At 70.5% G+C, this 56,744-nt stretch carries 53 protein-coding genes (2 of these 53 running past the window's edge); 31 read left to right on the top strand and 22 right to left on the bottom strand.

Annotated elements, in window-relative coordinates; all coding sequences use genetic code 11:
- Window positions 1–411: the end of a sugar porter family MFS transporter gene (locus C470_RS02055; protein ID WP_049908516.1), read on the top strand. Its footprint begins 987 nt before the window's first position; only the last 411 of its 1,398 coding nucleotides appear in the window; its start codon lies off the left edge, out of view; its stop codon occupies window positions 409–411.
- A gap of 136 nt (window positions 412–547) precedes the next feature.
- A complete protein-coding gene (locus C470_RS02060; protein WP_004595858.1) occupies window positions 548–946 on the top strand; it encodes an OsmC family protein in 399 nt (132 codons plus the stop codon).
- Window positions 947–1,007: 61 nt separating this feature from the next.
- Here C470_RS02060 and C470_RS02065 read toward each other — a convergent pair whose 3' ends face one another.
- Complete coding sequence (locus tag C470_RS02065; protein ID WP_008364902.1) at window positions 1,008–3,638, bottom strand: hybrid sensor histidine kinase/response regulator; 2,631 nt, start codon at window positions 3,636–3,638, stop codon at window positions 1,008–1,010.
- A gap of 46 nt (window positions 3,639–3,684) precedes the next feature.
- Window positions 3,685–4,350: an O-methyltransferase gene (locus C470_RS02070; RefSeq protein WP_007344564.1), complete on the bottom strand. Its 666-nt coding sequence runs from the start codon at window positions 4,348–4,350 to the stop codon at window positions 3,685–3,687.
- Between the two features lie 135 nt (window positions 4,351–4,485).
- Between C470_RS02070 and C470_RS02075 the strand changes: the two genes are divergently transcribed.
- Window positions 4,486–6,159: an acyl-CoA mutase large subunit family protein gene (locus C470_RS02075; protein ID WP_008364906.1), complete on the top strand. Its 1,674-nt coding sequence runs from the start codon at window positions 4,486–4,488 to the stop codon at window positions 6,157–6,159.
- Between the two features lie 34 nt (window positions 6,160–6,193).
- Here the strand turns inward: C470_RS02075 and C470_RS02080 are convergent, their stop codons facing one another.
- A complete protein-coding gene (locus C470_RS02080; RefSeq protein ID WP_007344562.1) occupies window positions 6,194–6,994 on the bottom strand; it encodes a formate/nitrite transporter family protein in 801 nt (266 codons plus the stop codon).
- 129 nt (window positions 6,995–7,123) lie between these two features.
- Here C470_RS02080 and mce point away from each other — a divergent pair, with 129 nt between their 5' ends.
- Window positions 7,124–7,510: a methylmalonyl-CoA epimerase gene (gene mce / locus C470_RS02085; RefSeq protein ID WP_007993397.1), complete on the top strand. Its 387-nt coding sequence runs from the start codon at window positions 7,124–7,126 to the stop codon at window positions 7,508–7,510.
- Window positions 7,511–7,552: 42 nt separating this feature from the next.
- Window positions 7,553–8,110, top strand: a complete 558-nt coding sequence (locus tag C470_RS02090) for a type IV pilin (protein WP_239638549.1) — start codon at window positions 7,553–7,555, stop codon at window positions 8,108–8,110.
- 3 nt (window positions 8,111–8,113) lie between these two features.
- Here the strand turns inward: C470_RS02090 and C470_RS02095 are convergent, their stop codons facing one another.
- From C470_RS02095 to C470_RS02110, 4 genes are all read right to left on the bottom strand, one after another.
- The gene (locus C470_RS02095; protein ID WP_049908518.1) at window positions 8,114–10,246 is read right to left on the bottom strand and encodes a S9 family peptidase; all 2,133 of its coding nucleotides are present in this window, start codon (window positions 10,244–10,246) and stop codon (window positions 8,114–8,116) included.
- Window positions 10,247–10,301: 55 nt separating this feature from the next.
- Window positions 10,302–10,838, bottom strand: coding sequence for a hypothetical protein (locus C470_RS02100; protein WP_008364911.1), 537 nt, complete (start codon window positions 10,836–10,838; stop codon window positions 10,302–10,304).
- A 59-nt stretch (window positions 10,839–10,897) separates the two neighbouring features.
- A complete protein-coding gene (locus tag C470_RS02105; protein ID WP_008364912.1) occupies window positions 10,898–11,614 on the bottom strand; it encodes a hypothetical protein in 717 nt (238 codons plus the stop codon).
- Between the two features lie 110 nt (window positions 11,615–11,724).
- Window positions 11,725–14,388, bottom strand: coding sequence for an alkaline phosphatase PhoX (locus C470_RS02110; protein ID WP_049908520.1), 2,664 nt, complete (start codon window positions 14,386–14,388; stop codon window positions 11,725–11,727).
- A 230-nt stretch (window positions 14,389–14,618) separates the two neighbouring features.
- On the opposite strand from C470_RS02110, the gene C470_RS02115 reads away from it, so the two are divergent.
- The 9 genes from C470_RS02115 (at window position 14,619) to C470_RS02155 (ending at window position 22,386) form a co-directional block, all read left to right on the top strand.
- Window positions 14,619–15,293, top strand: coding sequence for a cyclase family protein (locus C470_RS02115; protein WP_008364916.1), 675 nt, complete (start codon window positions 14,619–14,621; stop codon window positions 15,291–15,293).
- 96 nt (window positions 15,294–15,389) lie between these two features.
- Window positions 15,390–15,671: a 50S ribosomal protein L44e gene (locus C470_RS02120; RefSeq protein WP_004595867.1), complete on the top strand. Its 282-nt coding sequence runs from the start codon at window positions 15,390–15,392 to the stop codon at window positions 15,669–15,671.
- 2 nt (window positions 15,672–15,673) lie between these two features.
- Window positions 15,674–15,847, top strand: a complete 174-nt coding sequence (locus C470_RS02125; RefSeq protein ID WP_004595868.1) for a 30S ribosomal protein S27e — start codon at window positions 15,674–15,676, stop codon at window positions 15,845–15,847.
- Window positions 15,848–15,865: 18 nt separating this feature from the next.
- Entirely contained in the window at window positions 15,866–16,675 is an 810-nt protein-coding gene (locus C470_RS02130) for a translation initiation factor IF-2 subunit alpha (RefSeq protein ID WP_008364918.1), read from the top strand.
- A 31-nt stretch (window positions 16,676–16,706) separates the two neighbouring features.
- Window positions 16,707–16,886 (top strand): RNA-protein complex protein Nop10, encoded by a 180-nt coding sequence (locus tag C470_RS02135; RefSeq protein WP_004595878.1) that lies wholly within the window; start codon window positions 16,707–16,709, stop codon window positions 16,884–16,886.
- Window positions 16,887–17,004: 118 nt separating this feature from the next.
- Window positions 17,005–17,757 (top strand): proteasome assembly chaperone family protein, encoded by a 753-nt coding sequence (locus C470_RS02140; RefSeq protein ID WP_008364921.1) that lies wholly within the window; start codon window positions 17,005–17,007, stop codon window positions 17,755–17,757.
- 116 nt (window positions 17,758–17,873) lie between these two features.
- Complete coding sequence (locus C470_RS02145) at window positions 17,874–19,040, top strand: thiolase domain-containing protein (protein ID WP_007344555.1); 1,167 nt, start codon at window positions 17,874–17,876, stop codon at window positions 19,038–19,040.
- Window positions 19,037–19,489 (top strand): Zn-ribbon domain-containing OB-fold protein, encoded by a 453-nt coding sequence (locus C470_RS02150; RefSeq protein ID WP_008364923.1) that lies wholly within the window; start codon window positions 19,037–19,039, stop codon window positions 19,487–19,489. Before C470_RS02145 ends, C470_RS02150 begins: the two co-directional genes overlap by 4 nt.
- Before the next feature lie 140 nt (window positions 19,490–19,629).
- A complete protein-coding gene (locus C470_RS02155) occupies window positions 19,630–22,386 on the top strand; it encodes a hybrid sensor histidine kinase/response regulator (protein ID WP_008364925.1) in 2,757 nt (918 codons plus the stop codon).
- A gap of 62 nt (window positions 22,387–22,448) precedes the next feature.
- On the opposite strand, the gene C470_RS02160 is transcribed toward C470_RS02155, so the two are convergent.
- Window positions 22,449–23,216 carry a VOC family protein gene (locus C470_RS02160; protein ID WP_008364928.1) on the bottom strand — a complete coding sequence of 256 codons (768 nt, stop codon included), beginning with the start codon at window positions 23,214–23,216 and terminating at the stop codon, window positions 22,449–22,451.
- A gap of 179 nt (window positions 23,217–23,395) precedes the next feature.
- Here C470_RS02160 and C470_RS02165 point away from each other — a divergent pair, with 179 nt between their 5' ends.
- The 6 genes from C470_RS02165 to C470_RS02190 all read left to right on the top strand — a co-directional run bounded on the left by C470_RS02165 (window position 23,396) and on the right by C470_RS02190 (window position 29,509).
- The gene (locus tag C470_RS02165; RefSeq protein ID WP_008364930.1) at window positions 23,396–24,376 is read left to right on the top strand and encodes a UbiA family prenyltransferase; all 981 of its coding nucleotides are present in this window, start codon (window positions 23,396–23,398) and stop codon (window positions 24,374–24,376) included.
- Window positions 24,377–24,474: 98 nt separating this feature from the next.
- Window positions 24,475–26,265, top strand: coding sequence for a histidine kinase N-terminal 7TM domain-containing protein (locus C470_RS02170; protein ID WP_008364932.1), 1,791 nt, complete (start codon window positions 24,475–24,477; stop codon window positions 26,263–26,265).
- 30 nt (window positions 26,266–26,295) lie between these two features.
- Window positions 26,296–26,736 (top strand): EamA family transporter, encoded by a 441-nt coding sequence (locus tag C470_RS02175; RefSeq protein WP_049908521.1) that lies wholly within the window; start codon window positions 26,296–26,298, stop codon window positions 26,734–26,736.
- Between the two features lie 98 nt (window positions 26,737–26,834).
- Entirely contained in the window at window positions 26,835–28,439 is a 1,605-nt protein-coding gene (locus C470_RS02180) for an MATE family efflux transporter (RefSeq protein WP_008364936.1), read from the top strand.
- 187 nt (window positions 28,440–28,626) lie between these two features.
- Window positions 28,627–28,917, top strand: coding sequence for a hypothetical protein (locus C470_RS02185; protein ID WP_004595899.1), 291 nt, complete (start codon window positions 28,627–28,629; stop codon window positions 28,915–28,917).
- A 166-nt stretch (window positions 28,918–29,083) separates the two neighbouring features.
- Window positions 29,084–29,509, top strand: coding sequence for a universal stress protein (locus tag C470_RS02190; RefSeq protein ID WP_004595902.1), 426 nt, complete (start codon window positions 29,084–29,086; stop codon window positions 29,507–29,509).
- Between the two features lie 159 nt (window positions 29,510–29,668).
- Here C470_RS02190 and C470_RS02195 read toward each other — a convergent pair whose 3' ends face one another.
- Window positions 29,669–30,310, bottom strand: a complete 642-nt coding sequence (locus C470_RS02195; RefSeq protein ID WP_008364941.1) for a type 1 glutamine amidotransferase — start codon at window positions 30,308–30,310, stop codon at window positions 29,669–29,671.
- Window positions 30,311–30,350: 40 nt separating this feature from the next.
- On the opposite strand from C470_RS02195, the gene C470_RS02200 reads away from it, so the two are divergent.
- Entirely contained in the window at window positions 30,351–31,961 is a 1,611-nt protein-coding gene (locus C470_RS02200) for a SufS family cysteine desulfurase (protein WP_049908524.1), read from the top strand.
- A 31-nt stretch (window positions 31,962–31,992) separates the two neighbouring features.
- On the opposite strand, the gene arcS is transcribed toward C470_RS02200, so the two are convergent.
- Window positions 31,993–33,837 carry an archaeosine synthase subunit alpha gene (gene arcS, locus C470_RS02205; protein ID WP_004595907.1) on the bottom strand — a complete coding sequence of 615 codons (1,845 nt, stop codon included), beginning with the start codon at window positions 33,835–33,837 and terminating at the stop codon, window positions 31,993–31,995.
- Window positions 33,838–33,960: 123 nt separating this feature from the next.
- Here arcS and C470_RS02210 point away from each other — a divergent pair, with 123 nt between their 5' ends.
- Both C470_RS02210 and C470_RS02215 read left to right on the top strand, forming a co-directional pair.
- Complete coding sequence (locus C470_RS02210; protein ID WP_008364946.1) at window positions 33,961–34,458, top strand: pyridoxamine 5'-phosphate oxidase family protein; 498 nt, start codon at window positions 33,961–33,963, stop codon at window positions 34,456–34,458.
- An 87-nt stretch (window positions 34,459–34,545) separates the two neighbouring features.
- The gene (locus C470_RS02215; RefSeq protein WP_008364948.1) at window positions 34,546–35,826 is read left to right on the top strand and encodes an amidohydrolase; all 1,281 of its coding nucleotides are present in this window, start codon (window positions 34,546–34,548) and stop codon (window positions 35,824–35,826) included.
- Between the two features lie 663 nt (window positions 35,827–36,489).
- Here C470_RS02215 and C470_RS02220 read toward each other — a convergent pair.
- Both C470_RS02220 and C470_RS02225 read right to left on the bottom strand, forming a co-directional pair.
- Window positions 36,490–36,954 (bottom strand): Rieske (2Fe-2S) protein, encoded by a 465-nt coding sequence (locus tag C470_RS02220; RefSeq protein ID WP_008364950.1) that lies wholly within the window; start codon window positions 36,952–36,954, stop codon window positions 36,490–36,492.
- Between the two features lie 3 nt (window positions 36,955–36,957).
- The gene (locus C470_RS02225; RefSeq protein ID WP_008364952.1) at window positions 36,958–38,328 is read right to left on the bottom strand and encodes a geranylgeranyl reductase family protein; all 1,371 of its coding nucleotides are present in this window, start codon (window positions 38,326–38,328) and stop codon (window positions 36,958–36,960) included.
- Window positions 38,329–38,592: 264 nt separating this feature from the next.
- Here C470_RS02225 and fer point away from each other — a divergent pair, with 264 nt between their 5' ends.
- Entirely contained in the window at window positions 38,593–39,255 is a 663-nt protein-coding gene (gene fer / locus C470_RS16345; RefSeq protein ID WP_008364954.1) for a ferredoxin Fer, read from the top strand.
- 50 nt (window positions 39,256–39,305) lie between these two features.
- Here fer and C470_RS02235 read toward each other — a convergent pair whose 3' ends face one another.
- The 5 genes from C470_RS02235 to C470_RS02255 form a co-directional block, all read right to left on the bottom strand.
- Entirely contained in the window at window positions 39,306–40,352 is a 1,047-nt protein-coding gene (locus C470_RS02235) for an ABC transporter permease (RefSeq protein WP_004595930.1), read from the bottom strand.
- The gene (locus C470_RS02240) at window positions 40,345–41,649 is read right to left on the bottom strand and encodes an ABC transporter permease (RefSeq protein ID WP_008364957.1); all 1,305 of its coding nucleotides are present in this window, start codon (window positions 41,647–41,649) and stop codon (window positions 40,345–40,347) included. The genes C470_RS02235 and C470_RS02240 overlap by 8 nt, the downstream gene beginning before the upstream one ends.
- Window positions 41,646–43,307 carry an ABC transporter ATP-binding protein gene (locus tag C470_RS02245; protein ID WP_008364959.1) on the bottom strand — a complete coding sequence of 554 codons (1,662 nt, stop codon included), beginning with the start codon at window positions 43,305–43,307 and terminating at the stop codon, window positions 41,646–41,648. The genes C470_RS02240 and C470_RS02245 overlap by 4 nt, the downstream gene beginning before the upstream one ends.
- A gap of 204 nt (window positions 43,308–43,511) precedes the next feature.
- Complete coding sequence (locus tag C470_RS02250; RefSeq protein ID WP_004595934.1) at window positions 43,512–44,597, bottom strand: BMP family lipoprotein; 1,086 nt, start codon at window positions 44,595–44,597, stop codon at window positions 43,512–43,514.
- A gap of 272 nt (window positions 44,598–44,869) precedes the next feature.
- Window positions 44,870–46,411, bottom strand: a complete 1,542-nt coding sequence (locus tag C470_RS02255; protein ID WP_007993473.1) for a phosphoglucomutase/phosphomannomutase alpha/beta/alpha domain I — start codon at window positions 46,409–46,411, stop codon at window positions 44,870–44,872.
- A 189-nt stretch (window positions 46,412–46,600) separates the two neighbouring features.
- Here C470_RS02255 and C470_RS02260 point away from each other — a divergent pair, with 189 nt between their 5' ends.
- A complete protein-coding gene (locus C470_RS02260; protein WP_007344537.1) occupies window positions 46,601–46,879 on the top strand; it encodes an acylphosphatase in 279 nt (92 codons plus the stop codon).
- Between the two features lie 10 nt (window positions 46,880–46,889).
- Here C470_RS02260 and C470_RS02265 read toward each other — a convergent pair whose 3' ends face one another.
- Window positions 46,890–47,381 (bottom strand): hypothetical protein, encoded by a 492-nt coding sequence (locus tag C470_RS02265; RefSeq protein WP_008364963.1) that lies wholly within the window; start codon window positions 47,379–47,381, stop codon window positions 46,890–46,892.
- A 612-nt stretch (window positions 47,382–47,993) separates the two neighbouring features.
- Complete coding sequence (locus C470_RS02270; protein ID WP_008364965.1) at window positions 47,994–48,410, bottom strand: winged helix-turn-helix transcriptional regulator; 417 nt, start codon at window positions 48,408–48,410, stop codon at window positions 47,994–47,996.
- Between the two features lie 69 nt (window positions 48,411–48,479).
- On the opposite strand from C470_RS02270, the gene C470_RS02275 reads away from it, so the two are divergent.
- The gene (locus tag C470_RS02275; protein WP_004595944.1) at window positions 48,480–48,929 is read left to right on the top strand and encodes a DoxX family protein; all 450 of its coding nucleotides are present in this window, start codon (window positions 48,480–48,482) and stop codon (window positions 48,927–48,929) included.
- A gap of 119 nt (window positions 48,930–49,048) precedes the next feature.
- Complete coding sequence (locus C470_RS02280; protein ID WP_008364968.1) at window positions 49,049–49,531, top strand: VOC family protein; 483 nt, start codon at window positions 49,049–49,051, stop codon at window positions 49,529–49,531.
- Between the two features lie 37 nt (window positions 49,532–49,568).
- On the opposite strand, the gene C470_RS02285 is transcribed toward C470_RS02280, so the two are convergent.
- Complete coding sequence (locus C470_RS02285; RefSeq protein WP_004595946.1) at window positions 49,569–50,015, bottom strand: SRPBCC family protein; 447 nt, start codon at window positions 50,013–50,015, stop codon at window positions 49,569–49,571.
- Between the two features lie 595 nt (window positions 50,016–50,610).
- Between C470_RS02285 and C470_RS02290 the strand changes: the two genes are divergently transcribed.
- From C470_RS02290 to C470_RS02305, 4 genes are all read left to right on the top strand, one after another.
- The gene (locus C470_RS02290; RefSeq protein WP_007993487.1) at window positions 50,611–51,126 is read left to right on the top strand and encodes a CNNM domain-containing protein; all 516 of its coding nucleotides are present in this window, start codon (window positions 50,611–50,613) and stop codon (window positions 51,124–51,126) included.
- Between the two features lie 73 nt (window positions 51,127–51,199).
- Window positions 51,200–52,225: an ABC transporter ATP-binding protein gene (locus C470_RS02295; protein ID WP_007344328.1), complete on the top strand. Its 1,026-nt coding sequence runs from the start codon at window positions 51,200–51,202 to the stop codon at window positions 52,223–52,225.
- Window positions 52,222–54,225, top strand: a complete 2,004-nt coding sequence (locus tag C470_RS02300) for an ABC transporter permease (protein ID WP_008364972.1) — start codon at window positions 52,222–52,224, stop codon at window positions 54,223–54,225. The genes C470_RS02295 and C470_RS02300 overlap by 4 nt, the downstream gene beginning before the upstream one ends.
- Entirely contained in the window at window positions 54,218–55,264 is a 1,047-nt protein-coding gene (locus C470_RS02305; protein ID WP_008364974.1) for an ABC transporter permease, read from the top strand. Before C470_RS02300 ends, C470_RS02305 begins: the two co-directional genes overlap by 8 nt.
- A 52-nt stretch (window positions 55,265–55,316) precedes the next feature.
- Here C470_RS02305 and C470_RS02310 read toward each other — a convergent pair whose 3' ends face one another.
- Together C470_RS02310 and C470_RS02315 are read right to left on the bottom strand one after the other, a co-directional pair.
- A complete protein-coding gene (locus tag C470_RS02310; RefSeq protein ID WP_008364976.1) occupies window positions 55,317–55,976 on the bottom strand; it encodes a trimeric intracellular cation channel family protein in 660 nt (219 codons plus the stop codon).
- Window positions 55,973–56,744, bottom strand: partial view of a DUF2797 domain-containing protein gene (locus tag C470_RS02315; RefSeq protein ID WP_007344332.1) — the 3' portion only. Its footprint extends 56 nt past the window's final position; the window shows 772 of its 828 coding nt (coding positions 57–828); the start codon falls outside the window, past its right edge; the stop codon is at window positions 55,973–55,975. The genes C470_RS02310 and C470_RS02315 overlap by 4 nt, the downstream gene beginning before the upstream one ends.

Below are 56,744 nucleotides of genomic sequence, written 5' to 3' on the forward strand. Positions count from 1 at the left end.
TCGCTCACCGTCGCCGGGTTCGTCTTCCAGTTCGCCGATCCGACCGGCGGGATGGGGTGGCTGGCGACGCTCACGCTCGTGTCGTTCGTCGCGTTCTTCGCGATCGGGCTCGGCCCGGTGTTCTGGCTGCTGATATCCGAGATCTACCCGCTCGCCGTCCGCGGGAGCGCGATGGGGATCGTCACCGTCGCCAACTGGCTCGCGAACCTCGCCGTGGCGCTGTCGTTCCCCGTGCTGCTCGACGGAATCGGCACGCCGGCGACGTTCTGGCTGTTCGGCGGCTGTAGCGTCGTCGCCCTCCTGTTCACCCACCGCACCGTCCCCGAGACGAAGGGCCGGACGCTGGAAGCGATCGAGGCCGACCTCCGCGGCGCGACCGGGATGGCACCGGACGCGTCCGGCGACGACTGACGCGTCGCTGGCCCCGATTCGACGACCGACGCGTCGCTGACTGCGAAGCGATCGGGGTCGCGTCGCGGCTCGGCGCGTCCTCGACGCGCCGATGCCGATAGCCTTTATCCGCCCGAGACCGAACGGGCACTCGACTATGGCAGACATCGAGACATCCACGGTTTCCGAGGAAGGGTACGCGAGCACCAGCCAGGTCGGCGAGTTCGACCTCCAGATCGACGCCACCGACGAGACGGGCCCGAACCCGAACGCGGCGCTCGTCGCGACGTACGCCTCCTGTTACCTCCCGGCGCTCCGCGTCGGCGGGAGCCAGCGCGGCGAGGAGGACCTCGGCACGATCCAGATCGACGCGAGCGCCGAGCTCGACGACGACGACGACCTCGAATCGATCGCCTTCGACGTCCACGTCGAGGCCGACCTCGACGACGAGACCGCCGCCGACATCGCCGAGCGCGCCGAGGGCATCTGTCACGTCCACAGCGCGCTCCGCGAGGAGCTCCACGCCGACGTCAGCGTCTACCCCGGCGCGTTCTAGGGGGCAACCGCCGCGTCGACCGTCCCTTCTCGCAGCCGGTTCGGACGCGCGACCCGCTCGCTCAGTCCTGCGGCTCGACCGCCTCGCCGGGCGCCGCTGACTCCTGCGGCGACGGGTCCGGGCGGTCGACGCCGGTGAACTCGAACCGAGCGCCGCCGCGCTCTCCCTCCGTGACCGCGACGTCCCAGCCGTGCGCCTCGGCGATGCGCTGGACGATTGAGAGCCCGAAGCCCGTCCCCGTCTCGGAGGTCGTGTAGCCGCTCTCGAACACCTTCTCCCGCTCGTCGGGGTCGACCCCGGGGCCGTCGTCCTCGACGTAGAAGCCGTCCGGGAGGTCGCCGACGAAGACGCGGTCGCCGCCGTGTTCGACGGCGTTTCGAAACAGGTTCCCAAGGAGCTGCCGGACCCGTCCGGGGTCGGCGAGGATCTCCCCGTCGGCGTCGACTTCGACCTCGCTCGAATCGGCCTCCGCCTCGCCGTCGGCGGTGTCGCCGGCATCGCCGCCGAACGGGTCCTCCCCGTTCGCCGATCCGAACGCGTCGTCGCTGTACCCGGCGGCCAGCTCGCCGAGGTTGACGCGCTCGAACGACCCGACCGCCTCGCCCTGCTTCGCGAGCGCGAGCACGTCCTCGATGAGCCGTTCCATCTCGTCGAGCGCGCGCTCGCAGCGGTCGAAGTAGGAGTCGGTCCCCGTCTCGCGGGCGAGCCGGAGGTACCCCGAGAGGACGTTGAGCGGGTTCCGGAGGTCGTGGGAGACGATGCTCGCGAACTCGTCGAGCCGCTCGTTCTCCCGCTCGATGCGGCGCTCGTACGCCTTGCGCTCGGAGATGTCGCGGCTGCTCGCCAGGAAGCGGTCCTCGCCCTGGACGTCGATGCGCCGCACGTGGACCTCGGCCGGGAACGTCGAGCCGTCCGCGCGGGCGAACGTCGTCTCCAGCCGGACCGTCTCGTCCATCTCCAGCCCGTTCCAGAGCCGAACGCCCTCGTCGGGATCGAGTTCGGCGTCCACTTCCCAGACGTCCATGCCGACGAGCTCCTCGCGGTCGTAGCCGATCTCCCGCGTCATCGCCCGGTTCGCGTCGACGATCTCGCCCGCCTCGTCATGGATGTCGATCATGTCCGGCGAGCGCTCGAACAGCGCCTCCAGCCGCGCAGTGGTGCGTTCGAGCCGCCGCTGCCGCCGCCGATCGTCGGTCACGTCCCGAGAGATGCCGAGCACGCCGTCGAACTCCCCGTCGATGACGAGCCGGGTCAGCCCGTAGTCGACGATCGCCTCGGGCTCCCTCGGCAGCTCGACCTCGACGGTCCCGGTCAGCGAGTCGCGCTCGCCGTCGACGAGCGCCTCGTACTCGTCGCCGTCGCCGGCCGCGCGGATGCGGTCGACGAGGCGGCTCTCCCGGCCGACGAGCGCCTCCGGGTCGGCCGCCAGCACGTCGGCGGTGTGGTCGTTCGCGAGCGCGATGCGGCCGTCGGCGTCGTAGATACACACCGACTCCGGCAGCTCGTCGACGATGCGGCGGTACCGCTCGAGCTCTCGCTCTCGTTCCTTTTCCTCGGTGACGTCGATGTGGATGCCGACGGCCCGGAGCGGCTCGCCGTCATCCGTCCGTTCGACGACCCGGCCGCGGTCGCGGATCCACTTCCAATCGCCCGCCTTCGTCCGCATCCGAAAGTCGCACTGGTAGAGGTCGGTCTCGCCGGCAAAGTGCGCCTCGATGGCGTCCCAGGCATCGCCGATGTCGTCGGGGTGAACGCGCTCCTCCCACGTCGACAGGTCGAAGTCGATCTCGTCGGTGTCGTGGCCGAGCATCGCGGCCCACCGGTCGTCGAACCGCACCTCGCCCGTCCGGACGTTCCAGTCCCAGACCCCGACGTCGGCGCCCTCGACGGCCAGCTGGAGCCGCTCGGAGAGCTCGCGGAGCTCCCGCTCCCGTTCCCGCTTCTCCGTCACGTCCCGGGAGTACAGCGCGAGGCCGTCGGGTGTGGGGTGGGCGTTCACGACGAGGTCGGCGCCGAGCCGGTCGACGTGCTCCTCGAACCGCACCGGCTCCCCCGTCTCGGCGGCCTCACGGAGGGCCGCCTCGCCGTCGGTGTCCGTGGTCTCCGGGAACAGGTCCCAGATCCGTTCCCCGAGCAGTTCGTCGGCGTCGAGGTCGATCATCCGGACCGCGCGGTCGTTGAGGTACGTCAGCCGCCACTCCGAGTCGACCTGACAGAACGCGTCGCTTGTGCGCTCCAGGTGCGCGGCCAGGCGACGGTCGCCGCGCGCCTGCGAGACCACGCCCTCGACAGCCGCCGCGAGCCGCGCGTACTGGTCGTCGGGCTCGTCTCGCCTGACGTACTCGTCGACGCCGGCCGAGATAGCGTCGCTGGCGACTCCCTCCGATCCGGACCCGGTGAACAGCACGAACGGCACGTCGCCGTGTCGATCGCGAACGGCCTCCAGAAGCTCGACGCCGTCGGCCTCGGGCAGTTCGTAACCGGACACCACGCAGTCGAACGGGGCCGACGAGAGCGCTTCCAGCGCCGCCTCGGCACCCTCGACCGGTACCACTTCGGTCCGGTCGTCGCGCGTCTCAAGGCGGCGGGCCGCCGTTTCGGCGAACCCCGACTCGTCGTCGACCGCGAGGACGCGTACGAGCGACGCCGCTCGCGGCCCATCGCCCTCGCCGGCTCCGACCGGTTCCTCCATCTTACTTGATGTTTTCAATTCGACATGATAACCGTTTCGTTCGGTTTCACCGGACGACCGTTGAAACGGCGACCCCGGAGCCGACTGGGAGGACCGCGGTCTCCACGGCGTCGTCCGAGCGGACGGTCCCCACGTACTCCCCGATGCCGCGCGTCTCCCCGTCGACCGCGTCGTCCGGGAGCGGTTCGCCCGCCTCGAAGTGCGCGACGAGGGCCTCGAAGTCGATGGGGCCGCGGGTGACGTTGTCGGCGACGATCACGCCGCCGGTCCTGACCTTCGGGAGGACCGTCCGGTAGGCGTCGGCGTACCGCCCCTTCTGGTGGTCGATCAGGACCACGTCGAAGGGGCCCTCGTAGCGGTCTACCGTCTCCATCGCGTCGCCGACCTCGAAGGTGACGCTGTCGGCGTAGCCGCCCTCGGCGGCGAACGCGACGCCGCGCTCGGCCTCGTCGGCGTCGAACTCGGTGCAGACCACGCTCCCGGCGCCGCCGCGGAGGAACCACGTGGCGGAGTAGCCGAACCCGGAGCCGAACTCGAAGACGCGGTCCGCGTCCGTCAGCCGCGCGAGCAGGCGAAGGACCGCCCCCGCCTCGGGGCCGATGATCGGGAAGCCCCACTCGTCGGCGAGGTCGGCCATCTCCGCCTGGACCGGCGTGTGTTCCGGGGCCGTCGCCGTCAGGAACCGACGGGCAGGGTCCGTGAGCACGTCCATACCCGCGACTCGAACGCGTGACACTTAAATCGGGACGGCGGGCCGGACTCGACGCGCGGGGTCGGCGGGGCCGGTCCGGCGACCGCCGCCGGTGACCTGAAAACTGTTAAGTTCCGTTCGGGCGACGATTCGATAATGTACGATCCCGAGGAACTCGCCGAGATCCGGGAGGCCAAGGAGTCGTGGGAGGCGGGCACCTACGGCGAGACGGTCGAGCGGTTCGGCGAGCGCGAGGAGACGTTCACCACCGACACCGGCGGCCAGGAGGTCGACCCCCTGTACACGCCCGCCGACGTCGAGACGGATTACCGGGAGGACCTCGGCTACCCCGGCGAGGAGCCGTACACCCGCGGCGTCTACTCGACGATGCACCGGGGGCGCCTGTGGACGATGCGCCAGTACGCCGGGATGGGCACCGCCGCGGAGACGAACGATCGGTTCCAGTACCTCATCGACGAGGGCTCGTCGGGCCTCTCGATGGCGTTCGACCTCCCGACGCAGATGGGGTACGACTCCGACGCCGCGATGGCCGAGGGCGAGGTCGGGCGCTCCGGCGTCGCCATCGACACCCTCGACGACTTCGAGACCGTCTTCGACGGCATCCCGCTCGACGAGGTGTCCACGTCGATGACGATCAACGCGCCCGCGGCGGTGCTGCTCGCGATGTACGTCGCGATGGGCGACAAGCAGGGCGTCCCGCGCGACCGGCTCCGCGGGACGATCCAGAACGACATCATGAAGGAGTACATCGCGCGGAACCTCTACATCTACCCGCCGACGGAGTCGATGCGGCTGATCACGGACATCTTCGAGTTCTGCGCGACCGAGACCCCGTCGTTCAACACCATCTCCATTTCGGGGTACCACATCCGGGAGGCGGGCTCGACCGCGGCCCAGGAGATCGCCTTCACCCTCGGCGACGGCATCGAGTACGTCGAGGCCGCGCTCGACGCCGGGCTCGACGTCGACGAGTTCGCCCCGCAGCTCTCCTTCTTCTTCAACGCCCACAACAACATCTTCGAGGAGGCCGCGAAGTTCCGCGCGGCCCGCCGGATGTGGGCGCAGATCATGGACGAGCGGTTCGACGCCGAGAACCCCAAGTCGAAGCAGCTGAAGTTCCACACCCAGACCGGCGGCTCGACGCTCACCGCCCAGCAGATCGAGAACAACGTCGTCCGCGTCTCCTACCAGGCGCTCGCCGCGGTCCTCGGCGGCACCCAGAGCCTCCACACGAACGGGAAAGACGAGGCGCTCGCGCTGCCGACCGAGAAGTCCGTCCGAACCGCGCTCCGCACCCAGCAGATCCTCGCCCACGAGTCGGGCGCGGCCGACACGATCGACCCGCTCGCGGGCTCGTACTACGTCGAGGACCTCACCGACGGGATCGAGGAGGAGGCGTTCGAGATCCTAGAGGAGGTGGACCGCCGCGGCGGCATGCTGGAGGCCGTCGAGAGCGGGTGGGTCCAGCGCCAGATACAGGACGTGGCCTTCGAGCGCCAGCAGGAGATCGAGGAGGGCGAGCGGATCATCGTCGGCGTCAACGAGTTCGAGGTCGACGAGGAGCCGGAGATGGACTTAGAGGAGGTCGACCCCGACCAGGAGCAGAACCAGCGCGAGCGCCTGGACGGGGTGAAAGACGAGCGCGACGACGACGCGGTCGACGACGCGCTCGCGGGGCTCCGCGAGGCCGCGCAGGGGTCCGACAACGTGATGCCGCACATCGTCGACGCGGTGAAGGCGTACGCGACGGTCCAGGAGATATCGGACGTGCTCCGGGACGAGTTCGGCGAGTACAAGCCGGGGCGGTAGGTCGGGTCGCGACGCGCTCCCGTTCGCGGACGGCTCAGTTCGCCCCCCGAACCACGTGGCCGTACTTCAGGAGCGCGACGAACACCGCGCCGCCGAAGGCGTTGCCGAGCGTCGCCAGCACGAGGAACCCGACGTAGTCCGCCGGGGTGATCGCGGAGGACACGATCAGCCCGAACAGCACCTCGACGTTGCCCGCGATCGAGTGCGGGAGGTGGAGCAGGCCGATGGTGCCGGTGACGATCAACACGAGCAGGATCCGCGCGGTCGTGTCCTGCGCCGCCGTGATGAGCCACGCCAGCAGCCCCATCAGCCAGCCGGCGAAGACGCCGCCGACGAACAGCCACGTGAGGTCGTGGTCGACGAGCTTCAGGGCGATGGTCTCGAACGCCGCCGGGTCGACGACGCCGAGCTCCGGCATCAGCAGCGTCACGAGCAGCGTGAACAGCAGCCCGCCGACGATGTTCCCGACGTACACCAGCCCCCAGAGCCGGCCGAGCTGGCGGACCGACGCCTGGCGGTCGAGGACCGGGATGACGGCCAGCGTCGTGTGCTCGGTGAACAGCTCGGAGCGGCCGAGGATGACGAACATGAAGCCGATGGAGTAGACGCTCGCCAGCAGTAGCTCGGTCGACAGGTCGCCGAACGTCCCCGGCGAGAGCGTCAACACGACGGCCATCATCAGCGGGCCGAATCCGATGTCGAGCCCCGCCGACAGCCCGGAGAGGAGCAGCCCGGAGCGCTCCCGGTTCATCTCGTGGAGCCCGCTCTCCAGCAGCGAGCCGAGGATGTTCCGCGACGTCATCTGCTCCGTCGAGTCGGTCTCTGAGTCGCTCACGGGGTGGATCGTCCCCGCTTCGACCGGACCGCACGCAAACCTTTGGATCCCGGCGGGGCGTGCGGGGACGGTCGCCCGGACGCCGGCCCGCTCGGTCGTTATAAGTCGGGGGCGCACGATCCGACGCGTATGCGATTCGACCACGTCGGCGTCGCGACCCGCGACGCCACCGCCCTCGCCGACCTGTTCGGCGGCCTGCTCGACGCGCCGGTCGCCCACGAGGAGACGTTCGACGACATGCGGATCGTCTTCCTCGAACTCGACGGCGGCGGGTACTTCGAACTGCTCGAACCGGACACCGGCGGGACGATCGCCGACTACCTCGACCGCGAGGGCCCCGGGATCCACCACGTCGCGCTCGCGGTCGACGACCTCCCGGGCGCCCTCGACCACGCCCGCGATCTCGGCATCGACCTCGTCGACGAGGAGCCGCGCCCCGGGGCGTGGGGTCACGAGGTCGCGTTCTGTCACCCGCGGTCCACCGGCGGCGTGCTCGTCGAGTTCGTCGAGCACTGATAAACGCCGGACTTTCGTGAGTGCGTCGCTAACGGCGGAACAGTGACTACACACTCCCGGGGCGTCTCGTCGGTGGTCTCGACGATTCTCCTCGTCGCGATCGTCGTGATCCTCTCCGCGACACTCTCGGTCTTCGCGCTCGGCGTCGCGGACGACCTCCGGAACCCCGGTCCGTACGTCTCGCAGTCCAGCGGGGAGTTCGCGGTCCAGGACGGCTACGACGGCGGGATAGTCCGTATCACCCACGTCGCCGGCGACCCCGTCCCGGTCGAGGAGATGGAGATCGCCATCGACGCGACGGACGCCTGCGGCGGGCGAGAGCGACTGATCGACCTCCCCGAGGGAGGGAGCAGTTCGGGGAGTTTCGCCGACTCGAACGTCGCGTCCGGCTCGATCGACGAGAGCATCGTCTCCGGCGGTAACCGGGTCGACCTCGGCGTCTTGGACTCGCGGACGACGAACCGCCTCGCCGCCGGCTCGTTCTTTCAGTTCCGTCTCACTAACGAGAGCTGTTCGCTGAGCGAGGGCGACCGACTCGTGGTCAGGGTCGTCCACGTCCCGTCGGGCTCGGTCACGATCCGACAGGAACTGACGGTCTGACCCCTACTCGCCGTCGGCGTCCTCGACCGCCGGGTCGTGCGTCTCGTACCAGCCGAGGATCTTCTCTAACCGGTGAATCGCGCGGTCGGGGTCGCCGATGTTGTGGTGTTCGTCCGGATAGACGACCAGTTCGGCGTCGACGCCCTGCTTGCGGGCGGCGACGTACAGCTGCTCGGACTGCGAGGGCGGACACCGCCAGTCCTCGCCGCCGGCCATCACCAGCAGGGGCGTCTCGATGTTCCCGGCGTCGAGGATCGCCGACGACGCGTCGAACGCCTCCGGGTTCTCCCACGGGAGGCCGAACTCCGCCTCCATCCAGATGTGCGTGTCGTCCGTGCCGAACGCCGACCGGATGTCGTAGATGCCGTGTTCCGGCGCCGCGGCGGTGAACAGTTCCGGCTCCTGCGTGACGAGGAAGCCCTGCGCGATGCCGCCGTACGAGAAGCCGTGGCCGAACACGCGGTCGGGGTCGACCCAGCCGCGGTCCGCGAGCGACTCCACGCCCGCCGCGATGTCGTCGACCTCGGCGGTCCCCCACTCCCCGGTCAGCTCCGCGGTGAACTCGCGGCCGCGGGAGGTGCCGCCGCGGTAGTTCGGGCGGAAGACCAGGTACCCCCGGCTCGTCAGCGCGGCGTGTCCGAAGCTGAACACCGGCTCGTCGTACGACATCGGGCCGCCGTGGATCGCGACCACCAGCGGGTGGTCGCCGGCCTCGGGGTCCATTTCGGGGTCGTGGTACAGCACCCCGTCGAGCGTCCAACCGTCCGACTCCCACTCGACGCGCCGGGCCTCCGGCATCGCGAACTCGTCGACGAGCGACTCGTTGACCCGCGTGAGGCGCCGGAAGGAGTCGGGTTCGGACTCCTCATCGAGGTCGTCGACGTCGACCGCGTACAGGTCGGTCCCGGACTCCGGCTCCGAGAGAACCGTCACCGCCGTCGAGCCGTCGTCGGCGACGTCGAAGCCGGCCATCGCGCGGTCGCGGCCCTGCGCCTCGAAGACGCGCTCGACGGTTCCGTCCGTCTCGACGCGGACCAGCCGCGTCCGGCTCTCGTCGGCGATCCGGGTGTAGACCGCGCCGTCGACCCACTCGATCCCGCCGCCGCGGGCGACTGTTCGGTCGAGGTCGGCGGTGAGCGAGACGGGGTCGTCGGGATCTGCTCCGATCAGGTACACCTCCGCCGGCGCTGGCGGGTCGTCCGGGTCGCTGGCGACCGTCGCGATCCCGTCGCCGCCGGGGCGCCACGCCGGCGCGCCGTGGGAGAGGTCGCCGCCCGTGAGCCGCTCCGCGTCGCCGCCGTCGGGCGAAACGGCGTAGAGGTCGCGGACGGTGGTGTCGTCGGGCCTGTCGAGCCGACAGGACGTGAACGCGATTCGGCCGCCGTCGCCCCACGTCGGGTCCATGCCCGCGATGTCCTCGAAGGCGCCGCCGCCGTACGCGTCGTCGAGCCGTCGCGGGTCGCTCTCGGGGTCGTCGAGGTCGACGATGAAGAGGTACCGCGTCACCTCGTCGGTCCACCCCGCGCCGTTCACCTTGTGCTGGAGCCGGGTCGTCTCGATGGGGCCGCCCTCCTCGCGGACCTGGTCGAGGTACTCCGACTCCTCGTCGGTCGGGTCGCGCGACTCGATCACGAGGCGGTCGCCCTCGGGCGACCAGTCGAAGCCGGCGACGCCCTCGTCGCGTTCGGTGACCTGGCGCGCGTCGCCGCCCAGCGCGAGGTCGAAGATCCACACCTGCGGCTTGGGCTCCTCGTCGCCGTTTCCGAGGGGTTCGTCCTCGTCTTCCTCGGCCTCGTCTCCTTCCTCGTCGTCTTCGGTCTCCGCTCCCTCGCCGTCGTCCTCCTCGTCTCGGTCGCGCCAGCCCACCCGTCTCTCCGCGTCGCGGTCGCGGGCGGCCACGAACGCGAGGCGGTCGCCGTCCGGCCCCCACGTCGGCGCCGAGGCGCCCGACGCGCTCGTCAGGCGGTGCGGCTCGCGGGAGCCGTCGGTCGGGGCGACGAACAGCGAGGAGACCGCCTCGTCGGCGGCCTGGTCGTACTCGGTCGCGGTGAAGGCGACGCGGTCGCCGGTCGGGGAGACGGCGACCTCGCCGATCTGGGTCAGGTCGTAGTACGCGTCGAGCGGCAGTTCCGACATGAACCGATCCACCGGCGGGCGGAGGAAATACGTTCGGGACGCGGAAGCCGCCGCCTCAGTCGGCCTCCTCGGTGAGCCCCCGCTCCGCGGCCCGCTCGCGGATCAGCCGCGCGCGCTTCCGAACGCGGGCGACGTAGCGGTCGATCTTCTCGGGCTTCTCCCCGTAGTACGAGGCGACCCAGTTCCGGCCCGTGTCCGGCTGCGTGAGGAGGTAGCCGACCAGCGTGTCGCGACCGGCCTGGATGATCGCCGGAGGGACGCCGCGGTCGCCGGTGCCGGCCTCTTGGAAGCCGTTCACGTCGAAGTACACGTCGGCGTACAGCTCCGCGGTGTCCGGGTCGTCGAACGCGATCCCCTCGTGATTCGGCGCCTCGAATCGGTACTCCGGATCGCCGTCGGGCGGGGTCTCCTCGCGGATTCGGACGCCGAAGGCGTAGGAGGCGTGTACGGATTCGTCGGTGGTGGTCGGGCCGTCACTGCTCGCCGGGTCGTCAGTGGTCGTCGATGCGTCGCCGCTCGCTGTGGTGTCGCCGTTCGTCGATGCGTCGCCGCTCGCCGGGTCGTCGGTGGTCGTTTGGTTCGTTTGTGACATCGTGGAGTCGGTTGTCGCTTCGCGTCGGACGGGGCGGATGAGCGCGGTTAGCGGGAACGCTACGAGCGTCGGCGCGCGATCGCGATGGCGGAGAGGACCCCGACCGCGGCGAGCGCCGCGAGCAGGGCGAGGATCCCGGTCGGGAGGCCCTCGGCGCTCCCCCCCAGCTCGGCGACCGGGCCCGGAGCGGACGAGGCGGACTGCGAGTCCGCGCCCGCTTCGTCGGACGGCGACGAGTCGCCCGTGACCGTCAGCGTCCCGGCCTGCGCGGCGGGGGTGAGGCGGTCGCCGTCGTTGCCGTCGAGCTGTCGGAGGTCGACGGCGAGCTCGGCCTCGCCCGGCGCGTCGCCGGCGATCTCGACCGTCGCGAGGGTCACGTCCGTCGCGCCGGCGTCGATCGTCGACCCGACGTCCGCCGCCTCGAGCGTGACCGTTCGGCCCGCGTCGCCGATCGCCGGATCGGTCGTGAGGTCGAACCGGTCGGGATAGCTCGCGGACTCGATGTGGGCCACCTCGGGGTCGGCGACCGTCAGGTCGATGTTGTACCCCGCGAGCCCGTTCGGTGCGGACGTGAGGACCACGTCGACCGTGGCGGTGCCGGACGGGGAGAGTTCCGCGTCGCTCACGCTGACCGCCGGGGCGTCGCTCTGCGCCCCCGCGAGGCCCGCTCCCGCGCCGAGGAGGGCGAGCGTCGCGAGCGCGATCGCGAGGTGCGTGACGGTCGGCCGTGGGGACGGTTCTGGAGTGTCGGAGCGCGTCTGGCTGCGTTTCGTCATGTGTGTGGGTGGGTGTCTCAAAGAGGGGTCGCGAGGCGGCTCGGATCACGGAACGGGACCGGGCCGAACGGAGCGGGGGTCCGCGGGAGCCGACGGCGCGGCTCGGGCGATCAGTTGACCTCCGCGTAGAGGCTCACCACGTCGTCGAAGTCGAGCCGGTCGTTCTGGTTGAAGTCGAACGCCCGCGCGTTGGACGTGACGCTGTCGCTCTCGAGGTTCCGGAACAGCAGTTCGACGTCCGCGTAGTCGACGCGGCCGTTCCCGTTCACGTCTTCGTAGTAGCCGTCGCCGTCGGGGTCGGTCGGGGAGTCGCCGCCGGACCCGATGTTCGCGGGACCGGTGATCGCGAGCCCGGAGCGCGCCTCGACGTCGACCGCCTCGCCGTCGTCGTCGTCGAACGAGCCCGCGGTGTCGATGTCGGTGACTCCGGCGCCGCGGCCCGAGAGGGTGACCGTCGCCAGCGTGAAGTCGGTGTCGGCCGGCTCCATCGCGTCGTCGATGTCCGCGAACCGGAACGAGGCCGTCGCGCCGTCGTCGGTGATCGTCGGCGGCTCGGAGAGGCCGACCGCGTCGGGGTAGCTCGCGCTCGTGATCCCGACGACCTCGGGGTCGGCGACGCTCACGGTGAACTCGCCGCCGGAGAGGCCGTCGGGGACGTTTCGAGCGACGACCTCGGCCTCGACGGCGTCGCCCTGCCCGACCGCGACGGAGCTGACGTCGAGGCGGACGTGCGGCTGGAAGACGTAGAGCCCGTCGTTCGGGTACGAGCGCGCGGGACCGCCGAAGCCGTCCTCACAGCAGAGCACGCGGCCGTCGCGCATCGTGTACACGTTGTCGATATTGCGGAGCGCGTCGTCGGCGTCCTCGGGCGTGTCGGTGAAGTCCGGACCCGCGATCACCGGTTCGAGCGTCGAGACGTTGTAGTCCGGCTCCAGCTCGGCGCGGTAGACGACCCCGCCGTCGACGCGGTCCATCTGTACGTCGCCCTCGTCGTCGGCGAGCGCGTCGTTGAACTCGGAGATGCCGAAGTAGACGAAGTCGCCGGGCTCGGAGCCGTCCACGCTGTCGACCCCCTCGGCCTTGTTGAACTCGATGGAGGCGCCGATCTCCTTGGCCGCCGCGCGCGTCTCAATGAAGGGGACGCGCCGGAGCTCCTCGTCGACGCCCTCCGGTCCGTTCTCCTCGTACTGGGCCGCCCACTCGACGATCTCCTCGTTCGTAACGTAGTTCTGGTTGCCGTTGCGAATGACCTCGAGGTCGGCCTCCCGGACGGCGGCGGCCGGGTCGGTCTGCCAGTCGGTGTCCGCGTGGGTTTCCAGGTAGTCGGCCTGCGTCACGTCGTCGTACTCGGCGATCCACGACTCGACCTCGCCGTTGGTGGCGCTTCCGAGCGGGAGCCACTCGACGTCCAGCGGCGTCTGGGCGGGCGAGTTCCGCTCGCCCGCCTCCGCGGCGTTGGCGGCGTCGTTGGTGATCTTCGGGGCGAACAGCGTCCCCGCGATGTCGTCGGTGTCGTCGTACTCGTCGATCGGCTCGTCGGCGACGAACTTGTAGATGCCCTTGCTGTCGCCGTCCGAGCAGCCGTACACCGTCTGGCGGTCGCCCTGGATGTCCGGCGCCTCCCACGACGCGCGCCCCATCACCCAGTACTTGATCGGGTTCGGCGGGTCGCCCGCCGGATCGCGGATGTCGACGAAGTAGCCGTACCGGTACGGGTTCGGGTACACGTCGGCGATCGGCGTCGTCGCGAGGTTGTCGTCGCCGGCCTGGTCCACGGGCTCGGCGCCGAGGTAGTAGGCGAGCTTCTCGATGCCCGCCTGCGACCAGTAGCCCTGAATCGTGAACTCCTCCTCGATCTCCCCGTCGTCGACGTAGTCGCCGAGGGCGTTCCCGATCTCGCTGGGGTTCGGGCGGTTCCAGAACTGGCAGCCGCCGATCTTGCCGACGCCCGTTCCGGACTCGACGATGTCGCCGACGGTGTAGGTGTACGAGACGCGGGGGTGGCTGTAGTTCTCCTCGGCGGAGATCATGGTCCCCCACGGGCTCAGATCGCCGTAACAGTTGACCCACGTGCCGCCGATGTCTCGGAACGGCTCGGTGTTGACGACGTTGATCGTCTCCTCGGAATCGACGTCGGCGCTCCACTCGCCGGGTTCGTCGCGGCTGAGCGGGACTCGCGAGATCGCGCCGGGGTAGTTCTCCCAGTTCGTGAAGAGGTACCCCTCCGTCCCCTCGTCGTCGGTGGCGACGAACTGGTTGCAGTCGGGGTTCTCACCGTATCCGCCGCTCGATCCGGCGAACTCGGTCAGGTCCGTTCCGTCGGGGGTCTGGGGGACGCCGAGCAGCTCGCTCCCCTCCTGTATCGGCTCTTTCCCCTGAATGAGCACCTCGTAGTCACCGGCCGCCGACCGCACCTGCCGCTGTTTCTCTTGGGTGTCCGGGACGCCGATCTCCTGGAAGTCGTCGTTGCTCCCGTCGAACTCAAACTGGAAGCCGCTGAAGTACCCCACCGCGGCGCGTCCGAACGGCTCCGGGTTTCCGCCCTCCGGGTGTTGGAGGCTGTACAGCAGCGACCCGTCCTCGAACACGAACGGTCCCGTCACCTCCGCGCCGAACGCGGTCGTCGAGAATCGCTTCAGATCCCCCCGGACGCTCGGCGCACCTGGGGTGTCGGACTCCGGTACTTCGTCAGCGCTCACCACGCCCGCGACGCTGGCTCCCAGCGCGGCGGCGACTGACGCACGCATCAACCCTCTGCGGTTCATGTCCACCATGCGAGTGAGAGTCACAGTGATGAGGGGATGAAGTTTTATAATTCATATATATATACGAGGTAATTCTATCTCGATAGCGTAATATTTCAACGCACCTATCCATTCGTCTCGTGTCAGATATATATCTCACCGGCGGCCGCGGTCGTCCGGGGATCGGCGCCCGCGACCTCGAACGCGTCGATGCTCCCGGCTCCGCCGGTTTTTAAGCGTCAGCGGCGTCTGACTCCACCGTGTTCCGCGACCTCTCGCGACCGATCGAGACGGGGATGCCGACGTACCCCGGCGACCCCGACGTGACGCTCGCGCCCGACGCGACCCACGAGGCCGACGGCTACGCGACGGGCGAGCTCCGAACCGGGACCCACGCGGGGACGCACGTGGACGCGCCGCGACACACGGTCCCCGGCGGCGAGGCGATCGACGAGCAGCCGGTCGAGCGGTTCGCGTTCGACGCTCGCCTCGTCGACTGCCGACCGCTCGAGCCGCGGGAAGCGATCGAACCCGAGGCGCTGCCGGCCCCCGACGCCCTCGAAGGAGACGCCGACCTCCTCGTCCTCCGGACCGGCTGGGCGTCTCACTGGGGGACCGAGCGGTACCGAGACCACCCGTACCTGACTCCGGCGGCCGCGGAGCGGTGTCGCGAGCTGGGCGCCGGCGTCGGGCTCGACGCGTTCGGGCCGGATCCGACGCCACCGGCGCCGACCGCGGAACCCGAGTCCGCTCGCGACGGTGAGCCCCAGGGAACCCCCGCCCACGACGTTCTCTTGGGCGACTCGCTGCCGATCGTCGAGAACCTCCGCGGCCTCGGCGACCTTCCGACGCGCTTCCGGCTGTACGCCTTCCCGCTCCGGCTCCGCGACGGGGACGGGTCGCCGGTGCGGGCTGTCGCGGAGTGGGAGAATTAAGACGGACGCGGACCGCCGCGCGCGCCGGCTCTCGGGCGCCCCAGACCAAACCCGTTTTAAGCGTCGGCGACGAACCGCGCCATAAGGTCGATATCCATGGAAATGCCACGCCGCTTCAACACGTACTGCCCACACTGTGACTCCCACCACGAGCACGAGGTGGAGAAGGTTCGATCGGGTCGCGCGACCGGAATGAAGCGCGACGCGCGGCAGCGACGCCGCGCGCTCGCGACCATCGGCAACGCCGGCGGGTACTCGAAGGTGCCCGGTGGCGACAAGCCGACCAAGAAGACCCACCTGAAGTACCGCTGCGGCGACTGCGGGAAGGCCCACATGCGCGAGGGATGGCGCGCCGGCCGTCTCACGTTCCAGGAGTAAGCATGGCGGGAGACTTCCACCGCGTCGCCTGCGGCGACTGCGAGAACGAACAGGTCGTCTTCGGCAAGGCCTCCTCCACGGTGTCGTGTGCGGTCTGCGGCACGACCCTCGCGACCCCGACCGGCGGGGAGGCGGAGCTTCACGGCGAAATCGTCGAAACCGTTGAGGCGCGGTAACCGCCTCACCCACCCCGTATGAAGTACAGCGGCTGGCCCGAACCCGGCGAGTTGGTGGTCGGCGACGTCGACGAGATCGCCGACTTCGGCGTGTTCGTCGACCTCGACGAGTACGAGGACAAGCGCGGCCTCTGCCACATCAGCGAGGTCGCCTCCGGCTGGATCAAGAACGTCCGCGACCACGTCCGCGAGGGGCAGACGGTCGTCGCGAAGGTGCTGGAGGTCGACGAGTCGTCGAACCAGATCGACCTCTCGATCAAAGACGTCAACGAACACCAGCGCAAGGAGACGATCCAGGACTGGAAGAACGCCCAGAAGGCCGACAACTGGATGCTCATCGCGCTCGGCGAGGACGTCGACGACGACCGCTACACGACGGTCGCCAACGCCCTCCTANTCCTCCTCGCGGAGTACGAGAGCCTCTACGACGCCTTCGAATCGGCCGCGATCAGCGGCGACGAGGCGCTCGAAGACGTCGACGTCGACGACGACACCGCCGAGGCGGTCGTCACGGCCGCCCGCGACAACGTCTCCGTCCCGTACGTCGACGTGACGGGGTACGTCGACCTCGAGTCGGCGGCCCCCGACGGCGTCGACGACGTCCGCGACGCGCTCGCGGCAGCCGAGGGGAACGGCGAGGTCCCGGACGGCGTCGAGCTCGACGTCGGCTACGTGGGCTCGCCCGAGTACCGGATCAAGGTCCGCGCGCCGGACTACAAGACGGCGGAGTCGCAGCTCGAGACCGCCGCCGAGCGCGCCCGCGAGTCGATCGAGGCCGCCGGCGGCGTCGGCGATTTCCACCGCGAACGTCGCGAAGACGACGAGTAACCGCGAGCCGTTCGACCCGCGATTTTTCACCGTGAAATCAGATATCCGCGTCTGCGCGAACTGGGAGACCGCTCACGACCGACCGGTGTACGCGCTCGGCGATCGCTGTCCGGCCTGTGACGGCCCCACCGAGAACAGCGCGCCGGCCCCGTTCGGCCCGGAGGACCCCTACGGCGAGTACCGCCGTCGGGCGCGGCGACGGTCGGAGTAGCCCCCTCCCGGCCGGAGACGCGGCGGCCGGTCGTCGGACCCCAGTCGACCGCGAGCCGTCGGAACGCAAGCCACCGGAATAGCCACGCTCTTGTGACCGCCGCCCGGACGGACGGGGTATGGAGGACATCGAGATCGACGAGGTCGCGACGCCGGAGCTTACGGACCCGGTGTTGATCGAGGGGCTGCCGGGCGTCGGCCACGTGGGGAAACTGGCGGCCGAACACCTCTTAGAGGAGTTCGACGGGGAGCTGGTCCGCCGGGTGTACGCCACGGAGTTCCCGCCGCAGGTGAGTGTCGACGACGGAGGGGTCGCGGACCTGACCTGCGCCGAGTTCCACGCCGTCGAGACCGACGGCGCCGACCTGCTCGTGTTGACCGGCGATCACCAGGCCGGGTCGAACGCGGGCCACTACAAGCTCACCTCGACGTTCCTCGACGTGGCCGAGGAGTTCGGCGCCCAGCGGGCGTTCGCGCTCGGGGGCGTCCCGACCGGCGAGCTCGTCGATGAGTACACCGTCCTCGGCGCGGTCTCCGACGCGTCCCTCGTCGACGACCTGGAGGACGCCGGCGTGGAGTTCCGCGCCGACGAGCCGGCGGGCGGCATCGTCGGCGTCTCCGGGCTCGTGCTCGGCCTCGGCGGTCGGCGCGGCTTCGAGGCCGCCTGTCTGATGGGCGAGACGAGCGGTTACCTCGTCGACCCGAAGAGCGCGCGGGCCGTGCTGGAGACCCTGGAGGCCGTCCTCGACATGTCCGTCGATTACGAGAGCCTCGAGGACCGCGCCGAGGAGATGGAGGAGGTCGTCGGCAAGATCCGCGAGATGCAGGAGGGGCCGGCGGTGCCGGACGACGACCTCCGCTACATCGGCTGAACGGGAGCGCACGGCGACTTCGACCCCCTTTCTCTCCGCGGTCGAGCGCCCTCGTCGACCGACCGGAACCCCCGCTTCCGGCAGAGCTAAACCGCATCCACGATCATCGTTCGTGTATGACAGACGTACGCGTCGCTGGGGTGGGGCTCACCCCCTTCGGCAGCCACCCGGAGCGCAGCGGCCGCGACCTGTTCGGCGAGGCCGCGCTTCGGGCGTTCGAGGACGCGGCGGTCGACAGAGCCGACGTCGAGGAGCTGAACTACGGGAACTTCATGGGCGCCCTCGCCGAGCACCAGGGCCACCAGGCGCCGCTGATGGCCGAGGCGGCGGGCGTCAGCTGTCCGGCGACGCGCTACGAATCGGCGTGCGCGTCCGCCGGCGTCGCGGTCCGCGAGGCGGTCCGGACGGTGGCGGCGGGCGACGCCGACGTCGTTCTCGCGGGCGGGATGGAGCGGATGACGAACCTCCCGACCGACGAAGTGACCGAGGGGCTCGCCATCGCGGCCGACGACCTCTACGAGGTGCGGGCCGGGGTGACCTTCCCGGGCGCCTACGCGCTCATGGCCAACGCCTACTTCGACGCGTACGGGGGTAGCCGCGAGGACCTCGCCCACGTCGCGTCGAAGAACCACGAGAACGCCCTCCCGAACGAGTACGCCCAGTACCGCAAGGAGGTGTCCGTCGCGGAGGCGATGGACGCCCCGCCGGTCGCGGAGCCGCTCCACCTCTACGACGCCTGCCCGATCACCGACGGCGCGAGCGCGCTCGTCCTCGTCTCCGAGGAGTACGCGGCGGAGCACGACCTCGACGCCTCGGTCGCGGTGACCGGGACCGGACAGGGGACCGACCGGATGGCGCTCGGCGACCGCGAGCACCTCGCGCGGACGCCCGCCGCGGACGACGCGGCCGACGCGGCCTACGCCGACGCCGGCGTCGAGGCGGCCGACGTCGACGTCGCGGAGGTCCACGACTGCTTCACCATCGCCGAGGTGCTGGCGCTGGAGTCGCTGGGGCTGTTCGAGCCCGGCGAAGGGATCTCAGCGGCCCGCGAGGGGCTCACGACCGCCGACGGCGACCTCCCGGTGAACCTCTCCGGCGGCCTGAAGGCGAAGGGCCACCCGGTCGGCGCGACCGGCGGCTCGCAGATCGCGGAGCTGACCCGCCTGCTGCGGGGCGACCACCCCAACAGCGAGCACGTCCCGGACGCCGAGGTCGGCGTCGCGCACAACGCGGGCGGCACGGTCGCCAGCGCGGTCGTCCACGTGCTGGAGGTGGCGGAATGAGCGACGACGGCGCGGACGCGGCGGACGCCTCGTCGCCGACGGATCGAGCGTACGCCGAGTGGCTCGACGCGCTCGCAGGCGGGGACGGGTTCGCGGTCGTCTGCCCGGAGGGGCACGGCTCCCTTCCCCCGCGGCGGGTGTGTCCTGAGTGCGGCTCCCCCGAACTCTCGCGGGAGCCCCTCGACGAGACGGGGACCGTCGAGACGTACAGCGTCGTCCACGTCCCGTCGCCGCGCTTCGCCGCCGACGCGCCGTACGCGACGGCGGCGGTCGACTTCGGTCCGACGCGGCTGACGGGGATCGTCCGGGACGGCGGCGCAGACGACGAGGCGCCGGCGGTCGAAATCGGCGATACGGTCGCGGTCGACGTGGGCGAGCGGGCCACCGACGGCGAGCGGCTCGTGGCCTTCCGCCCGGCGGACGGCGAGCCCCCGGCCGAAGGCGAGTGAGCCGCGAACGGCGGGCTGACGGACCGATTCGGGAGCTCCGAGCGATCGCGGCCGGCGACCGCTGACCGCTCGGACGGAGACGACCGCTCGACGCCTGCGGGGCAAAACCATTATACCCGAATGGTAAGTAATCCGAGTGTATGACCGACCGCATCCTGGTCCTGCTCGTCGACGACGACCCGGACCTGCGTGCGGTCGTCGCGTCGTTCTTACGTGAGGAGCGAGACCGGATCGCGGTCGAGACGGCGCCCGACGCGGCCGCCGGACTCGAGACGCTGTCGGAGCGCGACGTCGAGTGTGTCGTCTCTGACTACGAGATGCCCGGGAAGGACGGGCTCGCGTTTCTCGCGGAGGTCCGTGAGCGCGACCCGGACCTTCCCTTCATCCTGTTCACCGGAGGGGGGAGCGAGGCGGTCGCGAGCGAGGCGATATCCGCGGGCGTCACCGACTACATCCGGAAGTCCGGCGACACGGAGCAGTGCGAGCGGCTGGCGGACCGGATCGTCGAGGCCGTCGAGCAGCGGCGGGCCGAGCGGGAGGCCGAGCAGGCCGTCGGACAGTTCCGCGCGGTCGCGAAAGGGGCGTCGGACGCGATCCTGTCGGTCGACACCGACGGCGTGATCCGGTTCGCGAACGCCGCCGTCGAGCCGATGTTCGGGTACGAACCGGCCGATCTGGAGGGAGAAGCGCTCACGACGCTGATACCGGAACGACACCGCGACGACCACCTCGAGGCGGTCGATCGGTATCTCGCCGACGGCGAGCGGAGCGTCGACTGGTCAGACGTCCGGTTCAACGCGCTTCACCGCGACGGCCACGAGGTCCCCGTCTCCATCTCGTACGGTGAGTTCACCGCGGACGACGAGCGGCGGTTCGTCGGCGTGGTCCGCGACGACAGCGAGCGCGAGCGACACCGGGCGTTCATCGAACACGCCGGCGACGTGGTCACGGTGTTGTCGAGCGACTGGCGATTCCGGTACCTGAGTCCGTCGTGCGAAAGCGTGATCGGTTACGCGCCGTCGGACCTCCTCGGCGAGCGGGCGCTGGAGTACATTCATCCGGAGGATCGAGCTGCCGTGAGTGAGGCGCTCGGCGCGCTCGAGGGCGACGGGGACCCCCCGACCGCCGAGTACCGGTTCCGAACGACCGACGGCGGCTACCGCTGGCTCGAGTCCGTCGGCAGCGACCGGATCGAGACGGACGGCATCGAGGGGTACGTCGTCACCACGCGCGACATCTCCGAGCGGAAGGAGCGCGAGCGGACGCTCGCGAGCCTCCGGGAGTGGACGCGGGAGCTCAACTACACGCGAACCACCGACGAGGCGGCCGAGCTGGCGGTCGAGGCGGTCGACGACCTGATCGACGCCGGGTTGAGCGGGATCCACCTGCTCTCGGAGGACGGCGAGAGCCTCCAGCCGGCCGCGCTCGGCGACTCGGTGCCGATGCTGTTCGAGGAGCAGCCGTCGTTCGACCGCGAGGCGCCGGCACGATCGCGCGCGGCGCTGGCGTGGGACGCCTTCCGCGGCGAGGGGTCGGTCGTCATCGACGAGCTCTCGTCGTCAGATCGGTTGGACGAGCCATCGCCGGCGGAGAGCCTCGTGTTGCGCCCGATCGGCGACCACGGGCTGTTCGTCGTCTCCTCCCCGGACCCGCACGAGTTCACCGACACCGACGTCCTCGTGGCGGAGATCCTCACCGACCACCTCGAAGCGGCGCTCGACCGGATCGAGCGCGAGAGCCGCGTCGAGCGGCTCCACGGCGCCACGCGGACGCTCGTCCGCGCGGAGTCGCGGGAAGCGATCGCCGAGCAGGCCGTCGCGGCCGCCACCGACGTCTTGGAGTTCTCGATCGTCACCGTCAGGCTCTACGACGAGGCGGCCGGGGGGCTGGTCCCGGTCGCCGTCTCCGACCCCGCGACGGAGGTGTTGCCCGAGCGGGAGACGTTCACGCCGGACGGCGGGAGCCTCAACTGGGCGGCGTTCGAGGCGGGCGAGCTCCGGAAGTTCGACGACATCCGGACGACCGACGCGCTCGACGTCGACACGCCGCTCCGGAGCCTGCTCATCGTTCCGATCGGCGAGTTCGGGACGATATCGATCGGCGAGACGGAGCCGGGCATGCTCGGCAGCGTCGACGAGTACCTCGCCGGAATCCTGGCGACCGCGGCCGAGACGGCGTTCCAGGCCGAGGCGCGCACCCGTCGCCTCGCGGATCGAACTGCGGAGTTGGAGCGCCAGAACGACCGGCTCGAGGAGTTCGCCGGCGTGGTGTCACACGACCTCCGGAACCCGCTTGAGGTCGCTCGCGGTCGGACCGAACTGGCCCGCGAGGAGTGCGACAGCGACCACCTGGCGGCGGTCGAGCGCGCGCACGACCGGATGACCGCGCTGATCGACGACCTGCTCACCCTCGCCCGCGAGGGTGACCCCGTGACCGACGCCGAGCCGGTCGACCTGGGGCGGGTCGTCGGCTCCTGCTGGCGGACGGTCGACACGCGAGACGCGACGCTGCGTAGCGAGGCCGAGGGGATCATCCTCGCGGACGAGGGGCGGCTCAGACAGCTGTTGGAGAACCTGATCCGGAACAGCGTGGAACACGGTTCCACGAGCAGTCGGGCGGAGCCCGACGACAGCGTGGAACACGGCGGCGAGGACGTGACGGTCACGGTCGGAACGCTCTCGGACGGCTTCTACGTGGCCGACGACGGGCCGGGAATCAACCCGGACAGACGCGAGGAGGTGTTCGACGCCGGCCACTCGACCTCGCAGTCGGGGACCGGATTCGGGCTGCGGATCGTCGAACAGGTGGCCGACGCGCACGGGTGGTCGGTGCGCGCCGTCGAGAGCGAGGAGGGCGGGGCGCGGTTCGAGATCACCGGGGTCGAGTCCCCGGAGTAATCGGGTCGAGACGCGACAGGAGAAAAGGCGGGTTCGAACGGTCGGCTTTTCGCGTGGCCTCGTCAGTCTCGCGTGACCAGCTCGACCTCGTGGCCGTCCTGGTCTTTCGTGAACGCGTAGTTGTGGTCACAGGAGGCGGGATCGCGATAGTCGGGCGCCTCGCGGGTCATGAGGGCGTCCCAGGCGTCGTCGAGGTCGTCGACGCGCACCGCGACGTGCCCCCAGCCGTCGCCCATCGTGTACTCGCGGCCGTCGTAGTTGTAGGTGAGTTCGACCTTCATCGCCTCGTCCGGGGCGTCCTCGGGCGCCACGAAGTAGTTCGAGAAGCTGTCGGCCTCCCAGCGGCCGGGCACCTCGGTGTACTCGAACTTCCGGGTCCAGTAGCCGAGCGCCTCGTCGGCGTCCTCGACGCGGATCATCGTGTGGTCGATGCTCCACTTCGCGCCGTGGTCGCGCTTGACGATCTCGATCTCGTGGCCGTCCGGGTCCGTCACGAACGCGTAGCGGTTCCCGCACGATTCGGGGTCGCGGTAGTCCTCGACGCCCTCCGCCATCAGCTGGTCGTACGACTCCTGGAGCGCGTCCTCGGGGACCCGGACCGCGATGTGGCCCCACGCGTCGCCGATCTCGTAGGTGCGGCCGTCGTGGTTGTACGTGAGCTCCAAGAGGGCGCCGTCCTCGTGGACGTCCTCGGGCCCGAGGAAGACGTTGGTGAACGTGTCCGCCTCCCAGCGGCCCTTCTCCTCGTAGTTCAGGTGGGTCTGGTACCAGTCGAGGCTCTCCTCGAGGTCCTCGACGCGGATCATCACGTGATCGAGCGTTCCGTCCATAGGCGAGCGATCGGCCGCTCGCGTCAAAAGCGTACTGAAGCCCGAACCCGCCCCGCGGCGCCGGACCGGGGGAACAGATACCACCCAAATACGCGTTTTATTAACGCCGCACGGAGTGGATAGATACGTCCCGATCCCCCATACCGGACGTTCGCCGCCTCCGGGCGGCGAACGCTCCAATGGCAAACGAACCGACGAGACCGTCCGCGCCGGACGGCACGACAGCGCAGTATCGCTCGCACACAACGCCCCCCGAAGCGGGGAGGCTCCGACAGATCGCCGCGTTCGCTGCGGGGGCACCGTTCACGGCGCTGGTCGCGGCCGTCGAGGTGGCGGTCGTGACAGTCGCGCTCGGCGTGCCGCTCTCGACCGCGCCGGTCGCGGTGGGGCTGGTGGCGTTCGCGGTGTACGCCGCGGACCACGTCGCCGACGCCGAGGGCGACGCCGGCTCGACGCCGTTGCGGGCGCGGATCGCGCTCCGCTACGGGGATCAGCTGATGGTCGTCGCCGCGGTGAGCTACGGGCTGGCCGTCGCGCTCGCGGCCGGCGCGGGTCCGGCGGCGCTCGCGCTCGTCCTCGTCCCCGGCACGGTGTGGATCGGCTACGCCACCGACTGGATCCCGGCCGCCGGCGACCGGCTCGAGCCGCTGGGCGACCGCGTCGGGCCGCTCGGCGAGGTCTCGCTCCCACGCCTGAAGGACATCTTCCTCCTCAACTCCGCGGCCGTCGCGCTCGCCTGGGCGGTCGCCGTCGTCGCCGCGCCGGTCGCGTTCGCCGGCGTCCCCGTCGACTCGGTCGGAGCGCCCGCGGTCGGGCTGCTGTTCGCCTACGTCTCCGTCCGCTCGTTCGTCGACGTCGAGGTCCCGAACGTCAGGGACGTGGCGGCCGACGCGGCGCAGGGCGTGGCGACGCTCCCCGTCGCGTACGGGGTCACCGGAACGCGTCGGATCCTGCTCGCTGTCGACGCGGTCGCGGCCGGACTGCTGGCGGCCACCGCCGCGAGCGGCGTCGCGTGGTCCCCTGCCCTCGTCGCGCTCGGCGTCGGCCTCGCGGTCTCGGTGACCGTCACCGCGTTGGCCGACCGGCTCGACGGCGCGGCGCTCGGCGTCGCGCCCGACTGTAGCTACCTCGTCGCCGGCGCCGTCCTCCTCGCGCTGTGAGGCGAGGACGAACCCGGCGTTGAGGGCCGAGAGACCGAATTTTCAATGAGATAACTCGACCCGATGAGTTATAAATCCGATGCGCGTAAAAAAACGCCATGACCGCGTTGAGTCCGCTCTCCGTCACCCTCCTCGTCGCCGTGACGGTCGGACTGGCGGCGGCGATCCTCGCGTGGCGGGAGCGTCCGGAGCCGGGCGCGACGTGGCTCGCGGTGCTGCTCGCCGGACAGGTCTGGTGGGCGACGTTCCTCGTCTTCGAGCTGGAGGCGACGACGCTGCCGGCGAAGGCGCTCTGGTACGACGTCCAGTGGGTCGGCGTCGTCGCCATCCCGATAGGCTGGCTCTTCTTCGCGCTGGCGTACACCGGCTACGACCGCTACGTGACGCCCTTCTCCGTGGCGCTGGTGTCGGTCGTCCCGGCCGCCACCGTCGCGGTCGCCGCCGCCGGCGACCCGGGAAACCTCCTCGCGGTCGACCGCGTCGTGCGCGAGACCGCCGTCGGGACGTTCCTCGACGTCGTCCCCGGCCCGCTGTACTACGTCATCGCGGGGTACACCTACCTCCTCGGCGCGGTCGGGTCGATCCCACTGATCCAGCTGATCCGCGACGACGCGCGCCCGTTCCGGGGACAGAGCGCTGCGCTGCTCGTCGGGACCGCGGCGCCGTGGGCCGGCAGCGTCGCCTACATCTCGGGCGCAATCCCGATTCCTGGGCTGGATCCCACGCCGCTGGTGTTCGGGGTCTCGGGGGTCGCGTACCTGCTCGCGCTCTCGCGGTTCCGGCTGCTGACGCTCGCGCCGGCTCCGCGCCGCCGGGCGCGACAGCTCGTCTTCGAGCAGCTTCACGACCCCGTCTTCGTCGTCGGGACGGAGGGGCTGCTCGTCGACCTGAACGAGAGCGCCGCCGAGACGTTCGGCGTCGACCGACGCGAGGCGATCGGCCAACCCGCCTCCGCGGTCGTCCCGAAGTACGACGCGGTCCGCGAGCTCGACGAGAGCGGCGACGACAAACCGCGGGCGATACGAGTCGTCGGACGGGACGGCCAACGGCCGTACGAGGCGACGATCAGGGACGTGGTCGACGACCACGACCGAACCACCGCCCGGGTGATCACCTTCCACGACGTCGGGGCGTACCTCGGCCAACAACAGCGGCTCAACGTGCTCAACCGGGTGTTCCGTCACGACGTTCGGACGGAGACCAACCTCATCCAGGGGTACGCCGAACAGCTCCGCTCGGACCCGACCGACGAGCGCGCCCTGTCGATCATCGAGGAGAGCGCCGAGCGGATGCTCGAACTCAGCGAGCGCACGCGGAGCGCCGGCGAGCTGTTCGACCCGACGGAGGAGTCCGAGTCGGCGCCGCTCACGGCCGCCGTCGACGCGGCCGTCGCCGAGGCGCGAGCGGTCGCTCCCGACGCGCGGGTCGAGGTCGGTCGGGTGGCGGCCGTCCCCGTCCCGGTCGTGTTGGAAGTCGTCTTGGGGAACCTCTGTACGAACGCGGTCGGACACAACGAGGCGGACGCGCCGTGGATGCGGATCGACACCGCGGTCGCGGACGGCTGGGTCGAGGTCACGGTCGCGGACGACGGCCCCGGGATCGACCCCGCCGAGTACGACGTGCTGGACCGCGGCACGGAGACGCCGCTGCGACACGGCAGCGGTATCGGCCTGTGGATCGTCAAGTGGGGCGTCGATCACCTCGGCGGGCGGATCTCGTTCGACGAGCGCGAGCCGAGCGGGACGGTCGTGACGGTCTGCGTCCCGGTCGACCGCTCGGAGACGCCGGTAGCCGACTCGGACGGGGAGCCCCCGGACCTGCCCCTCGGTGACTCGGCGCAGACCGACGAGGCGGGCTCGCTGGGGCCGCCGCCGAACGCGGGTCGATAGGCACTTGACGCCGGGCGGCGACCCCGACGTATGGACGCTACGGCCACTACTTATCTCCCGTACGCGCTGCTCGCGATGGGCGCGTACGCGCTCGTCTCGCCGCTGATGCGCGTCGCCACGACCGGTCCGAACGCGATCCCGAGCGACGTCGCCGTCGTCGTCTCGAACACCCTGCTCGTCGCCATGGCGGTCGGCGTGATCGTCTACACCGAGCAGGGCTTCACCACCCACCTCGCGTCGCCGAAGCTGGCGCACGTGCTCGCCGCGGGCGTGTTCCTCGGGATCGGCATCCTCGCGCTGTACCGCTCGCTCTCCCTGGGCCCGGTGAGCGTCGTGACGCCCATCTTCGCGATGTTCCTCGTCTTCTCGTCGGTGATCGGCTTCCTGTTCCTCGGCGAGTCGTTCACCGCCCGCAAGGGGCTCGGAATCGTCTTCGCCGCCACGGCCGTCTACCTCGTCTCCGGCGCCTGATAGCGGATCGTCCGGGGCCGACGAACCCCGCCGATCCGGAACCGTCTGCCGCGTGACGAAACGCCTTTAGCCGCCAGCGGGAAAGGAGCGCATCCGTCGTGTCTCGCCTTCCGAGCTCCCTCCGTGAGCTGATCTCTCGCCTCCCGAACCCGTTCCGGGCGCTGATCTTATACATCGGCTTCGCCCTCGCGCGGGCCGGCCTGATCGACCGCCACCGCGTGGTACGGACCACCGACCTCGCGTGGCCGCGGATCGTGACGGGGATCGCGCGGATGTCGAAGAACGCGGTCGACGTCGCGATGGTCGGCGTCGCGGTCGGCACCAGCGCCGTCGCCGGCGTCGGCTTCGCGGGCCCGTACTGGGGGCTCGCGTTCGCGCTCGGCGGCGGCGTCGCCGGCGGCACCATCGCCCTCGTCTCCCAGCGGTACAGCGCCGAGGCGTTCGTCGAGCTCGGCGACGCCGTCCGGTCGAGCGTGCTCCTCGTGATCGCGATCAGCGTCCCCGTCAGCGGCGCGTTCTGGCTGTACGCCCCGGCGTTCATCGACGTCTTAAGCAGCAACGAGGCGGCGATCGCCTACGGCGCCGACTACCTCCGCGTGGTCGGCCTCGGCGTCCCGTTCGCCGCGCTCAACCTCGTCGGCAGCCGCGTGCTGGTCGGGTGCGACGACGCCTACACCGCGATGCAGGTCCGGGCGGGCGGCGCGCTCGCGAACATCGTCCTCAGCGCGCTGTTCATCTTCGGCTTCGGCTGGGGCGTCGAGGGCGCCGCGGTCGGCACCGTCCTCTCGAACGTCCTCGCGGTCGCCGGCTTCACCGTCGGTCTCGTCCGCGGGAGCGCCCCGCTGATCGGCGAGTTCCCGGTCGAAATCGACGCGACCGGCTCGTACCTCAACCCCGGCATGCTCCGCGACCTCGTCGAGATCGGCGTGCCGGTCGGCGCGCGCAACCTCGTGTGGACGGCCGCCGAGTTCCCCATGCTCGCCATCCTCGACGTGTTCGGCGAGAACACCGTCGCCGCGTTCGTCATCGCCCGCCGCATCTGGGGGATCATGAACACCCCCGGCTGGGGGTTCGGCCTCGCCTCCTCCAGCCTCGTCGGACAGGAACTCGGCGTCGAGCGCCCCGACGAGGCCGAGGCGTACGCCCGCGACATCATCCGCTTCTCGGTGGCGACGTACGCGGTCTCCGCGGTGCTCATCGCGACCTTCGCGACCGACATCGTCTCGCTGTTCGCCAACTCGCCAGACAGCCCAGAGATCCCGATCGCCGTCAAACTCGTGTACGCGGCCTGCGCCGCGGTGATATTCCAGGGCGTCTCCGGCGGCGCGGCCGGTCCCCTCGACGCCGCCGGGGACACGAAGATCCCCTTCGCGAGCCAGTTCCTCGGGATGTTCTGCGTGTCGATACCCCTCGCGTACGTCGGCGCACACGACGCGACCCCGGCGATAACGATCCCGGACGTCCTCACGATCCCGGCGGTAGAGGTCCCGCTCGTCGGCTTCGCGACTCCGCTCGTAGAGATCCCGTTCGTCGGGTTCACGCTCCCGCAGGTCGCGCTCCCCGCCATCGGGCTGTGGGGTCTCTACCTCGCGTTCATGGCGGAGACGACGATCCCCGCTGCGATCAACTACCTGCGGTTCCGCTCGGGCAAGTGGAAGAAGATAAGCGAGGCGTACCGCCCCGAGGCGACCGCGGACGACTGAGGCGGGCGACGAGTCGCTTCGCCGTTCCTCAAGTCACGTTCGGGCGCCGCGTGAGCAGAATAGTATTGTACATAGTAAACAATACTCAAAAAGTAAGAGTCTGGAAAAGTCCAACCGGGGCTCGCTACGGGATCAGTATTGGATGGTAGGCACAATAGTTATGCGGCAGCGACACTGATACACTGGTATGATGAACTGCGAGAAAGCGCGGGTGTTCGGGTCGGCACTGGTACTCTTACAGGGAGTCGTGACGGCGCTGTTCCCACAGGCGAGCGTTCGCCTCACCAAGAAGATGCTCGGAAAGAACTTCGACAACGCCTCCGAGCTCGAAGCGAAGCCGGCGTACATCCGACAGCTGCGCGCGATCGGCGTGGGCATGATCGCCGCGGGCGGGACCGGGCTGCTCCTTGAGGACGCGGAGGAGCCGGAGGCAGTGGTCTCCGAACTCGCCGGCGCAGAGGCCGACGACGAGGAGTGAACGGCTTTCGGGGGCGATCCCGACGAACCCCTAACGAACGGGTTCGAGTCGGGGCGATCACTCCGCGGGGCGTTCACCGCCGACTCCCGACCGGCGTTGCGGGTCGCACCGTCGACAACCGAGAACGCCCCGCACGCTTTTGTTCGGGCCCTTAGAGGATACGCTCGTGAACGACGAGCTATTCGAACGCATCTTGGTGCCGATCGCTGGGCCCGACGACGCCGAGGCCACGGCGCGGGCGCTTCGGCCGCACCTCGACTCGGGCACGACGCTCATCGTGACGCACGTGACGCGGGGCGAGAGCGGCGAGACGACGATCAAGACGGGCAGAGACCAGTTCGCGGGAGCGACCTACGATACCTTCTTCGACATCCTCTACCGAGACGACCTCGAGTTCGAGTGGCTGACGCTCGAGGCGCAGGAGGTCGCGGCGGGCCTCATCGACGCGGTCGGCATGACCGAGGCGACGCTCGTCGCCTTCACGCCCAGAGACATCGACAGCTGGAAACGGACGATCACCGGTGACCCCGGCGGCCGCCTCATCCGAGAGGCGGACGTTCCGGTGATGGTCTTCCCGGACCGGCGCGCGTGACTGGCGAGCGGCGCACAGGCACCTCGGACGGTCGGGCGGGGCGAGGGAGAGCTCCACTGCCGCGGTGACCGCATGCCGCCGTCTCGGACCGCGGTCAGACGAGACCTTAACACGCCGCGTCCGGCGTCTCGACGCCTTCCCGACCCGAGATCGCAACCGTTACGATTCGCCCGCGGACGACTCGACGAGGTCCGCGAAGTTGGCGAGCGTCCGGGTGGCGGTGGAGTCCTCGAAGGCGTCGTCGGCCGCCTCCCAGTCGTCGTACTCGTCCGCGATCCGCGGGGTGAACTCGGGGTGGTACTGGACCGACCAGACCGGCCGGTCGCGGTGTCGAGTCGCGAAGTACTCGTAGTAGTCCGCTCGCCCGACGACCTCCATCCCGTCGCCGAGCTCCGTCACGACGTCGGAGTGAAGGACGGGGACGCTCGGTTCGACGCCGTCGAACAGCGGCTCGTCGGCGTCGAGTTCGGCGTCGCGGAGCTGGAGGCGGGACGTCCCGCTGTCGACGACCGCGCCGCCGAGGGCGGCGTTCAGAATCTGATGGCCGAAACAGATGCCGAGCGTCGGGACGCCCTCCGCGACGAGCCGACGCGCGAACCGCTTCTGGGCCGCGATCCACGGCTGGTCGGGCTCGTCGTACACGCCGACCTCGCTGCCGCCGATGACGACGCCGTCCACGCCCTCGAGGCTCGGGTCGCCGTCCTCGTGCGGGTAGCGGTACGCGCGGGCGTCGGGGAGGAAGTGGACGATCTCGTCGGCCATGTAGCCGCCGTCGACCGCGTTATCGAGTACCAGTATCATCTGGGAGTTATTTAAGATGAACTGAACTCTTGGCAGGTACATGAGTTTCGATGCCGAAGCGGTCCGTTCGGACTTCCCCGTGCTCGACCGACGCGTGAACGGACACCCGCTCACCTACCTCGACAACGCCGCGACCACGCACACGCCCCGCCAAGTGTACGACGTCTTCGAGGAGTTCTACGCGGGGTACAACGCGAACGTTCACCGGGGGATCCACGAGCTCAGCCACGAGGCCTCGCTCGCCTACGAAGCGGCACACGACCGCGTCGCCGACTTCCTCGGCGCGGACGGCCGCGAGGAGGTCGTCTTCACCAAGAACACCACCGAGAGCATCAACCTCGTCGCGTACGGCCTCAGCCGGCGCCTCGGCGAGGGCGACGAGATCGTCGCGACGGAGATGGACCACCACGCCTCGCTGGTCACCTGGCAGCAGATCGCCGAGCGCACGGGCGCGACCGTCCGCCACATCCCCGTCACGGCCGACGGCCACCTCGACATGGACGCCGCCCGCGACCTCGTCACCGACGACACCGCGGTCGTCTCTGTCCCCCACGTCTCGAACGTGCTCGGGACGATCAACCCCGTCGCGGACCTCGCGGCACTCGCGCACGACCACGACGCGTACGCGGTCGTCGACGGCGCCCAGTCGGCCCCGACGCGGCCCGTCGACGTGGGGGCGATGGACGCGGACTTCTTCGCGTTCAGCGGCCACAAGCTCGCCGGGCCCACCGGCATCGGCGGGCTGTACGGGAAACGGGAGATCCTGGAGGAGCTCGACCCGTTCCTGTTCGGCGGAGAGATGATCCGGAACGTCACGCTCACCGACTCGACGTGGAACGAACTGCCCTGGAAGTTCGAGGCCGGCACGCCGCCGATCGCCGAGGGCATCGCGCTCGGCGCGGCCGTCGACTACCTCGGGGAACTGGGAATGGACGCCGTCCGCGACCACGAGAACGAGCTCGCACAGTACCTCCTCCGAGAGCTCGCCGACCGGGAGTTCGTCCGGACGTACGGCCCCGGCGTCGGCGAGGAGCGCACCGGCCTCGTCTCGTTCAACGTCGAGGGCGTCCACGGCCACGACCTCTCCAGCCTCCTCAACGATCGAGGCATCGCCATCCGGGCCGGCGACCACTGCACGCAACCGCTCCACGACCGGCTCGACATCCCCGGCTCCGCTCGCGCGTCCTTTTACGTCTACAACACCCGTGCGGACGTCGACCGCCTCCTCGATGTCGTCGACTCCGCGCGCGACGACCTGGACGCGTACCTCGCCTCCGACCGCTACCACGATCTCATCAGCGAGCACTACCACCGCCCCCGTAACCCGGGCGCCCTCACCGATCCGACGTTCGTGAAGTCCTCCGAGGAGACGACCTGCGGCGACGACGGCGAGTTCCACGTCGCGATCGCCGACGGCCGTATCGAGGAAATCGCCTTTGAGAGCCGGAGCTGTGCGGTCAGCCGCGCCGTGGCCAGTCTGCTCTCGGAGCACCTCGAAGGCATGTCGGTCGAGGCGGTCGCCGACCTCGACGGGTACGTCGCCCGCGAGCTCGACGGGCGGTACCCCGACCTCCGACGCGAGTGCGTCGAAGGCCCGGAGGACGTCATCCGGGAGGCGGCCCGCGAGTACGTCCAGAAAAACAGCGCGTAGGACCGCTACCGCATCGTCTTTCGCCGGTCGGTCACTTCTCGTCGGCGTGCCGAACCTCGACCGCGACCCCCCGCGTCGCCCCCGCCATCTCCGGGCCCGACATCGCCGCGCGGCCGACCGCGAACGCCTTCGGCCCCTCGATCACGACCTCGTCGCCCACCCGAATCTCGTCGGCGGCGTCGACGACGCCGGGCGCGAGGACGGAGCCGCGCGGGACGAATTCGTCGATCTCGACCCGCTTCGTCGGCGCGTCGCTCTCGACCCAGCGGCGCGCGCCGGCGAGGGTGAAAGAAAGGGTCCCGTACTGCGGAACCATCGTCGCCAGCTGCTCGCCCGGCTCCCCCTCGCGGCCCGCGTCGGGGTCGTCGGCCCACACCTGGAGCTTGGGGTAGCGGCCGGTGGTGCGGACGTCGGCCTCGCCGCCGTAGCGCTCGATATCGACGCCGTCCCCGCCGCCCGCGCCGCGCCCGCCGAACAGGTCGTCGCCGGCGCCGTCGCCGAGGAGGTAGTCGGCGATGGCGCGGACCGTGTTGTGCTCGCGCTCGCGCTTGCTGTAGGCGGGTTCGCCCTGGAGCGCGGCGTTCAGCTCGCCGAGCGACTCGTCCGTCGTCGGGTGGTCGACGCAGGTGTACTCGAAGTCGACGTCGACCGCGGGGTCGCCCTCGACGCGCTCGCAGATCTCGCGGTAGCCGTCCTCCGGGACGTGCGCGATCACGCGGGAGTAGTCGTTGCGTTCGAGGTACCGCCGCAGCACCTCCGCGACGAACCCGATCTCGTCTTCGCTCCAGTCGCCGGTGACGACCGAGTCGTAGTGCTGGGCCGGATACGTCGTCTCCAGCTCCTGGGGCACCACGCCGATCGGCGAGGTCATCGAGACGGTGTGGCCGCGCCACTGGATCGCGTCGTGGAACTGGCGGTGGCTCTGGGAGTCGCTGTACGGTTTGGTTGCCGAACAGGGGACCAACACGAGCGGCTGGTCGGTGAAGCGGTTGCGGTACCGGCTCGTGACGCGGTCGGCGAACCGCCGGATCTCGACGCGGTCGAGCGTCTCCGCCGACGCCGCCGTCACTTCCGCGTCGCGCATGAGCGGCGTCCGTTCCTCCACGTACCCCCACTGGTCGTCGAACTCGCGGAACGCGGCCGTGAGCCACCCCTCGTGGCGGGCCTGAGCTTCGATGTAATCCCGGAGGCGGCCGCTCCGGATCCGCTCGCGAACGCGGCGCAGTTCGGCGCGGAGCGCGTTCGCGTTGTGGTCGGCGCAGTCGGCGCGCGTGAACTCGCTCCGGGACTTCGCGCAGGCCGGGCAGGCGCAGGGGAGCTCGTCGAGGTCTTCGAGGAAGTGCGCCGCGTCGGCGGTGAGGTACATCCCTTGCGTCCCCTTCGTCCGCGCGAGCGTCTCGTCGACGAGGTCGACGCCGGCGTACGCGAGGACGGCGACGTTGCGCGGCGTCGCGACGCCGGAGAGGCCGAGGGCGGCGTCCGGCGGCAGGGACTCCTTCGCCCGAACGATGGCGTCCCGGAACGCCTCGCCGTGGCCGACGAACCCCTGCGCGTCGGAGAGGAGGTACGCGTCGGCGCCGAGGTCGCGGGCGCTCCGGCTGTCGACGACCGCCGCGGAGGGAAACTCTGCGTCCGGATGCTCGACCGCGAACGACTCGCGGACCTCGTCGCGCGTGCCGGCCGGGAACGACCGGTGCGGCAGCACCGTGAGCGCGCTCTCGTCGCCCTCGGGCACCTCGCGGTCGCCGGCCCAGAGGCTCCCGGCGTCGTCGAGGAACGGGTCCGCGAGCGCCGGCGTCGTGACGGGGTCGGCGAGGCGGACCGCGCCGAGGCGGGCGGCGCCGTCGCGCTCGTGGACCTCGAAGTAGTCGGTCATACCACCACTCGCGCGGGGACGGTCAATTCTCTTGTGTTCCGCGGTCGGCCGGGTGTCCTCTCGCCGATCCCCGTCCGATCGATTCGCCGCAACTGTTAGGCGGAACGCGACCCAGCTACCGATATGGACCCGACCGGCCCGTGGGACCGCGACCGCGTCGACGAGTTCCTCGCCGACGCGTGCGTCCCGGTTCGCCTCGGCTGCCGCACGCCGAGCGACCACCCCTGGATCGTCTCGCTGTGGTTCGCGTGGGACCCGGCCGCGGGATTCGGGGCCGACGCCGAAACCGGTTCCGACGACCCCGCCGGCGCGATCCGCTGCGCGACGAGCGCGAGCGCGGACCTCGTCGAGTTCGTCGAGCACGACGACGAGGTCTCCTTCGACGTGTCGACCAACGACCCGCCGTACAAGGGCGTCCGCGGGCGCGGCCGAGCGACGGTCGTCCCAGACGACGACAAGCGGCTCCTCCGGTCGCTCCTGAGCAAGTACCTCGGCGGGACCGACAACGCGACCGCCGACCGGCTCCTGCGGCCCGACCGCGAGGAGGTGGAGATCCGGGTCGAACCCGAGCGACTCCACGCGTGGGACTACACCGAGCGCATGGGGGCGACGGAGGAGTGAGGCGAGCGCGGGCGGTCTCTGAGCGCGCCGGCCGGCGTGGCTCTCCGCGAGGCGATCGTTTAAGCGGTCGCCGGGCCACCGGGTGGTATGAGCGTTCTCGACACCCACGAGTACCGCGCGTTCCGCCGCGACCTCCACCGCCACCCGGAGCCCGCGTGGCGCGAGTTCTACACCACCGCACGCATCGTCGAGGAACTCCGCGAGCGGGACCTGACGGCGCTCCACGTCGGGCCCGACGCGCTGGCGACCGACGAGCGCCTGAACGTCCCGGACGACGAGGAGCTGGCGGAGTGGGAGGACCAGGCCCGCGAGGCGGGCGCGGACCCCGAAACGCTCGACCAGCTCTCGGGCGGCTACACCGGCTGCGTCGCGGTCGTCGAGCGCGGCGACGGCCCCGTGGTCGGCCTGCGGGTCGACATCGACGCGCTGCCGATCACGGAGTCGGAGTCGGGCGAGCACGTCCCGGCGGCGGAGGGGTTCCGCTCCGAGCACGAGGGGTTCATGCACGCCTGCGGCCACGACGCCCACGCGACGATGGGGCTCGGCGCGCTCGACGCCGTCCTCGACTCCGACTTCTCCGGCACGCTGAAGGTGTTCTTCCAGCCGGGCGAGGAGCAGGTCGCCGGCGGGAAGCCGATGGCCGAGTCGGGCCACCTCGACGACGTCGACTACCTCTACGCGGTCCACGTCGGCCTCGATCACCCGTCGGGCGAGGTCGTCTGCGGCGTCGAGGGGTTCCTCGCGGTGCGGCACTTCCTCGCGGAGTTCACGGGCGAGCCCGCGCACGCCGGCGCGCGCCCCGAGCAGGGCCGGAACACGGTCCAGGCGATGGCGGCGGCGGTCCAGAACCTCTACGCCATCCCGCGGCACGCCGACGGTCCCACGCGGGTGAACGCGGGACTCGTCGGCGGCGGCACCGCGACGAACATCATCCCCGAGGAGTCGCACATCGAGGGCGAGCTCCGGGGGCAGACGACCGAGCTGGCGGAGTACATGTCCGAGCACGCCGACCGGATCCTCGACTCGGCCGCGGAGATGCACGACTGCGAGGTTGACGTGTCGACGCTCGGCGAGGCGCCCAGCGCGACGAGCGACGACGCGCTCGCGGGGCTCGTCCGGGAGTCCGCGGGCGACGTCGAAGGCGTCACGAACATCGTCGACAGCGACGACCTCGGCGGCTCCGAGGACGCCACCTACCTGATGAACCGCGTCCAAGAGCAGGGGGGACTCGCCTGCTACCTCGGCGTCGGGACGGACCATCCGGGCGGCCACCACACGACCAACTTCGACGTGGTCGAGGACGACATCGCGGTCGGTATCGACGTGATCGCCGGCGCGATCCGGCGGGTCGCCGAGACGCGGCCGTAAGACACCGGAGCGCTTTTTCGACCAGTATTTAAAAACGTCCGCGAAGGCATTTATAAACAAATGCGGTGGCGCGCGCCTCCGAGCGGCCGCCGGTGGCGGCCGCGAGGAGCGCGTGCGAGGGAGTCGACCGCCCGGAGCAACGCGGAGGGCGGTCGACGAGGCTGGGGAGGCTCGAGGCTGCGGTGCGGTTCGGGGGGGGACTCAAAGGGGCAGCCGCGAGGGGACCGTAGGCGACGCCAAGCACCGCAGCGAAGGAGCGGANAGCACCGCAGGAGCGAGTGAAACGAGCGACGAGGAGCGCAGCGAGCGCACCGAGCCCTCGCGGCTGGGGCTTCGGTGGTGTCGGTGTCGATCGGTCATTTATAAACGGCCGCGTACAGCCAAGCGGCTGGGGCTTCGGTGGTGTCGGTGTCGGTCGGTTGTTTATAAGCGACCGCGTACAGCCGAGCGGCTGGGGCTTCGATGGTATCGGTTCAATCTGTCATTTATAAGCGGCCGCGTACAATCGGACGGTTGAGACTTCGGTGGTGTCGGTGTTGGTGTCGAACGGTCACTTATAAATAAAACCGTATAGCCGAGCGGCTGGGACTTCGATGAACGTCACCGCAGAGTCGCCTATTTAAAAAGAGCCGACCACGAGTCCGCCGCTCGGACCCTCGCAGCTCAGAACGTCAGGTGCGAACTCGACGCCGGTCCGTCGTCGTCGCCGTCGTCGTCCGGTAGCCCCTCGTAGAGGTACGTGAGGTCGTCGTCCGTGAGGAACACCGCGCCGTCGCGCACCTCGACGTCGATCGAGCGGAGCGTCGTGCCCGCGGCCTCGCCGTTGTCACAGGAGCCCTCGCAGGCGTCGAACGCCGAGCCGTGCTTCGGGCAGACGACGGAGCCGCCGCGCGTCACGGCGCCCACCTCCTCCCGGTACAGCCGCTGGTCCTCGTGAGTACAACGGTTGATCCACGCGCGGACCGGCTGGCCCTCGTCGCCGTCCCCGTCGCTCTCTGCTCCCCCATCCGGCCCGTCCGCGCACGGCACGAGAAACACCTCGCGGTCGGCGTCGCCCTCGCGGGCCGTGAACGCCCACGAGCCCCGCTCGCGCACCGTCTCGACGGTGGTGAGTCGGTAGCCGCTCACGCCTCAGTACTTCGCGTCGGCGCCGGTCGTCTCGTAGACGCGGTCCATGATGTCGTCGCGCTCGCGGGTCCAGTTCGCCATCGCGGCGGGGCTCGTCGGGTACTCGTCGTAGTGGCCGATCAGCTCGTCTGCCAGCGACTTCGTCTGGTAGAAGTTCCGGATCGTCCCCCAGTAGCCGAAGGACTTGATCGCGGCCTTCACCTTGAGCCCGAAGGACATCGAGGTCGACCCCTCGTATAACGCCTCCGCGAGCTTCTCGCCCGGCAGCGAGGCGAGCAGGCCCATCAGGTCGTCGACGTCGACCGCGGTCGAGAGGACGTTGTACACGTCGAGGCCGGCGTAGCGCCCGCCGAAGTGGTCCATCACGCGAGTGTTGTACCGCCAGAGGTTCTCCTCGCTCACGTCGCCGTCCGAGATCGCCTTCACCGCCTGCTCGCCGGCGTACTTGCCCGCGTACGCCGCGCCCGCGATGCCGCCGCCGGTCGTCGGGTTGACGTGGCCCGCGGCGTCGCCGACCGCCATGTACCCCGGCGCGACCGCCGAGTCGTAGGGGCGTCGGGTGGGGAGCGCGGCGCCGAGCTTGTCGCGCACCTCCGCGCCCTCGAACTCGGGGCGGTCCCGGAGGTCCTGCTTCAGCGACTCGACGAGCTGCATCGGCTCCTCGGTCATCTGGAAGCCGAGCCCGGCGTTGATCTCCGTCGCGGTCCGCGGGAAGTACCAGAGGTAGCCCGCCGCGCGGTCGGTCGCCTTGAACACGAGGGCGTCGTCCCACTCGACCGGCTCCGGCACGTCGACGATCTCGCGGTACGCCGAGCAGAACTGCGAGTAGCGGACGTTCGTGTCGAAGGTGGTCCCCTCGAAGTCGGCCTTGTCCTGAAGCAGCGAGAGCGACCCGGCGCCGTCGATCACGACGTCCGCGGCGTACGTCCGCGGCTCGCCCTTCCGCACCGCGTGGAGGCCCGTGACGCGGCCGGTCTCGTCCTGGAGCACGTCGTTGATGACGGTGTCGTAGTGGAAGTCGACGCCCGCGTCCTCGGCGCCGGAGATGATCTGGCGGCCGTACTCCCAGCGGTCGATGACGGCGAGCTCGCCGGGGACCGGGATCTCCAGGACCGTGTCCTCCTGCGGGATCTCGAAGCGGCCGTGGTCGACCCCGGTGTTCGTGAACGCGGGCTCGAGCCGGTCTTTCGGGATCGCCTCGGGGAAGGCGTCCGCGCCCTTCAGGGCGTCGCCGCAGGCGATGTGGCCGGCCTCCTCAGCGTCCTTCCGCTCGACGATGACGACGTCGAGCCCCTCGTTCGCGATCGTCGCGGCGGCGTAGCAGCCGGCGGTCCCGGCGCCCGCCACGACGACGTCGTACTCGTCGATATCCATTACCGGAGCGTGTCGTGCGCCCGGCAAAACTCTTTGCTCCCGTTTCGGTCGGCCTCGCGGCGACGTATTTCGCGCCGAGCAGTCTTCCGTCGCTCTCCGGACCGATGCCTAACTGTTCAGGCTCACCGTTTAACGGCCCGGAGACGTTCGTTTCCGACATGGGCCAACTCGATCGGGTCGACGCCGATCGGCTCCGCGCGTGGCTCCCCGAGGTCCGCTCGGCGGAGGCGACCGCGGCGCTGATGATCGCCGTCGCGTACGACCGTGGCATCGGGACCAGAGAGCTCGCCTCGTGGTACGATCGCTCCGAGGAGTGGGTCGAGGAGACGATCGAAGCGCTCGACTCGCCGGGATTCGTCTCGACCGTCGCCCGGCTCGAAGGAGTCGATATCGAGGCGGTCGCCGCGGAGTCCAACCTCGCGCCCGAGACGGTGCGCGACTGGTTCGACGACCTCGACGACGAGCCGGTCGACGAGGCGGCGGACGTGGTCCGACGGNGGGTCGCCGTCGACCGTCTACCACCTCGATTACGACGCCGCGACCGAGCGCGGCTGGTCGACCGAGGACGACGACCTCTTCGCGAAGGCGGCCGACGCCGACCTCGACCTCCCGGAGTACGGGCGGTTCCTCGTCGAGCCCGGCGAGTCGATCCTCGAAGCCGCGGAGCGCGGCGGTCGGTCGTGGCCGTACGCCTGCCGCGGCGGCGCCTGCTCGAACTGCGCGGTCGTCGTCGTCGAGGGCGACGTGGCGATGCCCGGGCAGTCGATCCTCACCGACGAGCAGATCCGCGAGGCGGACGCCCGCCTCTCCTGCGTCGGCGTCCCGATCACCGACGAGGTGAAGCTGGTGACGGGCGTCGGAGACGCGGACGACTTCGCGGACCTGCGGCTTCCGTCACCGGCCGACGACGCCGGCGCGTCGGACTGACGGGCCCGCGCGCCCGGCTGACGGCCCCGGAGCCGGGTCACCGACGCGACCTACTCCTCCGTCTCGTAGTGCTCGCCCGCGGCCTCGGGGATCTGCGTCCGGCCGACCAAGGCGAGCACGACAATCACGACGACGTACGGGATGGTCTGGACCAGCGTGTCCGGAATCGCGTAGCCGAGCTGCTGGAGGCGGATCTGCATCGCGTCGAGGCCGGCGAACAGGACGCCCGCGCCGAGCGTTCCGAGCGGGTTGTAGTTGCCGAAGAGGTACGCGACGATGGCGATGAACCCCTTCCCCTGGACCATCGTCTCGCCGGAGCCGACGAACTGGCCGATCGACAGCGCCAGCGCCGACCCGCCGACCCCGGAGAGGACGCCCGAGAGCAGGACGCCGGCGTAGCGCACCTTCGAGACGGAGACGCCGACGGTGTCGAGCGCCTTCGGGTTCTCGCCCGCCGCCCGGAGATGTTTCCCGAACGCGGTCCGGTTCAGCAGCCACCACGAGCCGAGGGTCGCGAGGACCACCATGGTCGCGGAGTACTTCCACCCGACGCTCACGCCGAGGTTCGGCGTGTTGACGCCGCCGAAGAACACCGTCGACATGAACGGCGCGAGCCCGAGGGCGATGAGCCAGACGGCCAGCCCGGCGATGATCTGGTCGGCCTTGAACTCGATGCAGACGACCGCGAACACCGCCGCCAGGAACGTCGACGCCGCGATCCCGGCGAGGAACGCGATCACGAGCGCCGGGACGCCGAGGACGGCGTTGCCGACGCCCACGACCGACGCGGCGTACACCGACACGAACGCCGAGATGATGAGCAGTCCCTCCAGCCCGATGTTGATGACGCCCGACTTCTCGGCGAAGATGCCGCCGAGCCCGGCGAGCACGATGGGCGCCGCGAGCCGCGCCGTCGACGCCCCGGTGCTCGTCGAGAAGACGATACCGGCGAGGTCGCCGAAGACCGACTCGGGGAACGCGAGCCCAAGCACGCCGAGGGCCGCGAGCACCCCGACGGTGCCGACGACCAGCGAACGCACGTAGCTCGACTCGCTCGCGCTCTCGAGGAGCGAGGCCGGCGAGAGGGGGTTACGCATCGGTCTCACCCCCGTCGCCGCCGGCGGACTCGTCCGGCTTTGTCGAGCCCGCACCGCCCGCGCCGCCGACGCCGGCGTACCGGCCGATCATCCGGAAGAACTCCGGCATCGCCACGAACAGGATGATGAGCCCGCGCAGCACGGCGACGAGCTCCGTGGGGACGTCGGTCCGGAACCCGATCTCCAGGGCGCCGCCCTTTAGGATCCCGAAGAGGAACGCCGCCGGCAGCACGCCGATCGGGTTGTTCCCGGCGAGGATCGAGACGGTGATCCCGTCGAAGCCGAGGTCCGGGATCGAGGCCATCCACCGCCCCTCGGACATCAGCACCCACACCGAGCCGCCGATGCCGCCGAGCGCGCCGGACAGCGTCATCGCCCGCACGGTCGTGAGCTTCGCGTTCACGCCGCCGTACTCGGCCGCGGCGGCCTGGACCCCGCTCGTCCGGAGGTCGTACCCGAGCGACGTGTGCTCGACGAAGTAGTAGAGCGCGCCGATGAAGGCGACCCCGACGAGCAGCGCGATCAGCGCGAAGTCGGTCGACGCCGGGAACAGCACCGACGGGAACTGCGCGTACTCCGGGACGTACCGGGTGGCGACCACGGAGGAGCCCTCGGCGCGGAACACCTCCAACACGAGCACGTACGCGACGTTCGCGGCGACGAAGTTGAGCATGATCGTCGTGATCACCTCGTTGGCGTCGGCGTACGCCTTGAGGGCGCCGGGTATCGCGCCCCAGAGACCGCCCCCGACGGCGCCGGCCGCGGTCCCGACGACGATCAGCACGAGGCCGGCGACGGGGCCGGCCGGGAGGAGCGGCGCGAGCGCCAGGACGGTGAGCGCGGTCGCGAGCGCGCCGACGACGAGCTGGCCCTGCGTCCCGATGTTGAACAGCCCGGCGCGGAACGCGACGGCGACGGAGAGTCCGGTGAAGATCAAAAGCGTCGTCTCCGAGAGCGTCAGGCCGAACGAGAGGTTGAACGGCGTCCATCCCGGGTTGAACAGGCCGGGGTCGCCGACCGCGAACGGGTAGCCGAGCGCGCCGTTGAACAGCACCACGTACACCTCGAACGGGTTATAACAGAACCCCAGCCCGGTGATCGGCATCGTCCAGGCCGCGGTCGAACACTCGGCGATCCGGCCGGAGACGAGCACGAGCGCGAAGCCGACGAGGATCGAGAGGAAGATGGCGGCGACGCTGATGACGAGCCGCTCCGCGACGCTCCGGTCGACGAACGGCGCGACCACGCGGGCGAAGACGGAGGGATCCCCGTCCGCGTCGGGGTCCGGGTCGCTCACGCGTCCACCCCCTCGTCGCCGCCGGTCGCTCCGTCGATTCCGTCGCGCGACGCGTCGTCCGCGCCGTCAATCCCGTCGCCCGGCGTGTCGTCCGTCCCGTCGCCCGCGGCGTCGTGGATCGCGGCCCCCTCGACGGAGTCGTCGTCGAGCGACTCGCCGGCCATCAGCAGCCCGATCTCCTCCTCGGTCACGGTCGCGGGGTCGACGATCCCGGTGAACTCGCCCTCGTGCATCACCGCAAGGCGGTCGGAGAGCCCCTGTACCTCGTCGAGCTTCGAGGAGACGAGGAGGACTGCCTTCCCCTCGGCGCGCAGTTCGAGCAGCCGGTCGTGGAGGAACTCCGTCGACCCGATGTCGACGCCGCGGGTCGGGTGGGTGGCGACGACCAGCTCCGGGTCGCGCTCGAACTCGCGGCCGACGATGAACTTCTGCTGGTTGCCGCCCGACAGCGACTCGGCCTCCGCGTCGGCGTCCGGCGGCCGAACGTCGTACTGCTCGATGACGGATTCCGCGTGGTCGCGGGCGGCGGGCCAGTCGAGCCGGCCGCCGTTCGCGAACGGCGGGTCGTGTTGGCTCCCCAAGATCCCGTTCTCGACGAGGTCGTACGACATCACGAGGCCGCGCTCCTGTCGGTCCTCGGGGATGAACGCCATCCCGCGGTCGATCCGGTCGCGGCGCGTCTTCCCGACCATCGACTCGCCGCGGTAGCGGACGTCGCCGGACGCCGCCTCGCGCAGGCCCGTGATCGCCTCGACGAGCTGCGACTGGCCGTTGCCGTCGACGCCGGCGACCCCCAGGATCTCGCCGCCCCGGAGCTCGAAGGAGAGGTCCGAGACCGCCTCGACGCCCCGGTCGTCCTCGACGTCGAGGTCCGTCACCTCCAGCACGCGGTCGCCCGCCTCCTGCGGCGACGTCGCGGGGTCCATCAGCACCTCTCGGCCGACCATCATCTCCGCGAGCTCCTCGCGCGTCACGTCGGCCGCGGCGACGGTGCCGACGTTGACCCCGTCGCGGAGGACGGTGATGTCGTCGGCGGCCGACAGCGCCTCGCCGAGCTTGTGCGAGATGAAGATGATCGTCTTCCCCTGCTCGGTGAGCTCGTCGAAGACGCCGTACAGCTCGTCGACCTCCTGCGGGGTCAACACCGCGGTCGGCTCGTCCATGATGAGCACGTCGGCCCCGCGGTACAGCGCCTTCAGGATCTCGACGCGCTGCTGTTCGCCCACGGAGATGTCGGCGATCGTCGCGTCCGGGTCCACGTCGAACCCGTAGCGCTCGCTCAGTTCGACGACGGCCTCGCGGGCCGCCTCCCTGTCGACGCGCAGCCCGCCCCAAGTCTTCGGCTCGTTGCCCAGGACGACGTTCTCCCACACCGTCATCGGGTCGACCAGCATGAAGTGCTGGTGGATCATGCCGACGCCGGCGTCGATCGCGTCCCGCGGCGAGTCGAACGACTGCGGCTCGCCGTCGAGGCGGACGGTCCCCTCGGTCGGCTGGTAGAGGCCGTACAGCACGTTCATCAACGTGGTCTTGCCGGCCCCGTTCTCGCCGAGCAGGGCGTGGACGCTCCCGCGCTCAACCGCGAGATCAACGTCGTCGTTCGCGACGACCCCGGGGAATCGCTTCGTGATGCCGTCCAAGTGGACCGCCGGGTTCATTCACCCGTAACTCCGCGTCGGAGCCTAAAAACGCGCGGATTCCGAGCCGTTGCACGCGATACTGTCTCTCGGCCGACCGGATCCGCAGAAAAGCCGCGTTCCCGGTGTCGGTCCGGAGCGGCCGGCCCGCGTCGGGTTCGGACCGCGCGCCCGGCCGGCGTGGGTTCGGACCGCGCGTCCGGGCCTCGCCGCCGCCGTCTTGCCTCAGTTGCTCGTCGTCTCCGGGACCTCGATGTTCCCGGCGATGATCTCGTCGCGCGCGTCCGCCACGGCCGTCGTGATCTCGTCCGGGACCTCGCCGCCGATCTGGTCGCCGTAGACGCACTCGACGCCGTTGGATTCGAGCCCGAGCGCCGTCGTCGAGCCGCCCTGGTGGTCGTCGTCGATGACGTTCGAGATCGACTCGTACACCGCGGTGTCGACGCGTTTCACCATCGACGCCAGGATGACGTCGGCGAACGACTCGTTGGAGATCGACTGGTCCTGGTCGACGCCGAAGGCGAACCGACCCTCCTCCTGTGCGGCCTGGAACACGCCGACGCCCGTCGCGCCGGAGGCGTGGTAGACGATGTCCGCCCCGCTCTGGTACATCGACAGCGCCGCCTCCTGACCGCCCGTGGGGTCGGCGTAGCTGCCGACGTAGCTCGTGGTGACGTCGACGTCGTCGGTCGCGTAGTCGACCCCGGCCTCGAAGCCGGCCTGGAACCGGCGGATGACGGGGCTGTCGACGCCGCCGACGAACCCGACGTTCGTCGAGTCAGGATCGGTCTCGCCGGCGCCCGCCGAGAACTCGGTCTCGGTCAGGTGGCCGGCGAGTACGCCCATCAGGAACGAGCCCTCGTGTTCGCGGAACAGGTAGCTCGCGACGTTCGGCTCGTCGACGACGGTGTCGACGATCATGAAGTCCTGGTCGGGGTAGTCGGGCGCGGTCTCGGTGAGCGCGTCGCCCTGGTTGAACCCGATGGTGGAGACCAGGTCGTACGCGGGGTCCGTCGACCCGGCGTACTGCTGCTGGAACTGCTCGAACTCGCCGGCGCCGTCGGGCTCCGACTCGTCGTAGGCGATGCCGAACTCCTCTTCGGCCTGGAGGATGCCCTGCTGGGCCGCGTCGTTGAACGAGTTGTCGCCGAGACCGCCGTCGGAGTAGACGATGCCGATCCGGGCCGGCACGTCGCCGTCGCCCCCGTCGCCGCCGTCGCCGCTCGGGCCGCCGCTACACCCGGCGAGGCCGACGAGGCCCGCTGCGCTTGCCGCCTTGATGAACCGCCGCCGATCGAAGTCGGATGCCATCTCACTCGTAACCCCGTCGGAACGCGGCATAAATTCGTCGTTCCCGCCGCACAGAGGTGACACGTTCGTGAAAACATCCGGCCGAATTTCGGGGTAATCGCCGCTCGACCCCGGATTCCGATCCACGTATCCGGATTTCTCACGGTTGTGAACGTGGCCGAACTCCCGAACTCCCGCGCCGACCGAACTCCCGAACTCCCGCGCCGACCGAACTCCCGAACTCCCGCGCCGACCGAACTCCCGAACTCCCGCGCCGACCGAACGCACCCGGCCTACGCCGCCGCGACCGCGTCCTCGACGACGCCCTCGACCTCGGCGACGAGGTCGTCGACGTCGTCGCTCTCGGCGTAGACGCGGACGTACGGCTCCGTTCCCGAGGGCCGCACGAGCGTCCACGAGGCGTCCTCGAACTCCAGCCGGACGCCGTGGTCGGTGTCGACCGCGGCCTCGGGGAACGCGGCCGGGAGCGCCGTCTCCAGCCGGTCCATCACCGTCTCTTTCGCGTCGTCGGGACACGAGACGCTCACCTTGCGGTACGGGCGCTCCGTGATCGGCGCCCGCAGCGCTTCCAGCCCCTCGTCGGCGACGAGGCGCGCGATCACCGCCGCGGAGGCCACGCCGTCGATCCAGCCGCCGAAGGCGACGTGAATGTGCTTCCACGGCTCGGCGGCGAAGACGACGCGGGTGTCGTCGCCGACCTCGCCGGCGGCGCCCGACTCACCGACCGCGCCCGCTTCGCCGAGGGCGCCGGCCTCCGCAGCGTCCTCCCGGACCGCCGCGATCCCCTCGTGGAGCGCGCCGAGTCGCACGCGCTCGACGCGGCCGCCGGCCGCCCGGACGCGCTCGTCGATCCGACCGGAGGCGTTCGGCGTCGTCACCACGACGGGGTCCGCGGCGTCGCTCTCGCGGGTGTACCGCTCCGCGAGCACAGCGAGGACCGTGTCCTCGTGGACGACCTCGCCGTCCGCGTCGACGATGACGATCCGGTCGGCGTCGCCGTCGTGGCCGATGCCGAAGGCGAATCCCTCGGTCTCGCCCGCCTCGCCTCCCTCGCCGTCCCACGCCTTGGCGCCGTCGCTCCCGTGGCTCGCCGGCCGCCCCGGGTTCTCGACCCCCTCGTTGGCGTCCGCGACGAACGCGCGGAGGTCGGCGAGCGTCTCCGGGGTCGGCTTGCTCCCCCGGCCGGGGAAGTGGCCGTCGACGTTGCCGTTGAGCGTGACGACGTCGGCGCCGAGCTCCCGGAGGACGGTCGGCGTCGCGGGCGCGCTCATCCCGTTGCCGCAGTCGACCGCGACCCGCAGGCCGTCGAGGGGCGCGCCGAACCGCGCGGCGTACTCGCGGACGTCGTCGAGGTAGCCGTCGAGGGGGTCGGTCCGGGTCGCCTCGGTCCACTCGTCCCACGGGGCGACGGCCGCCTCGTCGGCGACACGCTCCTCGACGGCGCGCTCCGCGTCGCGGTCGAACTCGGTGCCGTCGCGGAACAGCTTGATCCCGTTGTCGGTCGGGGGGTTGTGCGAGGCGGTGAGCATCACCCCGTAACGGCCCCGCGAGGCGTGCGCGAGCGCCGGCGTCGGGAGTCGCCCGGCGCGGCGCACCTCGACGCCGCCCGCCGCCAGCCCCGCCTCCATCGCGGCAGCGAGCGCCGGCCCGGTCACCCGGCCGTCGCGGGCGAGGACGACCGTCGGCTCGGGGCTCGACTCGTCGGCTCGGCTTCGGATCTCGGCGCCCACGGCTCGCCCGACGGCGAGCGCGAGCGACGGCGTGACACGCTCCTCGACGCCGCCGCGTATCCCGGCGGTTCCGAACAGGTCCATGTCGCCCACCTCGGCGCCCGGGAGTTAGTAGGCGTCGGTTGCGGGCGGCAGGTCGGTCGGCGGTCGGTCGGCGGTCGGTCGACGGTCGGTCGGCGGTCGGTCGGCGGTCGGTCGACGGTCGGTCGACGGTCGGTCGGCGGTCGGTCGCGGGCGGGCCGTTTATCAGGCAGGCGGCCGCACGACCGAGCGATGACCGACCGCGTTCGGGCGCACGTCTTCGTCTCGGGCCGCGTTCAGGGCGTCTTCTACCGGGCGAGCACCCGCGACGCCGCCCGCGAGACGGGCGTCGACGGCTGGGTGCGGAATCTCGACGACGGCCGGGTCGAGGCCGTCTTCGAGGGGGCAGAGGGCGACGTCCGCGACATGGTGGCGTGGTGCGAGACCGGAAGCGAGGCCGCGGCTGTCGAGGACGTCGACGCCGAGTACGGCGAGCCGGAGGGCGCCGAGGGGTTCGAGATCAGGCGGTAGAGGGCTCGTATCAGTCGTCGTCCGCGGGCGTCGATTTCTCGGCGTCCGCGTCGGCGCGGCCCGGCCCGTCTCGCACGCCGAGCTCCTCCAGCGCGCGCAACACGACGACGGCCTCGACCACGTCGCGCTCCTCGGTGTACGGGTCGTCGACCGCGTCCAGGGTCGCTTCGGCCTCGCGAACCAGGCGCGCCTCCAGCTCGGTCTGGTCCGTCTCGGCCTTCGTCGCCGACAGCAGCGCCTCGTGGTCCTCGCGGAGGTCCAGAGAGACGTGCGCGGCGTTACACCGTGAGAGGGGATGGGTGTCCATCTCGACGGCGAGGTCGCTCACGAGGTCCCAGTCGTCGGCGCAGAATCGGAGCGTCACGGTGCCGACCACGTCGCGCCACGCGATCGGCCCGCCGTTCTCCATGAGCCGGAGCGCCCGCGGCGGCACCGCGATCCGCGTGTGCGTCTCCTCGCGGCCGCACAGACAGCAGGGAGTGTTCTTCAGTCCGGCGTACACGCCGATCGCTACGCGCCGGAGAAGGGTGTGCGTTTCGGCGGCGGAACGCGTTCGCGGCGGGATGGTTTATAAATAAACGAGGAGGTGCGGTGGCGCGTGCCTGCGAGCGGCCGCCCTCGGCGGCCGCGAGGCAGCACGCGCGAGGGAGTCAGTCGCCCGGAGCGAAGCGACGGGCGACTGACGAGGCTGGGGAGGTGAGAGGCGCTGTGCGGTGCCGTGCGGGGCGGGACTCAAAGGGGCAGTCGCGAGGCGGGCGCAGGCGACGTAAGGACCGCAAGGAGCGAGCGAAGCGAGCGACTGAGGACCGCAGCGAGCGTGCGCCCGCCTCGCGACTGGGGCTTTGGAGGTGTCCGGTGCGGGTCCATCGTCGATCATTTATAAGCGAGCGGCTGGGGTTTTGGAGGTGTCCGGTGCGGGTCCATCGTCGATCATTTATAAGCGAGCGGCTGGGGTTTTGGAGGTGTCCGCCGCAGATCCGATGTCGATCATTGATAAATGAGCGGCTGGGGTTTTGGAGGTGTCCGCCGTCTATCCGCTGACAATGTTTTATAAATAAACCGCCACTGGCGCTGGGATTACTTATAAAGAACCGGTGAGAGGGTTACTCAGATCTCACGCGTCGCACTCGGCCAGCCACTCGTGCGCCCACTCGTCGATCTCCTCGAAGACGGGCGCGAGCGACTCGCCTTTATCAGTTAAACTGTAGTACGTCGCGACCGGCGAGTCCTCCTCCAGCCGCCGGTCGACGAACCCGGTCTCTTGGAGGTCGTCGAGCACGCGCGAGAGCGTCCGAGCGTTCGCGTCCGTCTCGCGTTTGAGCTCGTTGAACCGCGCCTCGCCGTTCAACAGCTCGTGGAGGACGACGAGCCGCCACTGCGATCCGATCTGCTCGATAGAGTCGATGACGGGGCAGGGCGTGTCGGGTGCCGTCGCCTCCGGCGCCGCGTCAGCGCCCGAATCCGTCGTCGCGTCAGCGCCCGAATCCGCCGTCTCCGCCGACTCCGCCGCCGAAAGGTCCTGTGATGACATCGGTGTTACCTACTAACCGTATTGTCCGGGAAGCGATAAATAGGTTACGTCCGTATAGCAGGTTACACGATGTTAGCTGAAATCGCGACGTTACCGCTCCAGTTCGACACCCCTCTCGCGGGCGAACTCTTCCTGCTCGGCCGAATCGTCTTCGGCGCGACGCTCGCGTTCATGGGCCTCAACCACTTCATGGACCTCGAAACGATGGCCGGCTACGCCGAGTTCAAGGGCCTGCCGGCGCCGCGGTTCTCGGTGATCGCCTCCGGCGCCGTCCTCGTCCTCGGCGGTCTCGGCGTCGCGGCCGGCGCCTTCCCCGTCCTCTCGGCGGGCGCACTCGCGTTCTTCCTCCTCGTCTCCGCAGTGACGATGCACGACTTCTGGTCGATGGACGACCCCGAGGAGAAGCAGAACGAGATGACGGGCTTCCTGAAGAATGTGTACGGCGCCGGCGCCGCGCTGGCGTTCCTCGCCGTCGGCGGGAGCTCGTGGCCGTACGCGGTCGGCGTCGGGCTGTTCTGAGCCGCACACGCGAATTCCCCCGACCGACGCGCACGCGCCTTCCCGTTTCGAACCGCCACGCGACCGCTTCGAGCCGCCAGTACGACTAACTGCCCTCCCGACAACCGTTCGCATAGACCATGACCGACGCGCCGCCGACGACCGGGCTCCACCACGTCACGAACGTCTGTACTGACATCGAGGAGACCACCGCGTTCTACGAGGACGTCCTCGGCTGGCACACGGTCAAGCGGACCCAGAACTACGACGACCCCGGGACGCCGCACTACTACTTCTCGCCGACGCCCGAGGGCGAGCCGGGCACCAACGTCACCTACTTCGAGTACCCGGACTCGCAGGGGACGCCCGGCCCGGGCGCGAGCCACCACTTCGCGTTCGGCGTCGAAGACGAGGCGACGCTGGAGGAGTGGCAGGCGCACCTCGAGGACCACGGCGTCGAGGTCTCCGAGGTGAAAGACCGCACCTACTTCAAGAGCGTCTACTTCACCGACCCCGACGGGCTCGTCTTCGAACTGGCGACCCAGGGACCGGGCTTCACCCGCGACGAGGACGAGCCGGGCAGCGAGGTCATCGACCCGTTCGAGAAGGGGTACGAGAACTGAGTCGCTCGGGCGTCTCAACGACCGGACCCCGTCGGAGTCACTCCCCCTCGACGAGCGCCGCGAACCGGTCGAGCGCGCGCCGGCAGACCGGGACGTACGCGGCCGCGATCAGCGGGACCTCGATCACTACCCGACACCGGTCCGGATCCCCCGAGTACCGGTCGACCCTGTGCCCGGTCGCGGGGATCCGCGCGACCTCCCAGTCCCACCGGAGGCGCGTCGCGGCCGTCACCCGGAACGGAACCCGGGCGCCCGCGACCCGGACGCGTCCGGTCGTTCCGTCCTCGACGTAGCGGTCCGTGCTCTCGACGCCGCTGACGGACGGACTCCAGTCGGGCCACCGCCGCGTGTCGCGGAGCGCCCTCGCTGTCCGCTCCGGTGACGCGTCGACGTCGCGACCGACCGCGAGCGTCGCCCCCTCTCGGACCACGGAGGCCCGGCCGTCGCGGTCGACGTTTCCGGCCGCGGTGCGGTTTTCGAACACGAGACCTCATCCGGCGGCCGGACGCCTCATCGCTGCGGTCCGCCGCCCATATTCGTACGTTCGTCCGTTTTTCGACGATCTAACCGCCACTAATTCGTAATTCGCTCACCGACCGGACCGTCTCCGGCGTGTTCAATATTAATACCTTATATGGTATCAGGTCTCATTATCTCTTTCCACGAAGGGTTAATACGGGGTTCCGAGCTATCGGAGGGCAATATGGCAAGCGACCGTGATACCATGAAAGACGTCTCGCACACCGCACCGAACGACACCTCGGCGGACGCCGTCTGGGAACGCGGCCGAGAGCCGGTCGAGGAAGAGGAAGAAGAGGAGTAGTACGGCGTTCCGATTTCTGCGATTGCTGCGCCCCGGCGAAGCCGCAGACTGGCAACGCCACGGGTCCCGGATCGATACCGCCACGCATACCGGATCGACACTGTCGCGCGACCGGATCGATACCGCCACGCATACCGGATCGACACCGCCACGCATCCCGGATCGAGACGCGTCCCGGACCGGGAGCGGTTCGCCTGCCAGCTGAATACCGGCGTCCGGCCGACACCCTCTTTGACCTCGTTTTTAAACACGCGCCATGGTCGGCGTCACACTCGGGGTGGCCGGGGTCGCAACGGTGACAGTGCTGCTGGCGCTCAGCGCGTTCTTCTCGAGCTCTGAGACCGCCATCTTCTCGCTGCCGGCCGAGTGGTTCGAGCGACAGGCCGCCGCGGACGACCCGCGGGGGCACGTTCTGAAGGAGCTCCACGACGACCCGCACCGCCTCCTCGTCACGCTGCTCGTCGGAAACAACGTCGTCAACATCGCCATCTCGAGCATCGTGACCGTGCTGATCGCGAGCTATCTCCCGCCGGGGGCGGCGATCGTGGCGACGACGCTGTGTACGAGCTTCCTCGTCCTCGTGTTCGGCGAGATCGTCCCCAAGGCGTTCGGGCTCGGAAACGCCGAGGCGTGGTCGCTGCGGGTCGCGTCGCCGGTCCGGCTGGTCGAGCGCGTCCTCTCGCCGCTCATCACGCTGTTCGACGGGATCACCCGCCGGATGAACGCGTACATCAGCGGCGACGCGAACATCGAGAAGCCGTACACCGACTGACGCGGACGGGGCCGTTCTCGCCGCCGATAACCGCGGGCGTGGGTTTAACCCGGCCGCCGCCGGACCCGAGCGCATGATCGAGGCCTCGGGGCTGCGGAAGACGTACGGCGACTTCGCGGCCGTGGTCGACAGCGACTTCGCCGTCGACGACGGGGAGGTGTTCGGGATCGTCGGCCCGAACGGGGCCGGGAAGACGACGACGCTCAAGATACTCGCCGGCCTCGTCGAGCCGACCGACGGCGAGGTGACCGTCGCCGGGTTCGACGCCTCGGACCCCGAGATGCGCCGGCACCTCGGGTTCCTGCCGGAGGAGTCGCCGCTGTACGAGGAGATGACCGCGCTGTCGTACCTCCGCTTCTTCGCCGACCTCTACGACGTGCCCCGGGAGGTCGCCGACGAGCGGATCGAGGCCGCGCTCGACCGCCTCGAACTGGACCACCGCGAGCGCCGCCTCGGCGACGTCTCGAAGGGGATGAAACGCAAGGTCGCCATCGCGCGCTCGCTCGTCAACGACCCGGACGTGCTGGTGTACGACGAGCCCGCGTCCGGGCTCGACCCCGTGACGACGAACTCGGTGCTGGCGTTCACCCGCGAGCTCCGCGAGACGGGCAAGACCGTCGTCTTCTCCGCGCACAACCTCTACCACGTCGAGTCGGTCTGCGACCGCGTCGTCGTGATGAACGAGGGCCGGATCGTCGCCCGCGGGAGCGTCGACGGGATCCGCGAGCGACACGGCGAGACAACGTACCGCGTGTTCACGGACGTCGAGCCGACCGCGACGCCCGCGCTCGACGAGCTCGACGCGACGACCGAGGAGGTCGGCGACCGCTTCCGGACGACCGTGCCGAGCATGGACGCGGTCGCCGCGGTCCGGGAGGCCGCCGGCGACGCCGGCGGCGAGGTCGTCGACATCCGGAGCCGCGAGCCGAGCCTCGAGGACGTGTTCCTCGACATCGTCGGGCGACCGATGCCCGGGCGGTACACCGGCGACCCCGGCGGTGATGGAACCGACGCCGAGAGCGACGCCGACGGCGATGGCGACGGCGACGAATCGGAAACCGAGACGGCGAGGCCGGCGGCGACGGAGGCGACCGAGTGATCGACGGGTTCCGCCGCGTCGGCCGACGCCTCGCGGTCGGCGTCCGCCGCGTCCTCCGAGTCGCTAAGTGGGAGTCCGCCCGCGCGTCGGGGGGCGTCGACCGCCGGACGCTCGCGGCGGGGGTCGCCCTCCTCCTCGTCGCCGGCGGCGTCGTCGGCGTCGGCGTGGCGACCGGTGTCGCCGGGCTCGACGTCGACCAGGACGTGTACCGCGTCGGCGTCGACGCCGAGTCGCCGTACGCAGAGGCGATCGAGGACGCGCCGTCGCTGCGCCCGGTCTCGGCCGGGTCGGCGTCGCTCGGCGACTCCGCCGACGCGGTCGTGGTGACGGTGGTGCGACCCGGCTCCGGCGACGACGGATCGATCGACGCCGCCGACGTCGATGAGGTCGTGGTGCGCGCCAGCGACACGCAGAAGGGCGAGGCGGCGGCCGCGTCGGTCCGCGAGGCCGTCGCGTCGCACAACGAGCGACTGATGCGCGCCGAGCCGAACCGGACGGCCGCCTTCCCGGTCGTCGTCACGCTCCGGTACGTCGGCCGAACGACCGGCGTCGACGACGGCGCGACGCTCGGCGGGAGCAACGGGGGGAGCGACGGCGGGTCGACGGACGGGTCGGACGCCGGGACCGGCGGAGGCGACGACGGGAGCGACGGCGGCGACGGCACGAGCGGCGGCGAGGGAGGCGACAGCACCGGCGACGCGGGGTCCGTCGGCTCTGGCGCGGACTCCGACGACGACGGCGGCTTCGCGGTGCCGTCCATCGGCGGCGCGGCCTTCGGCGCGAACACGGTCGGCTCGCCCGGGTCTCTCACGCCGCCGTTCCCGTTCACCTCGCTGCTGCTGGCGTTCGTCTTCCTCGTGCCGATGAACTTCCTCATCCAGGCGTACGGCTCCTCGATCCTCGACGAGCGGACGAACCGCCGGGGGGAGCCGCTGCTCGTCACGCCGCTGTCGCCGGCGGAGATCGTCGCCGGCAAGACGCTGCCGTACGCGGCGGCCGCCGCGGTCGTCACGAGCCTCATCGCGCTCCTCGTCGGCGGCGGGGCGCTCTCGGTGGTCGCGGTGGCGCCGGTCGCGGCGACGTTCCTCGGGGCCACCTTCGTCGGCGCGATGTTCGCGCGCTCGTTCAAGGAGCTCACCTTCGTCACGGTCGGCGTGAGCGTGCTCCTGACCACCTACGCGTTCGTCCCGGCCATCTTCACGAACGTGACGCCCGTCGCGCTCGTCTCACCGCTGACGCTCGTCGTCTTCGACCTCCAGGGCGAGGCCGTCTCGGCCGGCGAGGTCCTCTTCTCGACCGCGCCGATGGCGGTCGGCGCCGCCCTCCTCTTCGGCCTCGGCCTCGGCGTCTACCGCGAGGAGGACATGTTCTCGCAGAAGCCCGTGACGCGGAAGTTCCTCGACGCGCTCGCGGTACGGCTCTCCGCTGTCCCGGTCGGCGGGGGAGTCGGCGGCGGGCTCCTCGACCGCGACCGGCTCCGCGCGCTCGGCTCGGTCGCGTTCCTCACCGCCTGTACGATCCCCTTCGTGTTCGTCGCGGAGCTCTTGGCCGTCGCGGTGCTGTTCGCGCTGCCGGTCACCGTGTCGATCCCGGTGCTGCTCGTGACCATCGCGTTCATCGAGGAGGTCGCGAAGAGCGTCGGCCTCTACGCCGGCTTCGAGCGCGGCGTCTTCGAGCGGACCGATCGGGTCGCGCTCGCGGTCGGCCTCGCTTCCGGGACCGGGTTCTTCCTCGCGGAGAAGGCGACCGCGGTCGTTCAGGCCGTCGGCCTCACCGACCTGTTCCTCGGCCGCGCCGCCTTCGCCGACGTTGCCGGGCTCTCCGGCCTGCCGCCGCTCGCGCTGGCGGCGCTGTTCTTCGCCCCGCTCGTCCTCCACGCGACGGCGACGAGCGTCGCCGCCCTCGGGGCGCGCCGCGGCCGGACCGCCTACGCGCTGGCGCTGACGCTCGCGACGCTGGGCCACGCCGCGTACAACGTCGGGGTGGTGAGCCTTGGATAGCCGCCTGACGATCGCCGGGCGGGAGCTCGCCGGGCTGCGAGCCGAGAAGACGATCCTACTGGCGATCGGGATCCAGCTGTTCATCGCGATGTTCTCGTCGTTCCTCGTCGTCGGGCTCGTCTCGATGTACGATCCGGGCGCGCTCGGCGGCGCGGAGATCGAGGTCGCGGCCGCGGGCGACGCGGTCGACGACCTGGAGCGCGCCGCCGCGGAGGTTCCGGGCGCCTCGGTCACGCCGTACGAGGACGCGGGCGCCGCGCGGAGCGCGTTCGAGCGGAACGCGGCCGACGCGGTGGTGGTCACGAGCCGCGCGGAGAGCGGGCGGGTGTCGGCCGCCGTCACCGCCCCCGACGCCACCGTGGAGACGACGGTGATCGTGGTGCAGCTGCGCGAGCTGTTGCGGACCTACGAGCTGAACGAGCGCGACGCCCGAGCCTCCTCCCTCGAGGAGTCGCCGCTCCCCCTGCCCGACCGGAGCGACACCAGCCCGTACTTCACGTTCACGTACACCGTGTTGATCCCCCTGCTCGTCTTCCTCCCGGTGTTCATCTCGGGGTCGCTGATCGTCGACTCGATCACGGAGGAGCTCGATCAGGGGACCATGGAGCTGCTCCGCGTCGCGCCCGTCACGCTCGCCGAGATCGTCGACGGGAAGGCGGCCGCGGCGATCGGGATCGCTCCGGGCCAAGCCCTGCTGTGGCTCCTCCTCCTCGAGGCGAACGGCACCTCGGTCGCGAACGTCGGCCCGATCCTGGCGCTGATGACCGCGCTGACGACGCTCGTCGTCTCCGTCGCGGTCGGTATCGCGGCCGTCGCGCCCGACCGACAGGCGGCGCAGCTGCTCTACTCGGTCGCGGTCCTCGTGCTGTTCGGCGGCGCGACGGCGATGGCCGGCGGCCCCGCGAACGCCGTGGCGCGGCTCGCCATCGACAGCGCGGACGCGACGACGGGCGTCCTCGTGGTCGCGTACGCCGCCATCGCCGCCGCCGCGTACCTCGGCGTGCGGCGCGTCGTCGCGGTCGAGGGGTTCGGTCGCTGAGTCGGTCGGGGGCTGAGCGGTCGGGGGCCGAGCGGTCGGGTCGCTGAGGAGATCAGCCGCCGAAGCGGTCGCCGAACCGCTTCGCGGTCGGGAGCCGCCACCCGCGAGCGACGGCGACGAGCCGGAGGCCGACCGTCACCGCCGCGCACGTCGCGGCCGCGACCCCCGAGGGCCCGCCGAGCGCGCCGACCAGCCAGTACGTGACGCCGCCCAGCACGGCGCAGCTCGCGTAGAAGTCCTCGAAGAGGATGAACGGCGCGCGGTCGAGGAGGATGTCGGCGAGCGCGCCGCCGCCGACCGCGTTGATCGTCGCGACGGCCACGACGCCGAAGACGGACACCCCCGCGTCCGTCGCGACGATTGCCCCGGTCGTGGCGAACGCGGCGAGGCCGACGGCGTCCGCGACGAGCGTCACCGGGTGTTCGTCGGGGCTGGCGAGCCACGCGCTCAGTCCGACCGCGAGCGCGACGCCGACGAGCCCGAGGAGTATCTCGACCGGCGAGCGCAGCGCGAGCGGGACGCGCGCGACGAGGAGGTCGCGGGTGACCCCGCCGGCGAACGCCATCGCCAGCCCGACGACCGCGACGCCGAAGAGGTCGAACTCCTCGCGGACCGCCTTGCTCGCGCCGACCAGCGCGAACGCGACCAGCCCGACCGTGTTCATCGCGGCGAACGGGTCGCCGAACAAAAGCGAGAGGACGCCCCCCGTCACCCGCCGAACGCCCCGAGGCTCGACTGGAGCTCTCGTTCGGGCATCGCGTCCGTCAGCTCGTAGCCGACGAGGTCGCGCGCGTCGACGGCGTACGTCGAGCCGCCGCGGTCGAGCACCAGTACGCGCCCCTTCCAGCCGCGGACGGTCCCCGCCGCCATCGTCTCCGCGACGGGGCGCTCGTCGAGGTCGAGCCCGTAGTCGAAGTCGAACCGCTCGATCGGGTCGAATCGGTCGAGAAGTGCCTCCCAGGCCGCGTCGTCGACGGCGCGTCCGAACCCGTCGAGCTTCGTCGGGACGCGGACGCGGTCGACGAGGTCGTCGCCGGCGGCCAGCTCCGCCTCCACCTCGCGGGCGATCCGCCCGTTCGGGAAGGTCCGAATGTGGGCCGCGCGGTCGGCGCCCTGCTCGCGGAGGCGAGTGCCCAGTCGCCACTCCCTGGTGACGCCGACTTTCAGCACGTCCGGCGCGAACGCGGCGAGGTACATCGCGTGCGTCTCGTGGCAGTCCATCTCGTCTTTCAGGCACGTCCCGGTGCACCGCGCGCACACCCAGACGTGCGAGTGGTCGTCGCAGTACGGCGCGTCCGACGCGTCACAGGCGATATGATCGCCTTCGTGGACCGTCCCCGCGCAGCGCCGCTCGCCGAGCCCGAAGGCGAGCTCGGTGCCCGGGCCCGCGTCCACGTAGTCGACGCTGCCGCCGCTCGCGACGTAGAGCCCGCCGCCGATCGGTCCGTCCGCCTCGGCGGTCGGAGCCCGTTCCGAGTCG

The sequence above is a fragment of the Halorubrum distributum JCM 13561 genome, from assembly GCF_000337395.1.
Lineage (GTDB): Archaea > Halobacteriota > Halobacteria > Halobacteriales > Haloferacaceae > Halorubrum > Halorubrum distributum.

Excerpts from the sequence above, each read along its gene's own strand:
- C470_RS02150 (WP_008364923.1), top strand. The coding sequence starts at position 19,037 with ATGAGCGACGACGGCGCGGACGCGGCGGACGCCTCGTCGCCGACGGAT.
- C470_RS02155 (WP_008364925.1), top strand. The coding sequence starts at position 19,630 with ATGACCGACCGCATCCTGGTCCTGCTCGTCGACGACGACCCGGACCTG.
- C470_RS02215 (WP_008364948.1), top strand. The coding sequence starts at position 34,546 with ATGAGCGTTCTCGACACCCACGAGTACCGCGCGTTCCGCCGCGACCTC.
- C470_RS02145 (WP_007344555.1), top strand. The coding sequence starts at position 17,874 with ATGACAGACGTACGCGTCGCTGGGGTGGGGCTCACCCCCTTCGGCAGC.
- C470_RS02255 (WP_007993473.1), bottom strand. The coding sequence starts at position 46,411 with ATGGACCTGTTCGGAACCGCCGGGATACGCGGCGGCGTCGAGGAGCGT.
- C470_RS02070 (WP_007344564.1), bottom strand. The coding sequence starts at position 4,350 with ATGGACGTGCTCACGGACCCTGCCCGTCGGTTCCTGACGGCGACGGCC.
- C470_RS02270 (WP_008364965.1), bottom strand. The coding sequence starts at position 48,410 with ATGTCATCACAGGACCTTTCGGCGGCGGAGTCGGCGGAGACGGCGGAT.
- C470_RS02175 (WP_049908521.1), top strand. The coding sequence starts at position 26,296 with ATGGACGCTACGGCCACTACTTATCTCCCGTACGCGCTGCTCGCGATG.
- C470_RS02275 (WP_004595944.1), top strand. The coding sequence starts at position 48,480 with ATGTTAGCTGAAATCGCGACGTTACCGCTCCAGTTCGACACCCCTCTC.
- C470_RS02095 (WP_049908518.1), bottom strand. The coding sequence starts at position 10,246 with ATGTCGGAACTGCCGCTCGACGCGTACTACGACCTGACCCAGATCGGC.
- C470_RS02160 (WP_008364928.1), bottom strand. The coding sequence starts at position 23,216 with ATGGACGGAACGCTCGATCACGTGATGATCCGCGTCGAGGACCTCGAG.
- C470_RS02140 (WP_008364921.1), top strand. The coding sequence starts at position 17,005 with ATGGAGGACATCGAGATCGACGAGGTCGCGACGCCGGAGCTTACGGAC.
- C470_RS02260 (WP_007344537.1), top strand. The coding sequence starts at position 46,601 with ATGACCGACCGCGTTCGGGCGCACGTCTTCGTCTCGGGCCGCGTTCAG.
- C470_RS02195 (WP_008364941.1), bottom strand. The coding sequence starts at position 30,310 with ATGATACTGGTACTCGATAACGCGGTCGACGGCGGCTACATGGCCGAC.
- C470_RS02060 (WP_004595858.1), top strand. The coding sequence starts at position 548 with ATGGCAGACATCGAGACATCCACGGTTTCCGAGGAAGGGTACGCGAGC.
- C470_RS02295 (WP_007344328.1), top strand. The coding sequence starts at position 51,200 with ATGATCGAGGCCTCGGGGCTGCGGAAGACGTACGGCGACTTCGCGGCC.
- C470_RS02250 (WP_004595934.1), bottom strand. The coding sequence starts at position 44,597 with ATGGCATCCGACTTCGATCGGCGGCGGTTCATCAAGGCGGCAAGCGCA.
- mce (WP_007993397.1), top strand. The coding sequence starts at position 7,124 with ATGCGATTCGACCACGTCGGCGTCGCGACCCGCGACGCCACCGCCCTC.
- C470_RS02100 (WP_008364911.1), bottom strand. The coding sequence starts at position 10,838 with ATGTCACAAACGAACCAAACGACCACCGACGACCCGGCGAGCGGCGAC.
- C470_RS02290 (WP_007993487.1), top strand. The coding sequence starts at position 50,611 with ATGGTCGGCGTCACACTCGGGGTGGCCGGGGTCGCAACGGTGACAGTG.
- arcS (WP_004595907.1), bottom strand. The coding sequence starts at position 33,837 with ATGACCGACTACTTCGAGGTCCACGAGCGCGACGGCGCCGCCCGCCTC.
- C470_RS02200 (WP_049908524.1), top strand. The coding sequence starts at position 30,351 with ATGAGTTTCGATGCCGAAGCGGTCCGTTCGGACTTCCCCGTGCTCGAC.
- C470_RS02110 (WP_049908520.1), bottom strand. The coding sequence starts at position 14,388 with ATGGTGGACATGAACCGCAGAGGGTTGATGCGTGCGTCAGTCGCCGCC.
- C470_RS02280 (WP_008364968.1), top strand. The coding sequence starts at position 49,049 with ATGACCGACGCGCCGCCGACGACCGGGCTCCACCACGTCACGAACGTC.
- C470_RS02065 (WP_008364902.1), bottom strand. The coding sequence starts at position 3,638 with ATGGAGGAACCGGTCGGAGCCGGCGAGGGCGATGGGCCGCGAGCGGCG.
- C470_RS02120 (WP_004595867.1), top strand. The coding sequence starts at position 15,390 with ATGGAAATGCCACGCCGCTTCAACACGTACTGCCCACACTGTGACTCC.
- C470_RS02225 (WP_008364952.1), bottom strand. The coding sequence starts at position 38,328 with ATGGATATCGACGAGTACGACGTCGTCGTGGCGGGCGCCGGGACCGCC.
- C470_RS02235 (WP_004595930.1), bottom strand. The coding sequence starts at position 40,352 with ATGCGTAACCCCCTCTCGCCGGCCTCGCTCCTCGAGAGCGCGAGCGAG.
- C470_RS02185 (WP_004595899.1), top strand. The coding sequence starts at position 28,627 with ATGATGAACTGCGAGAAAGCGCGGGTGTTCGGGTCGGCACTGGTACTC.
- C470_RS02170 (WP_008364932.1), top strand. The coding sequence starts at position 24,475 with ATGACCGCGTTGAGTCCGCTCTCCGTCACCCTCCTCGTCGCCGTGACG.
- C470_RS02105 (WP_008364912.1), bottom strand. The coding sequence starts at position 11,614 with ATGACGAAACGCAGCCAGACGCGCTCCGACACTCCAGAACCGTCCCCA.
- C470_RS02245 (WP_008364959.1), bottom strand. The coding sequence starts at position 43,307 with ATGAACCCGGCGGTCCACTTGGACGGCATCACGAAGCGATTCCCCGGG.
- C470_RS02210 (WP_008364946.1), top strand. The coding sequence starts at position 33,961 with ATGGACCCGACCGGCCCGTGGGACCGCGACCGCGTCGACGAGTTCCTC.
- C470_RS02125 (WP_004595868.1), top strand. The coding sequence starts at position 15,674 with ATGGCGGGAGACTTCCACCGCGTCGCCTGCGGCGACTGCGAGAACGAA.
- C470_RS02165 (WP_008364930.1), top strand. The coding sequence starts at position 23,396 with ATGGCAAACGAACCGACGAGACCGTCCGCGCCGGACGGCACGACAGCG.
- C470_RS02075 (WP_008364906.1), top strand. The coding sequence starts at position 4,486 with ATGTACGATCCCGAGGAACTCGCCGAGATCCGGGAGGCCAAGGAGTCG.